Source organism: Flectobacillus sp. BAB-3569 (genome assembly GCF_002270355.1).
In the GTDB taxonomy this organism is placed as follows: Bacteria; Bacteroidota; Bacteroidia; order Cytophagales; family Spirosomataceae; genus Flectobacillus; species Flectobacillus roseus.
This window is the reverse complement of record NZ_NJFZ01000016.1, coordinates 1-57,671: the sequence shown is the minus strand read 5'-3', so window position 1 is coordinate 57,671 and position 57,671 is coordinate 1. Positions and strand designations below refer to the sequence as shown.

The window sequence follows — 57,671 nt, the reverse complement described above, 5'->3', positions numbered from 1 at the left end:
AATGACAACTTAGGGGCGGTTCCAGTAATTTCGGTTACTGCTAATTTATACAAAACCGACTTGGGTACAGCCACAACTGGCGTAACTAAAGCCTTAGATTCTCTTGGAGAACTTCCTCGTGGTTTGACAATTGAGCCAATTGGTTTGAGTAAAGTATTGACCGAAACCCTAGATAGCTTGCAGTCGGGTTTGTTAGTCGCCATTGTAGTGATTTTCTTGATGTTAGCCGCTAATTTCCAGTCATTTAAAGTATCTTTTGTGGTGCTTACAACGGTTCCTGCGGTAATTTTAGGGGCATTACTCATGTTAGTAATGACTCGCTCGACGCTGAACTTGCAATCCTACATGGGAATCATTATGTCGGTCGGGGTATCAATCGCCAATGCCGTATTGATGATTACCAATGCCGAGCAACTTCGCAAACATAGCGGTAATGCGCTCAAGTCTGCACGTGAGGCGGCCTCTTTGCGTCTTCGTCCGATCTTGATGACCAGTGTTGCGATGGTGGTAGGTATGATTCCGATGGCTTCGGGCTTGGGCGAAGGGGGAGATCAAACCTCACCTCTTGCACGTGCCGTAATTGGAGGACTATTGGCTTCTACTTTTGCTGCCTTGGTATTTTTACCATTGGTTTTTGCTTGGTTCCAAGAAAAAACTTCCACAGAATCTGTTTCACTAGATCCTGAAGATGAAGAAAGTAAGCATTTTATCTCGACTATCTATCAATCAAAATAAGATTCCAACGTGCAACCGACAAAAATTATGAATTATCCAACTGTTTTTAGATATACCCTTTTTGCCACGGGATTAATATTAAGTTCTGTAATATTTACGAGTTGTGGCGAATCTGAAGCCAAATCTGAGCATAAAGAAAAAACGGCTTCGGCGCCAACAATCCCGACAATAGAAAGTTTTTCTTTAACAAAAGAAAAAATGACTGCTTCTCTACAATTACCAGGTGAGCTAACTGCCAAGCAAGACGTGGAACTTTACGCAAAAGTTAACAGTTTTGTGCGCCAAATGACCGTAGATGTAGGCTCAGAAGTACGTGCAGGACAATTATTGGCAAGCTTAGACGCTCCAGAAATCACAGCGCAGTTGACAGCAGCTTCTTCTCGTTTAAAATCACAAGAAGCTATTTATATTGCTAGCAAAGCCAATTATGATCGTTTGTATCATACCTCCCAAACGCCTGGAACTATCTCACCAAACGAATTAGACCAAGCCTTGGCGCGTAAAAATGCAGATTTTGCTTTGTTAGAAGCTGCAAAAGCCAATTATAAAGAAATTGCAGATACCAAAAATTACTTGGAAGTTCGTGCTCCATTCGATGGTACGATTTCGGTGCGTAATATCAGTTTGGGAGCTTATGTAGGACCATCAGGTAAAGGTTCTGACAAACCAATGTTTTTCCTTCAAAATCAAAAAGTACTTCGTTTGGCGGTAGCAATTCCAGAAATATACACGGCCTATTTATCACCACAGAGCACGATTACTTTCCGAGTGAGGTCTCGACCAAACGAATTATTCAAAGCACAAATCAAACGTGTGGCAGGTGCATTGGACACTAAACTTCGTGCAGAGCGTATTGAAATGGATATTGATAATTCAAGTAAAAAACTACTCCCAGGTATGATTGCAGAAGTCAAATTGAATATGCCTTCGCAAGTTCCAACTTTTGTTGTCCCAAAATCGGCGGTAGTTAATTCGCCAGAAAGAGTATTTGTCATTAGAATTGTGAATGGTAATGCAGAATGGGTAGATGTAGAAAAAGGTCGTGAAGCGGATGGCAAAATTGAGATTTTTGGTGATTTAAAAGAGGGTGATAATCTAGTAACAACTGCCAGTGAAGAAGTCAGAAATGGTTTTCCTGTAAAAGTGAAATAAGACAATAGGAATGATTCTGAATTGAGGAATATTCTCCAAGTTATTATCAAAAAAGCGGTCGAAAAATATGTTTTCGACCGCTTTTTTGATGCTACTGTGCTAGATATGAATGGCTTAAGACGCAATCATTGCATCTCTACTGATGGAATACAATTTTTTACATAATCACTCACTCGCTCAATTAGGGAGTTGATTAGCCTTGAATCGAGTATAGTCATCACTTTGATAATTATAACGACAAATGATAGAAGGGAAAGTTTCTATCCACAAATCTCCAGAAGTATCCTTATATACGATTACTTGCAATAGAATGAAGATCTTTGGGATTATTTTTATAAGTCTTAAATTTATAACCATCATATCTGCAAAGCCCATTCCAAGCCCCAAACTACATAAAGCCGTACTTATCTTTTACGATAGACCATCCTTAGTCGTCAGGTAACTAAAATATTGTCCACGAACCTTCTCCGCGTGGAAGAAAGCCATGAGGCCTATACAAGCAGCTATTATAAATATTTTCATATCGGTAAAAACAACAAAACTATTTTTAAAGGCACATCAATGCAAAAATCTCCTTTAAATATTGCTGACTGCTCTACCCTAATCAAAATAGATGCCTGTTGGTACTTTTGATGACTAAAGTCTTCAATTATTGTACCGTTAATACGATTTCACCACATAAATAAAACTTTGTAAGTGGTACAAGTTTAATAAACAAATAAATTACGTCATTTGAAAGGTGTACACCAGCTGTGGAGATTGTACCAGAAAAGGAGCGATTTAGTGATTATTTTTAAATGAACTAGTAGAGACGCAATGATTGCGTCTCAGTCCGAGTGATATCTAGTATGAGAGTATCAAAAAAGGCGTTGGAATTATAAAAAGCGCCGTAGGTGCGACAGAAAACAAAATATGTTGGATTCTGTCGCACCTACGGCGCTTTCAAAAATAGTAGATAAATAATATGTTGATTGTATTCTTCAGATTGAGAGTACCTTCAAATAACAGATTTACTGTTAACAAATAACATCCGCCTACTTAAACAACAATTGTGAAAATAAGAAAATATCATGTCGCCACACAGGCCAAGTATGTCCGCCAGCGTATTCACTATATTTGTATTTTACCCCCATGTCATCAAATTTTTTCATCATAATTTGGCAATTGGCATGAGCAATATCTTCTTTCCCTCCCATCGAAATCCATAACTCTTTTAGATTTGAGTTGATAGTCGAAGCGTTGTTTTTCATGAATTCATATTGAGGATCAGACAGTTTTGTATTATTAGCCCACCATCCTGAACTGAATACCCCCAAGTACGAGAATAAATCGGTGTTCTTAATTCCTGCATAAAGTGTTTGTAATCCACCCATCGAAAGCCCTGCCAAAGCACGATTTTTCGCATCGGTTTCTACTCTGAAATTGCTTTCTACAAATGGAATTGCCCCATTTTTCAATTCATTTTCGAAGGCCTTGAGTTGTGGCTCTCCAAAGCCTGCAATTCCACCACCATTGCCATAAAAATTGCCATCTAGCATGGCAATTACCATTGGTTTTGCTTTTTGCTCGGCTATCAAATTATCCAAAATGAGGTCGGTACGACCTTGTGTTGCCCAGCCACGCTGATCCTCGCCACCGCCATGTAGAAGATACAAAACAGGATATTTTTCGGTTGTCTTATCATAGCCTGGCGGTGTATAAACGTACATTTCACGCCATGTGTTACTAGCTTTTGAGAAATACTTTTTGATACGAATATCGCCATGAGGTACATCTTTGAGGGCATAAAAACCACCTTCTTTGTAAGGAATTTCGATGCCACTCGCTTGGCGACTCATACCGTAAAAAGTCTCGCTAGCAGGATCGACGACGGCTACATCATCAATCAATAAAGAATAGTAATGAAATCCGCGACTGATAGAATCGGTAGTAACGTGCCAGAAACCAGTGCTATCTTTGACCATATCGTATTTTTTCCCTAAATCAATTTGTACTTTATGAGCATTAGGAGCTTTTACTTTGAATACCACTCTATTGTCAGGAAGCACTTGAGGATACTGAGCATTGCGAATATTGGTGCTAGCAGGGGTTCCCAAAATAGTATATTTGGTAAAAGAAGAAGTATTCACGGGTTTAAACAAAAACTGAGAATACATGTACAAGCCGTTTTTCCAGACTTTAAAATCATGAACCCCAGGCTCAAGATAATAAATATGTGGCACATCGTTTTGGTACAAATATTCATGTGTACGCTTGCTAAAAGAAAGTAATCCGTCGTTATCGCCACAAGAAATCCATAGCAATTTGAGTTTCTTTTTGGCCTCTTCAGGATTAGGTACCAACTCTTTTGGAATCTTGGTATTGGGTGCTGACGAAAAACCACCAACCCATGCAAATTTATCTAAATTACCCAAGCCAAAGTTAAGCGATTGTCCACCGCCCATCGAAAGTCCAGCAATGGCGCGACTTTCTCGGTCGATTGATGTGGGGTATTTTTTCTCAACAAAAGGAATTAAATCGTTTAATAAATCTTTTTCGAAAGTAGTAAAAGCTTGCACTTTATCAGGAGCCATAATATTACCCACAGCACGGTCGTCTTTCATGGCACGGCCATTAGGCATTACGACAATCATCGGCTGGATTTTACCTTCTGCATATAGATTATCTAAAATTATTTGAGGTTTACCGCCATTAAGCCACTCCTTTTCATCGCCTCCGATACCATGCAACAGATATAGCACAGGGTATTTCGTTTTTTTATTGAAACCAGGGGGTGTATAAACTAAGGCTTTTCGACTAGTGCCTACGGTTTTAGATTCATAGACAATCGTATCTATTTTGCCATGTGCAATAGTACTTTGAAGTACATCAAAACCTTTAGGAGCTTCTGGGGCTATTTGTTGAGCCTGCAAACCATTTGCCTGAAACAGTAAGGCAGTCAAGCAAGCCCATAATGTATTTTTCATAGTATGAGTTATTTTAGGTTGTATTTGTATTAAATATGCGCTAGGTTGTAAGCCATAGGCACTAGGCAAAGAGTTTTAATATGTTTTTGCCGAAAGCCCATTGCTGAAAGTCGAAAGCCAAATAGTTGAATTTTAAATTGCCTACTAACTTATAAAAGTGCCGTAGGTACGACAGAAAACCAAAATCTTGAGGTCTGTCGCACCTACGGCGCTCTTTTTGTAGCTCAGGAAAAAAATCTTTGCTACCAAACTATCGCTCCTACGAAGCTAATGAAAAGATTGGTTTCTGAAAAATCCTAATCTACAGGCATATCTATGCGGTATAATTGATAAAGTGAATTGTGAATTTAAAAAATTGCATTCACAATTCACCACTCAGCACTAATTAGTATCCTGCATTTTGTGTAAATGGAGGGCCTTCAACAGTACGATCTATTTCTGACTGTGGGATAGGTCTCAAAACGTGAAAATCTTTCACATAAGGAGCCGCTTCACTATTCCAAAGCTTAATACGTCTTACCAAAGATTTTGTACGTACTAAATCTTGGTATCTCATCCACTCGCCGAACAACTCACGACTTCTTTCATCCAAAATAAAGTCGATTGTTACGTCCGAATCCTTGATTAACATCGCCGCAGCAGCCGCTGTATTTTGTGCTGGTGTATTTGTTTTGCGATAAGCTGCTCTTTGACGAAGTACATTCAACAACTCGGCAGCCTTTGCCTTATCACCTGCCTGAAGATAAGCTTCTGCTCCGATAAGATATACCTCAGCAAATCGTGTAATTACAACAGGACGAGTAGAAGGGTCATTGAAGTTACTTCCACGACTAGGATCCATGTGTTTTTTGATAGCTGGATATACATCTGATTTCCAAAGACTTGGAGGAATAATAAGTCCTTTAAATGGTCTTGTACCATAGAATTGAGGTGCACCTGCCACTTCAAAATCAGGAAGCCAAACGGCAGTATCTACCCCAACTTGAGTCGTATAAGAAATTCCTCTTTTATTATTGGCTGCCGTAGCAGTGTTAGTAATAGATTGGTTTGCGATATATACCGTATAGAAGGTATTAGCAAATCGTGAATCTATATCTCTTTTTACAAAAGCTTGGTCAAGGAAATAGTTCTTTCCAGCCACTTCTCCAGAACTTTGTTTAACACTATTTGGACGCAAACGTTGGTATGGACGACCATAATATGAGTCACGCACCATCAAAGAAGTACCCGAGTTTACTAAAACTCCATTAGCATTTACAGTAGAGTTTACACCACTATTGTTTGGATAGTTCCAGTTGGTAAACCAAGGTGTTAGGTTTTGTCCAGCACCACCACTGGCACCACCACCCACTGAATAGTAACCAAATTTAGCATCATTTGAGTGGTCACTCACAAACATTGTTTCTTTTCCGTAGTCATTAGCAGGCACAAAAGCATCGCCAAAGTCTTGCCACAAATCCAAGCCATAGTTGGCTTTGTTAGCAATAATATCACTCGAAATTTTAGCTGCTTCAGCATAGTCCGTTTGTGAGTTGGTCAACCAACCACGGGTTAGATAGGCTTTTGCTAAGAAAAATTGTGCAACAGGTTTTGTCGCAGCTTTACCCAAAAATGGAGCCGTTGGCTTTTCTGGTAAATCAGCAGCAGCTTCAGTCAAGTCTTTGATAATGAGCTTATATACTTCCAACGCTGGGTCTCTTTTCGCTGCCTGAGAAGGAACTGTAATAAATTCAGTATGCAAAGGCACGTCTCCCCAAGTTTGCACTAGATAAAAATACCAGAAGGCGCGCAAGAATTTCGCTTGTGCCAAATATTGTTTTTTAGTAGCCTCTGGAAGACTGATATTTTGACCAAACTTTAATACCCCATTGATAGTATTGACACAAGTAAAGGCTGTTCCCCAAGCCGAACCAAAGTTTGTACCATTCAAACCATTGAAGGTATGTACAGGTCCACCACCGCTACTTGCACCTTGAACAAATTCGTCAGTTCCTGCTTGCATTTCTGAGGAAAATCCTTCTGTTCCCCATTGGTTACGAATTTCATTGTAAACCCCTGCAATACCTCCCAATACACCAGCAGGGCTATTGAAATAGGAAGGCACGATTTGAGATTGAGGCTTTTCTTCAAGTATATTTTCACAACCTAAACTTAAAAATAAAGTACAGGCTAATATCGAGATTTTTATTTTTTTCATATTATTATCAACTATTAAAATTTGAGATTGACCCCTAATGTGAACTGACGTACAGGCGGGTTATTAAGGTTTACACTAATCACACGGTTGAAGTTACCCCCTTGAATTGTGTTTCCATAACCATTTCCTTCTGGGTCAATAGCAAGTTTGTCTCGTACTAATGGAGAATAAAGAATAAATGGATTTGTAGCATTTACATAAATACGAGCCGAGCTGAATCCTAATTTACCAAGCATTTTGGATGGTAGTGTATAACCCAAGTTAATGCTTCGTACCTTAATAAATGATCCATCTTGGTATTGTGTTGTAGAAGTAAAATCTCTTACGCCACCACCTGCATTTGGTCTAGGAAAAGCATTAGTTGGATTGTCGGTTGTCCAATAGTCCATTACTAGCTGATTAGAACGGCCTTGGTTAAGAAATCCAAATCCTGAGCCACCACCTGATGTTCCTGCCAAGTAAGGTACCAATACTTTCATACCCATACGAGCGTAAGTAACAATCGATAAGTCAAGGTTTTTGAAAGTTACTCTGTTAGTAAATCCACCTTCCCAAGCAGGTTGGAAGTTTCCGATAACTTTACGGTCATTTGCATCAATTTTACCATTACCATCTACATCTTCTACTCGGATTTCGCCAGGTACTTGCACTGGTGAAGTCTGCTTAGCTAAAGTACCATTGTCTTTATCTGATTGTTGCCAAATACCAATTTTGTTATAATCATAAATAACCGTAAGTGGCTGTCCAACAAACCAATAGTTACCTTTATTATCTAATTCTGTTGGTGTTGTCAGTTGGGTAATTTTTTCACGGTTAAAGAAGTAAGTTAAATCTGTGCTCCAGTTAAATCCGCTTTTACTTCTGATTACATCAATTGTTACAGATGATTCAAAACCATTACCCTGAGTTTTTCCAAGATTTTTCAATGCCGACCCTGCTCCATTACTTTGAGGAAGGTTTACAGAAAGCAAAATGTCTTTAGTGTTTTGCTGATAAACATCAAATGAACCTGTTACGCGGTTGTTAAACAAACCTACCTCTAAACCAAAATCCCATTGTGCTGTAGACTGCCATCCCAAATTACTTGCTGGTAAACTTGTCACGGTATAAGCCAATGCTTGTCCGGCTGTGGTTGTACCAAAATTGTAATAACCAGATGACAAGGCTCCCAAAGTAGCATAAGGATCTACGTTACGGTTACCCGAAATACCCCAGCCACCTCTAAGTTTAAGGTTCGACACGGCATTCAATTGTTTCATAAATGGCTCATCAATAATGTTCCAACTCAAGCCAATAGCAGGATAGTTAAAATACTGATTACCTGGTGATAAGGTCGAAGAACCATCTCTACGGAACGTAGCAGTAAGGGTATATTTGTCGTTAAAAGTATAATTCAAACGAGCCATGTAAGAAACCAAACCTGCTTCGGCAAAGCTACCGCTACCTGTTGGTTGCCCAGAAGCCAAAGAGAAATTGGCTGTTTTGATATAATCTGCTGGAACACCTCTTACATTGAAACTGCTTCCAATATTATGATTTTTAGTAATTTCATAGAGAGCTGTCAAACCTACTTTGTGTTTTTGGGCAAATACTTTATCATAATAGAGTAAGTGCTGGAAATTGACATCCCAATACTCGGTATTTCTAATATCGGCACTTGATACACTTTGCTCAGTTCCTGAGTTAACAAAGGTATTTGGTGGAGCATAACCATTGAAATGTACTTGACTAAAATTAAGACCTGCATTAAAGCGATATTTAAGGCCATCTAAAATATTTACTTCTGCATACAAACTATTGAAAGTTCTTAATGAACGCTCATTAGAAAGAATATCCGCTCCACGAGAGATTAGCGTCAAAGGGCTCACTGCTTGTGCTTCGATTGTTCCTTTTTTAGGATTCAAATTCACAGAACCATCAGCATTATACGGCAACACCAAAGGCGAAAGACGAACAAGCTCTGTAGGAATACCAGCACCCGCAGGGTCATTGCGATGTGTCAAGGTATTAATAGTATTTAAGCCAATTTTGACACGTTTTCCAATTTTTTGGTCCAACGTAGCACGAATCGTCATACGGTCAAAATTTTGATTTGGCATAATGCCTGTTTCATTAAAATAACCAATACCAATACCATACTGCGTATTTTCAACGCCCCCTTGCAATCCAAGTTGGTGACTACTGTTAAACCCTGGCTTGTACAATAAGCTTTGCCAGTCGGTAGATACCCCTGCCGCCAAGTTTGCCTTTTCTTCTTCTGTCAAAGGATATGCCGTTGTACCTGCACCTTGTGTGTTATATGCAGCCGACAAGTCTTTGAATTTGGCATACTGCTCGCCATTCATTACGTTGTATTTACCCATCATACTTGTTATGCCGTGATATCCGTCATAACTAAATATTGGCTTGCCAACTTTACCTCTTTTGGTAGTTACTAAAATCACACCACCTGCCCCACGCGAACCATAAATAGCCGTTGCTGAAGCATCTTTCAAAATTTCAATATTCGAAATATCATCTGGGTTGATATCGTTCAAACCTCCAAAAGGAATACCATCTACAACTACCAATGGGCCATCAAGTCCATCGCCATTCCCTGTTGTTAATGAGCGGTTGCCACGAACACGAATTGATGCCTGACTACCGGGTGTAGAGCCATTGCTCACAATGGAAACCCCAGCGGCTCTACCTTTTAATGAATTTAACAAGTTAGGTGCAGGTACTTCTTTAAGGGTAGCTTCTGTCACAGATACCACTGCTCCAGTTATATCTCTTTTCTTTTGCGTACCATAACCCACCACAATTACCTCACCAAGCTCACGGGTATCGGCACTTAATACAATCTCTACAAATGTTCTTGTACCGATGTTGATTTCAGCTGGTAAATATCCAATACTCGAAATTACAAAAACCGTGTTTTTCGCTACATTAGACAGGGTATATTCTCCGTCGTTGTTAGCTACCGTTCCCACATTACTTCCTTTTACCTTTACTGTAGCTCCTGCTACAGGTTTTCCATCTTCTGCTGTTACTTTTCCTTTGATGGTTTGTGCCTGAATTGTGTAGCTCAAAAGAACTGCAAACATCACTAAACACAATTTCATCAAGGGAAAACTTTGCCATTGAATAATTAAGTAATTATTTCTTTTCATAGAGTAAAATATGATTGTTTTAAGATAGAATATTATCCTCTCCAGAAGAGGGGCGTCTTTTGACGGTGTAAAGTAAGTTTATGTCCGAAAATTGGATTAGCACATTTTACTCGATTTTTGTACGAAATGTTTTATCCATAAAAAAATACCAGCATATTAGCCATTTATGAGGTGCTGGCTAGCATGCTGGTATATTTCTCTTCTTTTATGGTAGGAATCTGATGGAGCAGATATGCCTTTTTTTACTTTACTAAATAGCCGTTTTTTCTAACAAAATATCCGTTTTTCGCTTCAATCGAATGTATTCAGATGGTGTCATTTGGTACTTTGTCTTGAAGGCTCTAGCAAAGTAATTCGTGTTTGAAAAACCCACTTCAAAGCTAATATCTGCAATTCTTAAATCACTTTTTTCGAGCAAGTAGGCAGCCTTTTTCAAGCGCATCGATCGAATATATTCTACGGGAGTTTCGCCTGTGAGCGCCAATATACGAATATAGAAAGTGCTTCGACTCATATTCATCATTTTGCTTACTTCTTCAACAGACAAGTTTGTTTGTAGCATATTTTCTTCAATATGACGAGTTACTTCCAATAAGAACTTTTCGTCTTGCGACTCTATCTGTACTTCTGGCGTTTCTACATTAATATGTTTGCTGTAGGTTTCTCTGAAGGTCTGATTCGTTTTTAATAAATTACCAATTTTTACATCCAAAAGATTAAAACTAAAAGGCTTGACCAGATAGTCGTTTGCGCCTAGCGATAGTCCATTTAGTTGGTCTTTTTCTTCAGCCAAAACTGTTAAAAGTATAATCGGAATATGTTTGGTTCTATTATCGTTTCGGATTTTCTGTAAAAGAGATATGCCATCCATCTTAGGCATATTGACGTCACTGACAATCAATACTGGATGCGCTGACAAAGCTTTTTGCCAGCCTTGTTTACCGTCTGCAGCTTCGATAATTTTGTATTTGTCACTCAAGTTTTCTTTTAAGTAGAACCGAATATCATCACTATCGTCTATGAGCAAAATAGCAGGTTTTTCAAATTTTTCAGTCGTTGTTTCCTGAATATCAATTGTACATTCTTCTTCAGAAAACTCCTCTTGCTGTGGAACAAAAGTCTCCTGTTGAAAAGTACTACTTGTCTCTTTCAAGGGTAAAAAGACGGTAAAGATACTTCCCATTCCTTCTTCACTTTCTACTTCGATATTACCACCATGCAATTTGACGAACTCTTTGGTAATAGACAGCCCGATACCACTACCTTGGTTTAAGGTTGATTGGTTGGTAGGTATCTGAAAAAATCTATCAAAAATCTTTTCGTACATCTCTTTAGAAAAGCCTGAGCCTGTATCTCCTACGATAAATTTAATTCCACTGGCGTCGGCTGCTATTTCGACATGAAAATAGACACTTCCATTAGGATCTGTAAACTTTAAGGCATTTGAGAGTAAATTCAATAAAATACGCTCAATTTTATCTTTATCAAAAGCGCAATAATAGGACTGAGTTGCACTTTCAAAGTCCAACTGAATATGTTTGGTTTCGGATAAATATTTAAAGGACTCAAAAATATCTTTGGCCACCTCAATCACATCACCTTCTGATAGGTGCAGCTTCAGCTCATTGTCTTCTATTCTTCGAAAATCCAATAACTGATTGACCAAGTTTAATAACCGCTTGGCATTTCGATTAATGAGATTGAGTGTTTGTATTTTTTTCTCACTCTGTTCATTTACCAACAAACTCTCTACGGGATTCAGCACAAGAGTCAATGGCGTTTTTAGTTCATGACTTAGGTTTGTCAAAAATTTAATTTTGAGTTTCTCTAGCTCTATTCTACGCTCATTTTCTGTTCGTTCTTTTTCTAATTCAAACTCATTTTTGAGTTTTTCAATCCCTCTTTTTCGAAGATACCAAAGGGTAAAAAATACGATATAAAAATAAATAAAATAGGCGATTGGCGTTTTCCACAAAGGAGGCAACACGTTGACTTCCATCACCTTTTCGGGCGTATGCCAAGAACCATCTTCACTTTGAGCTTTTAAGCGAAATAGGTATTTGCCGGGGTCCAAATTAGTATAAACGGCATTGGTTACAGCTCCAACTTTATTCCATTCTTTATCAAATCCTTCTAATATGTACGAATACTGACTTTCTTGTGGGGAGGTATAATTGAGTGCCACAAAATCGAGTGAAAAGTTTTGTTTATAGCTCAGGGTTATTTTTTTGCAATAGTTATAGGTTCTTCAATTTCGGAGTTTTCATCAGCCGTAATACTTTTATTCCCAATTTTGAGGTCTGTAAAAATTAATTTCGGAATACACTTATTGACATTCAGCGCAGAAGGTCTGAAATAATTAAACCCATCCAACCCGCCAAAATATATTTCCCCCGATTGTGTTTTTATGCCTGCACCTGCATTAAATGTACTTTGTTGGATGCCATTGTAATGGCTATAGTTTTTGAAAGTTTTTTTTCGGGTATCAAATTTACTTATTCCTTGATTTGTACTTACCCAAAGATTGTTATTCTCATCTTCTAAAATCTTATATACCAAATCATTAGACAGTAAATGAGATTCGTCGTATTGAATAAATTTTCTTTTACGAGAATCAAATGTACACAATCCTGCTCCAAACACGCCTATCCAAATTTTGCCCTGTGAGTCACAATAAATACTTAGGATTCTATCAAGGGCTAAATTGCTATTTCTGTGGTTTAAAACTTCTATTCTATGAGTTTTAGGGCTATATATTGCACAGCCTGCTCCATTAGAGCCAATCCAGATATTCCCCTGAGTATCTTCTTCAAAAGCAGTTGTATATCCATTATTCAAAAAACTATAGGCTTGGGGAGACAAGTTATGTGTTTCTTTTAAAGAATGGAGGTTTCCTGTAGTGATGTTATAAATAAAAACCCCTTCTCCATTTGTTCCTATCCAAATGTTACCTTGCTTGTCAACTTTCAAACAGTTGATGGGGACATCACCTGTCCTATTCCTATTGATTTTGATATATTTTACCTGATTATTATCAGAGTTCAGGATGTATAGTCCATCTCCATAAGTTCCAACAACAAGTTTATTACCTATGACTTCAAGCGTTCTAATTATCTTACTAGGTATAATTTTATGGAGCGATTTGTGTTCTATTAATTCTGTTTTTTTATTGTAAACATTGAGTCCCCCACCATCTGTGCCTATATAGATTTTGCCATTAGGCATTTCAGCAAATGAAGTAACAGACCTAGCACTCAGACCGTGAACATCAAATGGATTATATGATTTATGGTTAAAGAACGCCAAATTTGCATCATATTTATTGATACCTCCCTGAAAAGTACTCAGCCAGTAAAGCCCATTATGGTCGATATAAATCTCTCGAACCGAATGCCCAACAAAATCGCTTCGGTAGTTTTGGTAGCTTGCAGTAGAATTTACAATACGAAAAGCCTTCTTCGTATGTGTGTCAAATACATTGGCTCCATCTTCAGTACCCACCCACAGCATTCCTTCCTTATCAAAAACAATCTTATAAATTTTATCATTACTGAGCGAGCTAACATCATTTTGATGATTTCGGAAACACAAAAATCTTCCATCTTCTGAACGTAAATTTAGCCCTGAATCTGTGCCAATCCATAAATCTCCATTGGAGGATTCAGCCATGGAGCGAATAATATTATTAGAAATACTAAATGGTATTTGAGCATTTTCTTCAAATCGGATAAAACTCTTTCTGTCTGCCTTTAATTGATGTAAGCCAGCATTAGTACCTACCCAAATTCTATTTTTCGAATCTTCAAAAATGGACAGAATAACATCTGATGCCAAAGCATTAACGTCATTTTCGTTTTTTCTATACGCACGAATACGCTTTGTTTTTGTCTCAAAATAGTACAATCCAGAATAAGCACCCACCCACATATTTCCCTGATTATCAGAGCATAAGCTTCTAATTACGCCATAAGGTGTAAAGTCTACATTAATGAAATTGTTAAGGTTTTTATTATAGAAGGATAGCGTCACCGACGTTCCAATCCACAAATTCCCAAGATTATCTTCTTCTATCGCCATAGCAGAACCTCTGCCAATACTGTAAGGGTCGGACTCTTTATGCCGATATACTTTAAAATTTCGTCCGTCGAACTTGTTTACGCCATCTTCCGTCGCAAACCACATAAAACCATCCCTATCCTTATGAATTGCATAGGTTGTATTGGAAGATAGACCATTTTTGGTAGTATAATTAGTGAAGTTATATATAGAATGCTGGCTCCAACTTTGATAACATAATAGAATAAAAATATAAAGGATCATTTTTTTCATAAGCTGGGAGTTTTAAGCAGTAATCAATATCTCTAATATAAAAAGGAATAAAGAGGCTTTTTCTACTTTTACTTAGGTTAATCCACAAAGGCTGGGCTCTTACTTCCTGAAAAACTAAATGATTTCAAGAGTGCTTTCGAGTGATAAAGAGAAATTTACTACTTTTAGAAAGATACTTCTTAATGCCACCCTTGGTGTCTTGAGTACCTCCAATAGTAAATTGTTACACTATTCTAAAAATTAAAACTATGAAAAACGTATTAAGTTCTTCTCCATTTATCCAAAAGTCAAAACTTTATAAGTGTAGACTATTTCTACTCTTGATAGCACTGTCTGTGAGCGATTTAAGTTGCAGTAATCAGATGTTTCCTGATACATTCATTGCCTTAAATCCTGATAAAGACTACAAGCCTACTTCAGCCGATTCTGTGCAATTATATGTTACTCAACTTCCATCAAAACCGTATCATGAAATAGGTATTTTGTATATCAGCACAAAAACCAATAGATATGATGCTGGTGTAGTGAATCAGAATTTAGCTATTTTGAAAAAAGTGGCTGCAAAACACGGAGCAGACGCCATTATTAGACTTGATGTGACAGATTTTAATATCAAAGGAGTTGCCGTGAGTTGGGAATAGTTAAACATTGCAGTTCTGTGACTTTCAACCCATAATCTTCAAGGGTCTATTTCATACCTAAAAATGGGTGCTTCTATTATTGCCTATAGCCTTTGATATTAAATCAATATTTGATTTCAAAACATGATAATTAATCGCTAAGTTTTCCCAAGAATTCAAAGCAGCTAGCGTACTTTCAAGAATTTCATCTATCCGTTTTCCATATCTTTTCCAATTGACCCAATTTTATCAAATAGTGCTGCAACTTTAATATAATACAAACCCCGATTTCGGTCATTACTAAAAAATCCCTTTAATCATCATTTAAGAGGCTTCCCAGTAAACTACTTTGGCATCAAACGCTAAATCAAAGTTTTGTACTAGGTAAATCAACATGGACTCAAATCAGCGTTTCTAACTTTATCATAGGCAATACACTAGACATTTTAGTTTACAAAAAATACCGTAAAATACTATCAAGTACTTCTTTGATTCCGAAATTTAAAGCAATAAATTACGTCACAAAATCTTCACACAACACCTAATAGTACCAATGAATGGATTGGTTTGAACATAGTTAGTCCTTTTTTGATTATTTGTGCTACACTTCTATTATACGTTCACCTATTTTCACGGTGCAAAAAATTAAAACTACTTCTGACTTTATTACCATCAAATGTCTGAACCATTACGAAGCGCTCATCTAGATAGACTCCCTATCCCAAAACCAATTATTCAATCCTTTGAATTAAAAAAGTATTCCTTTTGACGTAGCTACGCAGAGGGGCAAAGTTTATACTTTTTCAATAAAATAAATTTTAGCAAATACATTTTATAGTCATGAAAATCAAAGCATTCATTTTAGTACTTACTTATTTGTTCACAATCGGTATTTCTAATGCCCAAAAAACAACCTTGGTAAACCCTATTTTGACAGGTTTTTACCCTGACCCAAGTATTGTAAAAGTAGGAGAAGATTATTATTCTGTTCATTCTACTTTCTCGTATTTCCCAGGTTTGCCTATTATGCACAGCCGTGATTTGAAAAACTGGAAACAAATTGGAAATGTCATCAACCGTCCCTCACAGATGGACTTCATGGGCGAGCGTATGAGTCGTGGACTTTTTGCCCCTGCCATTGCTTACTACAAAGGCATTTACTATGTTACTTGTACCGATATTGACCACGATGGTAACTTTGTGGTGACGGCTACGAATCCTGCAGGTCCTTACAGCAATCCTGTAAAATTGCCACAAGTAAGAGGTATCGACCCCTCCATTTATTTTGACGAAGCTACCGATAAAGCCTACATCGTTTATAACAGCGAAGCTCCTGATAATAAGCCTCTTTACTCTGGACATCGTACGGTGCAAATGTATGAGTTTGATTACAAGAACTTGAAAACGATTGGTGACAAAAAGCAATTGATCAACGGCGGGGTAGATATTACCAAAAAACCTGTTTGGATAGAAGGACCACACGTTATGAAACGTAACGATTGGTATATTTTGTACTGTGCAGAAGGCGGAACTTCGGTAAATCACTCACAAGTGGCCTTGCGTAGCAAAGATATTTGGGGACCTTATGTACCTTTTGAAGGAAATCCAGTATTAACGCAAAGAGAATTACCAGCTAACCGCCCAAATCCGATTACCTCGGCAGGACACGCCCAATTTATCGAAGGACCTGATGGCAACTGGTATTCTATATTTCTGGCGGTTCGTCCGTATGAAGGTGATTATTACAATACAGGTCGTGAAATGTTTATTGCTCCGCTCACTTGGGTGAACGATTGGCCAATTATTGAGCATGGTGAAAAAGCCATCGAATACAAATACGAAACCAATATTAAAGAAGTAAAACAAAACGGTGCTTTGCCTCAAAACGGTAATTTTTCTTATACCATGAAATTTGATAAAGGTCTTGACCTTTCGTTGATGCACTTACGCACGGTAGATAGTAGTTCGTTCAAAACTTCTAAAAACGGGCTTACCCTAAAACTCAAACCTGAAACTATTTCAGAACTTGGCAATCCATCTTTTGTGGCCAAACGCCAGCAACACATGAATAGCACTGCCGAAACAGAACTTGTTTTTTCTCCAAAATCTGAAAAAGAAAAAGCTGGTTTGGTGATTTATCAAGACGAAAGTCACTATTACTTTTTGGCAAAATCTATCAAAGATGGTAAAACACAAGTAGAATTATACAAAAGCGTTCACCGCAAGAAAGACGTAGAATTGATTAATACACTACCTGTTGGCAATGGAAAATTGGTTTTACGCATAACCAATAATGCAGATAAATGCCATTTTGCCATTTCAGAGAATGGTAAAGACTTTAAGGTTTTGGCTGAAAATCAGGACGGTAAGCACTTATCTACCAAAGTTTCAGGTGGTTTTATTGGTAGTGTTTTTGCGATGTATGCTACCTCAAATGGCGAAAAATCTGACAATAGTGCCACATTCAAGTATTTGAAATACAGCGGTGAAGATTCTGTACTGAAATAAAAGCAGCCTTATTTGTTTCACTATTAAATAAGGTAAACTTGAGTGAAACTATAGAGCTTTCGGCTTTTAGCTGTGGGCATTGGATTAAAATATTTCGCATGAATTTATGGAATATTTTTGCCGAAAGCCCATTGCTGAAAGTTGAAAGCCCAAAAATTGAATGGTATTTTACCCACCAAGGTAATAAAATTCTATTTCGCACCTTGACAGTATTCTATTGATTATGCACATTATTCGTCATGATTTGAATTAACAAAACTATCCAAAAACAATGAAGCAAGTACTACTATTAGTTAGTTGCTTGGTCGGATGTCTCGTAAATTCCGCCCAAGCTCAGCAAATTATCCCTTTATATGATGGCGCTGTTCCAAATGCTCGAGCTACCAGCAAAAAAGAAATCAACGAAAATGGAATGTACAGGGATGTAGTTACTCCTACACTAGAATATATCAAACCCGAAAAACCCAACGGGACTGCGGTCATCGTAATTGCTGGGGGAGGTTATGGCGTAGTTGTTTATAATGGTGAGGGTTTGAGTACCGCCAAAGCCTTGGCAGAAAAAGGGATATCCGCATTTGTTCTGAAATACAGATTACCCAACGATGATATCATGGTGGATAAAAAAATAGGAGCTTTACAAGATGCTCAGAAAGCCATCAAGATTGTACGTGAAAATGCTGACAAATTTGGGATTGATAAAAACAAAATAGGTATCATGGGCTTTTCGGCAGGAGGACACTTGGCAAGTACTGCCGCTACGCATTTCGAGAAATCCTATATCGAAAATCCCAATAACACCAGCTTACGACCTGATTTTCAGATATTGGTTTACCCCGTTATTACGATGAAAGACGGACTTACGCACGGCGGTTCTCGTGATAATTTGATTGGTAAAAATCCTACTGCTGCCGACATCGAAACTTTTTCTAATGAATTACAAATCAAAGCCAATACGCCACCAGCTTATTTGACCCACGCTGCCGACGACAAACTTGTAGATGTGGACAATAGTATTTCCTATTTTGAAAATTTACGAAAAAACAAAGTTGAGGTCGAGATGCACATTTATCCCAAAGGCGACCACGGATTTATTTTCAGGCATAAAGGCTGGATGGAACCTCTCTTTGATTGGTTGAAGCGCAATAATTGGTTATAATTAAGTAATCGTGCAGAGTTGAATCTAAACTTTGAGCTTTCGGCTCTACTAATTCAAGACTTAGTCTTAGACGCATTTTTTTTACAGGTTGAAACTGTTTTTACAAAATTCAGATAAAACCCAAGCACTCGAATGACACCCTCACGTTTTGTCCAGTAATCAGCTTTTTAACATAAACCTAAAATTAACAATGAAAAGTACCGTTTTATCTCTTTTATTCAGCATATCAAGCTGTGGTATTGCGTTAGCACAAAACCAGCAAAATGCTATTATTGAGGACTTTAAACCCTCTCCACTCAACCAGCCACAACAAGAATACCCGATGGTAAATTCCCAAGGATATGCTCGTTTCAAAATTATTGCACCTGCTGCCGATAGCGTTCGGGTAAGTTTGGGACTTGGTGGCAGAGGTGGTACAAAATTAGAAAAAGCCAGTGACGGCAGTTGGATGGGAACAACCGAAGGACCAATGGACGAAGGTTTTCACTATTATAATGTAAAAATCGACGGAGGAAAATTCAATGACCCCGGTGCTATGAATTACTACGGCTCTATTCGTTGGGAAAGTGGTATCGAAATTCCTGCCCACGATCAAGATTTTTATGCCCTCAAAAACGTACCGCATGGTCACGTGCAACAAGTATTGTTTCCATCGCCAAGTACTAACACTTCTCGAAGAGCCTTTGTTTACACACCTCCTGGCTACGAATTGGGCAAAGACAAATACCCTGTTTTGTATTTACAACACGGTTGGGGCGAAGATGAAACCGCTTGGATGAACCAAGGTCATGCCAATTTAATCATGGATAACCTGATTGCCGAAGGTAAAATCAAGCCATTTATTATCGTAAATACTTACGGTATGACCAACGAAGTAAAATTTGGCAAAATCAGAGAGTTTAAAATTGAACCATTCCAAACGGTTTTAATAGATGAATTGATCCCTTATGTGGACGCTCATTTCAGAACTATTGCCAAACAATCACATCGTGCGATGGCTGGACTAAGTATGGGCGGTATGGAAACAAAAACCATTACCTTGAATAAGCCAGAAGTGTTTTCGTATTATGCACTTTTGAGTGGCGGTACTTATGCACCAACCGATATCAAAGATAAATCAAAAGTGAAACTTATATTCTTGAGTTGCGGTAGCAGGGAAAGACCAGAAGGTGTTAATAATGCGGTGACAGCTTTAAAAGAAGCTAATTTTAATGCCGTTTCTTATGTTTCCGAAAAAACAGGTCATGAATTCCAAACATGGCGTAGAAGTTTACGTGAATTAGCACCGCTTTTATTCAAATAGACCAAATATAAGTGCTGAATGATGAGTTGTGAGTTGCCCTTTGTCCTTGCCTAAAATTTGTTGCCTTTTGAAGGCAACAAATTTTAGGCAACCTATTTTAGACAAGGGCAAACCTGTTTAAATTTTCGTAGCACTGCTTGCTTGAGCAATGAATTTATACTGTTTGAGAGCAGCGAGGTGGGACGCCACTCCGATTATAAATTCTTGAATTTTTTGCGACTACCACTGCGGTTATGTTTTGTATTAAGTTGGGAACGCCTAGTTAAAAAGTAAGGCCAAGAATTAATCAATAAAACTATTTTTTGAAAAGTTTAAACAATCCTCTTTTACTTGATTTCACCTACCTAATATCTACAGTTTATTGCCTAGAGCATTACTGCACAATTTTCAAGATATATTTTCATATGGCCGTCCTGCTTCATGAGGTTATTGAAAGGATAGTTCAGGACAGGTGAAAGGTGCTTTGAGAGCTCTGAAGCCTACAGATAATTTTGGTGTTATGGCGCAAAATCTTATCTTTAGTTATTGACCATCCACAAACCTTGTATTTTCATCTGAACTAATTATGCTTCAAAAATTACAAATTACACTTCAACGAAATTCGCTGGCTTTTCAAGTATTTGCTTCCCTGACGGCATTTTTTACCTACTTATGCTTTTATCCCTTCCGACGAGCTTATACGGCAGCCACCTACGAAGATTGGATTTTTTTGGTATTCAATTCAAGATATTGATGATTACAGCTCAGGTGCTGGGCTTTGCCGTTTCGAAAGGATTAGGGGTGAAATATGTTTCTGAAATGCTTCCCGAAGATCGGTCTAAGAGTCTGATTCTGATGTTGGCGTTATCGTGGTTGGCCTATCTGCTTTTTGCGTTGACACCTGCACCTTATAACCTGATTTTTATCTTTTTGGCGAGTTTGCCTTTAGGTATGGTTTATGGCACAATTTTGGGATTTTTGGAAGGGCGACGCAGTACAGATTTGCTGGTAGCAGTACTCACAGCTTCGTTTATTATGGGCTCTGGTTTTGCCAAAAGTATTGGAAAATGGGTGATGAGTACGTGGGGAATTACAGAATTTTGGATGCCGTTTGTCGCTTGTGCAATTATGTTTATTCCTTTTGTTATTTGTGCTACCTTGATGGGGAAAATTCCTGCGCCTAATGCAGAGGATATTGTTAGCAGAACCATAAGAAAACCGATGCAAAAAGAGGATAGAAAAGCTTTTGTGAAGGAATTCTTTTTCAGTCTCAGCATTTTTGTCATTTCATATATTGTGCTCACAACCTTCCGTGAATTTAGGGATAACTTTACTCCTGAAATCTGGAAACTGCTGGGATACGCCAATAATTCAGCCATTTTTACGCAGACTGAAACACCTATTGCCGTTGCTGTATTGTTATTGATGGCTTCGATGAGATGGATAAAAAATAATTATCAAGCTTTTTTCTTGATTGAGATTTTGATGTTATTGGGAGGAATATTTATCGGCTTGAGTACATTTTTGTTTCAAGCTCATGTAATCGGTCCTGTGGTTTGGCTAACGCTTTTGGGCTTTGGCGTTTATGTAGCGTATTCGATGTGTAATAGTTTGTATTTTGAGAGAATGATTGCATCTTTTCAGCGCTCAGGAACCATAGGTTTTCTTATCACATTGGCCGATTACTATGCGTATTTGGGAAGTATTTTAGTGCTTTTTTACAAAAACTTTTTCCAGAAAAGTATCAATTATTTGGACTTCTTTATCTCATTATCCTACGCTATTTCAGCTATTTATATTTTGTTGGTAGGGCTATCTATTGGGTATTTGCATAAAAAATATCAGCATAGACTTTAAGTATTCGGCTATGGGCTATTAGTGGAGAATATTTTCCAAAAACTGATAACTCATAGCCGAAAATCACTGTTATTTCTTCATATAACTAGCATCCAAGAAATCATATCGAGGTTCGATAGTTGATTTTTCGGCTCTTGAGTTTACATCAATAATCATCACAGGAGGTTGTTTGTCACCTGCTTTGGCTGCTGGCCACTCTGGTAATTTATCGCCGTTTGGATTACCTGCTTTGATAAAGTTGGCAAAGAAATTAGACATAGTATCCGATACTTTATAGTCGTCGGCTGTCCAAGCGTAATCCTTAATCAAATGGAGGTTGCCCATACAATATTCGATTTCGCAAGCATGTGGCGCTCCTACTGGTTCTGGAGCTTTGGGAGCACCTTCTTTTTTGACAGTACCACCAGCCAAACCTGAAGCTAAGGATTGATCAACCAATGGCGGACGAACCTTGCTGTACAAATAACGGTAAACAGGTTGCGAAGAGTTATTTCTGTGCAAATCAAACCATTTCCAAGTACTGTAAGAGATAAAACGGTCAGATGCCAACTGTGTCGCTGACAACTCTACTTCTTTTTCTGTAGTATGAGGATACAAGGCCAAAACTTTGTCTGCATCGTTTGGATATTCCTTTTTCACACGTTCGATAAACTTCTCAGTCGTATAAGGCTGTCCCAACATAAATGCCATCCCAGGAATTTCGGCTGAGTTCCAACCCAATAAAAGAGGTACTTGCGCTTGTTGTTTGGCTTCAAAAATTTGTGGTAAAGTTTTTGGTAAAAAATGCCCATCTAACACCACTGGAAAACCAAATCGCTTAGATTCGTTATAGATTTCATACAACTCACGTGTACTCATGGCACGCAATTGCTTCAAATTTGGTACGCCAGCACTTTTAGCAAAATCAGCCCCTTGTTTTTCAGCCTCTGCCAAAGTTACAGGTGCCATGGTGGGGTTAATTCCCGCTCCACTTTCGCCGATAGCTCCATGGAATAAACCTTTTGATAAAGGAGAACCCATTTGATAACTCACTGCAATAGAGCCTGCTGACTCACCAGCAATAGTCACTTGGTTTGGATTTCCTCCAAACTTAGCAATATTACGTTTTACCCATTGCAAAGCCGCTACTTGATCCAAATAGCCATAGTTTCCAGAACCTTTGTATGGCGATTCTGCGCTCAATTCTGGATGGGCAAAATTACCGAAGATATTCAAACGGTAGTTACAAGTTACTACCACAATACCTTTTTTGCCATAGTACCACCATCATAACGAGGCTCAGAACCGTCACCTGCTACATTACCACCGCCATAGAAATACACCAACACTGGTAAATCTTTGGTATTGCGCTTAGCTGGTGTCCAAACATTGAGATACAAACAGTCTTCACTCAAACCATTTGAGCGTGAAGCCATATCACCAAAAACAATCGCTTGAACGGGTCTTGGTCCAAACTTTTTAGTCTCTTTTACGCCTGTCCAATTGTCTATAGGCTGTGGCGCTTTCCAACGCAACTGACCTACTGGAGGCTTGGCAAAGGGTATTCCGAAGTAGGTTTGAATACCTGTTTGAGTATCAAAGTTTCCTTCAATAACGCCATTGTCGATGGAAGTTTGAACTGGAAAATTAAAATTGGTTTGAGCAATCATCGTGCTTGTTGCTAAGCAAAGTACGCTTGCTAGGATAGTCAGATGTTTTTTCATGGATTGGATAAATGTTCTATTGTCTCACTCTGTGACAATAATAAAAGCTTTTTTGAAAAAATCCTATTATTTTTCAATTTAATACTAAAAGTTATTAGTGTTTTGAATAATTATAGGAACTTTGCTAAAAGTTTATTTTACCTCAATGAAACCTTATTTGTAATTCTCCCAGTTATAAATTTGGCGATTGCCGAAACTCAAACTTATGTTTTCCCCATCTAATTTATGCAAGAACAATTCATTTTATCCAATCAATTATCTATCCCAAGTATCGGATTTGGCACTTGGCAAACTCCCAATGGAGATGTGGCGATCAGTTCAGTAAAGTATGCCATTGAATCAGGCTATACACATATTGACACAGCTGCGATATACGGTAATGAGAAAAGTATCGGACAAGCCATCAAGGAAAGTGGTGTAGCTCGCGAAAAGTTGTTCATTACCAGCAAAGTATGGAACTCCGACCGTGGTTATGAGTCAACTAAAAAGGCTTTTTCCAAAACCTTGAACGACTTACAACTCGACTATTTGGATTTGTATTTGATTCACTGGCCAGCCAATAGTAAACAGTTTGCTAACTGGCAAAGTATCAATGCCGAAACTTGGCGTGCGTTGGAAGACTTATACAAAGAAGGATACATTAAAGCTATTGGGGTGAGTAACTTTATGGTAAATCACTTGCAAGCGTTGTTGAAAACAGTCGAAATAGCACCAATGGTCAACCAAATCGAGTTTCACCCAGGTCATCGTCAAGCTGAAGTGGTGGAGCTTTGTCAGCAAAATAATATTTTGGTGCAAGCTTGGAGTCCGCTCGGTACAGGTAAAATGCTGACTAACGCAACCTTGGTACAGATTGCCGCAAAATATAGCAAGTCAGTTGCTCAACTATGCGTGCGTTGGTGTTTACAAAACGGAACTTTACCATTACCAAAATCAGTAACCCCAAGTCGTATCGACGAGAATAAACTGGTTTTTGATTTTGAAATCAGTGCTGAAGATATGCAGACTATCAACCAAATGCCCTATTGTGGCGGTTCTGGATTAGACCCAGATCAAGTTGATTTTTAGTAAATTACATCAATATGCTTTAGGCTGTAAGCCATAGGCATTAGGCAAAAAAGCTTAAATTTTTTCATGAAAAAACATTTAACTTTTGGCTTATGGCGTATAGCTTAATGCCTATTGCGGGTGAAATTAAATTAATAGTATATGTGCAATTTGACTATAACCTTTTGATTGTGAATATCTTCAAATAACCAATATACTATTAACTAATAACGTCTTCCTACTTAAGTTAGTGGGCAAAATAGAATTTAATTTTTGTGCCTAAGGCATTCAGGTATCAGCTTTCGGCGGTGGGCTTTGGAAAAAAGCATAGCTGTGATTAATAAAAACATTTTAACACTCTGTGCCTTGTGCCTGTTGCCTTGTCCCTAAACACATAACTTAAATATTATTCTGCTCGATTACTTATTACTATCCAATTTTAATTATATACTATGAAAAATTTCTTTATTAAGTCGGTGGCTACTTTGGGTATTGCTACCTTAGGACTTTCGTCGTTTGTAGGAACCAACAACGAGCCCAATCAACTTTCAGAACAAGAAAAGAAAGAGGGATGGACATTGCTGTTTGATGGTAAAACTACCAACGGGTGGCATTTGTACAACAAAGGCAAAATCCCGACGGCATGGATTATCCAAAACAATGAATTGTATTGCAAGCCCGATACTTTTACGGTAGAGCATGGCGATTTGGTCACTGACAAAGAATACCAGAATTTTGATTTACGTTTTGAATGGAAAATTACCGTAGGCGGAAACAGTGGTGTATTTTTTAATGTAGTCGAAAAAGAAAGTAATCCAACCGCATGGTCTACTGGTCCAGAATATCAATTGCTCGATACCAAGCATGATGACTACGAAGCCAATGTCAAAAAAAGAGCAGGATGTTTATATGGATTTTTCCCTCAGAAAAATGCCGCAGTAACCAAACCCGCTGGCGAATGGAATGAGTCTCGAATTAAGCAAGTCAACGGAAAAATAGAGTTTTATCTTAATGGCGTTTTGACAGCAGAACAAGATTTGACCTCAAAAGATTGGAAAGACCTAGTTGCCAAAAGTAATTTTAAATACTTCTCTACTTTCGGCAAAACGGTAAAAGGACGCATTGCTTTACAAGATTGGTCAAAAGGAATAGCCTTTAAAAATATCAAAATAAAAGAATTGCAATAGTAAGATAGCATGAATCCCAAAGTACTAGCTACTTTGGGATTTTTTGTTTTTAGGCTTTTCTCAACAAAGCCTATATCCATTTCCACTTGGGAGTTCAGTGAAATTTAACCCTCATTACCAACTCACTCAATTAGGGTAAGAAATAGTCTATGGCTTCCACAGACTCGATATTCTCAGCACCTAGTTTAATATGTTTCTGGTGTTCGGGTGATTTGCCATAGGCATCTTCTTCTTTTTGGCTTTTGAAAGTAGTAACGTAAACATGCTTTACTTTATTCGTGTTTTTATCATCCTTCACAATTCCCCATTCATAGCTTTTTACCATAGATAATTTAGATAAGTTTTTGAACGAAATATCAACTTTTCGTATCAAGTCCATAGAAGTATTAGTCTTGAATGTTACCACAACTACATGGCGTAGTAGTCCTTTGGCAGGAATTGTTTTTGGCGCAGGTTCTGGACCTTTGTTCCAAGTCAAACAGGTTGCAAGGGTTATGATTTTGAGGAGCATAGAATATAATTTATTAGTTAACTTAAGTATTAGTGCTGAATTGAGAGTTGTGAATTGTGAATGTAAAATTTTAATTATCAGCATATTACATCTTCTGTTGATTAAATATTATTTTGCACGATTACTTAAGTTAGTACGCAAAATAAAGTTTAAAATTGTGCTTCAAGCTTTCAGGTATCGGCTTTCGGCGGTGGGCTATGGGAAAAATGCATGTCCGTGGTCGTTAAAAACATTTTAACACTCTTTGCCTTGTGCCTGCTGCCTTGTCCCTAAAACACAAAATTAGATAAATTTTACCCGTAATAGGCATTAAGCTATATTCCATAAGCAAAAAGTTGTGCTTGCCTAACGCCTACGGCTTACAGCCTAGAGCGTATTAATGCAATTTTATTTTGCATTAATACGTAAAATTTAACTAAGGTAACTAGAGTATTTAACAATTTGGGATACTTGACTTATTTCTCGGAAGAAAAAATTATTATATCTAAATGATTCATCTTTTAGGGGGAAAATGCTTCTTGGTGGTCTTCAATAAAATAACCTTTTAAATCTCATGAAAAAGTTAACCTATTTATATACCATTGTTGTAATCACAGTAGGAATGATGACAGGATGCACACCTACTAAAGTTTTTAATCTTGAACCCTTCGGTGCTACCAATAGCACTGTCATCGATGGACGTACTATTGTAAAAGAATCAAAAGATAGTGTTGATGTCGTTGCGTCATTTGTTGGCTTGTATCAAGACTATGCCGTGTTTGACGTTGAAGTGTTCAATAATACTAATCATGACTTGTTGGTGAGTCCAAAGGATTTTAGATTGACGCCTCTCAACGAAGACAAAACACCTTATTTTTATCGTGAGCAAGAGCAGGTAGGTTATTTGGCAATAGATCCCACTGAGGAAATCATTAAGCTAGACAACAGAATGGTCAAAGAGGAAAGAAGGCTTAAAACTGCCAAAACAGTGAATACGATTTTGGCCATTGCAGGTGCCGTTACACTCGTAGCAGGGGCAACAAAATCATCAGGTTATCGAGAAGCTGCCTCAGTCAGAAATACGATGGCTTTGGGAGAAAGTATGTTGAGAATTGGATTGACCAAAGGCGCTGTAGACCGAAGCGTATATTATTCAAGAATGGACCAATACTCTTCCCAAAAGGATGTATGGCAACAGCAAACGTTCCTTAAAAATGTCATAGCGCCCAATAGCTCATTGAGAGGCGATGTCTTTATTCGTTATACGTCGTCGGCGCCGCTAATGCAAATGTCTTATCCTGTTGGAGGTGATGATATTGTGATTTGGTTTGAAAGAGGGAAATAATTGTTGTAATACCCTAATATTGATTACACCAACCAAATTTTTCATTGATAATACTAGACCTTTCCTGAGTAATAAAGTTGAGAAATGCTTTTGCCACAGGTGAGAAGTTTTTACCCTTTAGCCAAATAATATGCCAAGTGCTCTGGATAGGAAAACCTTTGACAGGAATTATTTGTAAATCGCCATTTGATAGTTCGTTTTTAATACCAATCAGCGGCATAATCGAATAGCCTAACCCTGCCAAAACAGCTTGCTTAACGGCCTCATTAGAAGTGAGTTCCATTTTTTTATGAATCGGCAGTTTGTTTTCCTGTACATACGCTTCCATAACGTGGCGCGTGCCTGAGCCATACTCACGATAAATCAGTGGGAGCGAGTCTAATAGCGAAGTTTCATAGAAAGAATCATTAAATTGTTCCTCTGTGTTACCAATCAAATAGAGTTTGTTGGACATCAAATCGATTTTCTCGATCTGAAGATGCATAGGAAGTACCGAAACCAAGGAGAAATCTACTTCATTATGCTCCAAACTTTCAACTACTTTCATTTTGTTGGTCACATCTAGCTTGAGTTCGACTCCTTGATTTTTCTTCAAAAAATCATTTAAGAAATAGGGGATAATATATTTTCCTGTGGATACAACCGATATTTTTAATTTACCAGTAAGCTGCCCTTTGTAAGCAGACGTTTTGTGATTAATCGCATGAACTTCGTTGAGGATACGCTCGGCAGCAATGGCAATTTCTTTTCCAAAGTCAGTCACAAAAAGTCTTCGTCCAACTACTTCGGTGAGAGGAATAGCAAACTGTTCTTGAAAATTACGCAATTGAATAGATACCGCAGGCTGACTTAAATGCAGTTCTTCGGCGGCTTTTGTAATACTTTGAGTTTGCGTAATTGTCAAAAATACTTGGAGCTGATGTAGCGTATAATTCATGAGGGATTCGGATATTTTTAACAAAAATACAGTAAAAAGTCCCTTTAACTACAAAAGAAATTATTCTCTATCAAGAAGTTATTTTGTGGAAATCCTCTTTACTATGGTTAAGGGCTGACAAATCACGGGGTTACATACAATAGGATTACAATTGGCTTCTGTTCCGTAGTTGCCTTTGTAGGCATTTACCATGGCTAAACCAATTGAAGGCATAAACATAGAGTTGGCAGAATTTAATACTTGTACGTCTGCTGCTCCCGATGCATCTGCAACGTTACGATACAAACGTAATGAGCCTGTACAAGTAGTTAGCTGGAATTTGAACATGGGCACATCCACGTTGGCAGTGATGCTTTGTACAGTTGGAATACCCAAAGCATAGAAATAAATATACTCGTTGGTAGCGTTGGTTTTAGATTGCTTTCCCCATACCGAAGAACCAACACCGTCTTGCAGGGGTAGGGTTCCAGTCAGATTTTTGATATTGGCAAAAGTACCAATCGGCGCTACAATCGTAAATTGCATTTCCGTAATTTTGTTCAATGTAGTCGTACTACTATTGGTCAAATTAGCGCTAGATTTCATAGAAGCGTAAAACCAACCATCGCTTTTGTATTCTATTTTATAAAAAATTTGAGGGGTAGTTTGCGCTTTTATAGAAGATACTCCCAAAAGAAGTAATAACGTCAATACTATATATTTAAACCTATTTCTCATACTCATAACCAATGCAAGGATTAACACTTAGGGGGTGCTTTTTGAGTAAAACCTCAAATACTATGCCACCTCATCAATTGACTCTAAGTGTTAAAACGCTTCCTTGCTTTGGTTAGATATATTATTGAGTATAAATTCGTTGCCTAATCATTCTTGGCACCTGCATCTATCCATTTTTTTACAACAGTCAATTGGCAATCCGTTAGCTTACCAATAGGCGGCATAGGCGAGTAACCCATCAAGGAATTCAAGGAGCCCCAGAGACGTTTGCTGTCTACATAGCTTTTTACCTGTGCATAATTTTCTAAACTCACGCCTCCCGACAAACTTCCTGTTTTGTGACATCCCACACAGTTGGTGGTTAGGAGTGGCATAATGGTTTTTGAAAAAGTAACATTTTGTGTATCGACTACCACTGCACAATTTACCTCTCTAGCTCCTTGGGTAATCCATTTGGCAATTAAATCTGTTTGTGTTTTTGATAAAGGCTGTGCGGGTGGCGGTGGCATACGCTCATTGTCAGTGCGAAGCATTACCGTGTATAACTTACTTTTGCTAGGACTACCTGCCGTTATACCTTTCATGATTTTTGTATATGAAGTTAAATCATAACCATCAGCATGCGTTTTGGAATCATGACAACCACTTGTTGCACAATTACTTACAAAAAAAGGCAATATCTGTGTCGTAAAACAGACTGAATCGCCTTTGGAGGCATTGCTTCCTGTAGTACCGCATTGTAAGGTGGAAGTGCCCGTATTTGAGGCATTGTTTGAAGTGCCAGTAGTATCTACCGTACCCGTACTGTTGACAGAGTCAGTCGGCGATGGGTCTCCTTTGATATTTTGACAGGCAATTAACCCTCCCATAGTGATGCCTAGAATTATACTGCTTTTCAACATGTTCATAACTATTGAGTTTTGGGTAAAAGAATAAAACGGTTTTTTACAGAAATAACTTCCGCAATTTTTTCAAAAACTAATTTGGGAACGTCTACTTTAAAATCTGCTAGTTTGACATCAAAAGGAGCATCTACCACAATTTTGTCAGATCCAATTTGAAGCTTTGCTTTTATCGTTTTTTCCTGTTTTACTCCGTGCATTTCCAATACACCTTTGATGTTGACTTCATAAGTTCCACTTTTCTGAAAATCAATAACATCTATGATTTTTCCTTTGAAGCTACTCGTGGGAAACTTTTCTGTTTCCATATAATTTTCATTAAAATGTTCTTCCATTAACTTATTGGGAAATTTGAACCCAATCACCTGAATTCGCACAGCCACATCTTTGGTAGCAGTATTTAATGCTGCCGAAACGACCTTATTATCTGCGCTGATATTTTCCATAGGTGTTTCAGAAAAAATCTGTGTTAGCCCCGTGGTGGTCATATATACCTGCGCTTGTGTTTTACCCACTAATCCTAGTAGGCACAAACTCATAAGAATGATGGTTCTCATTGGTGTTGATTTTTTTGTTTATCAAAACTAAATACTCTCGAAATATTGAATCCATAAAAAATATCTCCCATGCTCCATTGACCAGTCGTTTGTCCTATCAAGGCTCTTTCGGTCATACCTTTGGAATTGGACAAATGCAATTGAAAAACGTGTCCGCCAGTTTCTATATCAAATCCAATAGATAGCGCATTGGTGAATTGTGCATCTCGGCTCAAGTCAGCTTTACTAAATGCTGGTAACGTATAGTAATATTCGGCATTCAGAGAGGTTCGGCGGCTCAACTTGAAACGTCCTCCCATGCCTACGCTGTAAAGGGTATTGGCATCGGTAGGTGTTTCGGATTTGTTGCGATGTAGTACCGTTGGAGAAACCTGCAAAGAAAGTTTTTCGCCAAACTTACGAGCTACCAATAGTTGAGCACAATAACTCTGGCGTTCGAGATTATTGAAATATTGCCTAGTGGGCATCGTGTTTTGAGTAGTAGTATAAGCCGCTACCAGTCCTGTTACAGTGACAGGTATATTTTGACTTCCCGACGATTGACGGAGTAACTTATACTTTGCATAATAATCATATACTTTTTCGTAGCTAGAGCGTCCCAAGCCAACAGTCAATCGGTCGGTAACGCCATACTCCAAGCCGAGTCTAATAGTAGACTGGTCGAGACCGAATAGTTCATTAAAACCTGAATTGATAGCTCCAAATCTATGTGAAATCCTGAAATCCAGATGTTTAGCAGCAATAGTCTCGATAGAATGCCCACTTACCAAACGAGTAGATTTGAAAGTAGCAGTGGTATAAATGGGTATATCTTTTTGCGCTTTTGAGAGTTCTGCCAGTAAGTAATCTTGCCCAAAAGACATAGCGGTGCCATAGAGCCAAAGCCCTAAAATTAAAAAGCAGCGTTTCATATATTTGATTTTACGTAGGTAAAAAAGATTTTTACTGTACTAAATATTGATCGGTAAATGGTATGTAACAGGCTTTAAACCGTAAGCTAAAAGTTTAAATATGCTTCTTAGGAAACCATAGAAACTTTTTAGCGAGTGCCCATGGCTGATTGCCGAAAGCTCAACAATGCAATCTTATTTTAGGCAAGAACGATTCTACATTCACAATTCACCACTCACAATTCAAGATTATTCCTAGTTGTTGGTCACTGTAAGGATATTTCCAGCAATACTCACTTGAAAAACTTTAATTCCAGAACGAGCGTTGCTATTGAGTCCAGCACCTGTTTTGCTAAAAGCAGCGCCATGTGCAGTGCAATAAAATTGGCTGTTCATATACACAATTTCTTTTTTACCTTCATGACTACAAGTTTGTGTTACGGCTACATATTCGGTGGCGCTAACTTTGGCAAGAACCACGTTGTTTTGGCGGATATATCCTCCTACATTTTTAATGCTGCAGCTGCAGTTGTGGTCAAATCAATTTTAAGTAATTCGCCTGTTGGGTCTGGGGTTATGTTACTTTCATTTTGACATGAGCTTAGTGCAGAACCAGTACAGTACACAGCAAATAGGGCAGCGCCTTTCAAGCCAAGGCTTTTCAAAAACTCATTTCTGTTGATTTTTTCAGCGTGATTAGTAGTCATAGTTTCTTGTGATTTTGTTTTGTTATAAGATATAAAATGCCTTTCTATATACAAGATGTATTTGCTGCAAAATGGTTGGGTAGCATGATAATTTTTTTAAATTACCATGCTAATAAACTTTAAAAATGCCATTTAAGCCCTATTCTTACTCCTGTGTTTTGAAGGTAAGATTGTAATGGCAAGTCCCTAACAAAGCTATTAATATTACGTTGGTAGTATGGCTCTATCCACATACTGGAGTTTCGACCTAGTTCTAGTTCAGCCCCAATGCCAAACTGATAACTCCAATAGGGACTTGTATTACTAAAATTACGAAGCGTAGTGTAATAGTCATGCCCATCAGATTCATACACCTCAATATTCATAATTTGACTACTTGGCATATGATAGTTGATACCTCCAATGCCATACAAACTCATATATCGCTGATTACGAGTGCCTTTGGTAAGTTTTAACGAAAATGCATTATATTTCAATGATAAAGGTATATTGACGAAACTAACAGAGTGCTCATCTTCCATTTCTACTGAAATAGGGTTTCCAATTGCTGGCGTAGTAGTCATTTCTTCGGTAGGAATATTAGCAACTCCAAATACGGTTTTGTACAAATATTGCAGTTGTCCATTCACCAATTCAGGTTGAATAGACGACTTGCGAACGGTGCCAGCAAACTGAATGGTACTCAACTGAATACCAGTAGAAATCGAAACCCTAGGCGAAAGGTCGATACTTGCTCTAAAGCCCCAAGTGTAAGCCTTTTCGATGATTTCATTTCCATAATTGAAAGCATCTGGAGTAGAGCGATATACTGTCAAATCTCCCAATTCTGGTGCATAAAATGCCGAAACCGAAAGTCGATTCTTGAGCGGAATCTTCAATTTTGGAGGCTTTTCAGCTGGTATATTTCGTGATTTGAATGACAAATATGGTATCGTAGCTAATGGTATATGAGAGATAAATGGATTATATGGTTTTGAACCAATTGTATTAGTAATGGTTGCTTGATGTACTACATCAGTATGTTCGATGTTATAAGGTTGAATAAAAGCTGAATCGGCAATGGTATGGTTTGTTTTAATGATAAAAGTTGAATCATACGCTAATGGGTTAAGGCTATTAGTGGATTTGTGTAATACATGACTTATCTGTGTATCATCATCTGTTTCTTGTGCATCTTTTGAAATTTTATCCAAGATATCCGAGGGCTTTTCGAGGTTTTTGTACACTATTTTAGATAGCGTAATGGTATCATGAATCACTCGAGTTTGATACACCAATTTAGTTTTTGACGGTATAAGATATTCCACCTCATTATGGGAAAAATGCTCAACAATAGAGCCACCAAGTAATAATGTGACAATACTAGCATATACTGTCAGCCAACGATTAATAGTTTGATATCGAAGTAGTTGTGTTTGTAGTGCTACCATCCGTAGATTTTCCCAGACGGCCTTGGGAGGTGTCATCGATAGACCATCTATTGCCGATCGAAAAACCTTTCCTATATCATTTGATTTTTGCTCGCTCATGGCTTATATATGATTATTGTTATCGTACATCAATTTTGAAACCCATTTTTGTAAAAGTTTTTTGGCATCATGTAAATTGGATTTGGAAGTGCCTTCTGATATGCCCAATTGTTGAGCTATTTCGTGGTGCTTGGCTCCTTCAAACTCATAAAGGTTAAACACCAGTCGGTAGGTAGGAGGAAGCTGCTGTACCAACGACAAAAGTTCATTGGCATTGAGCTGGCTCAAAATATCTTCGGCAGACAAAGGGTGTTCTGATTCGTATTCGCTCGGAAGCTCGGCTTGGTTGCGAAGGTTTACATTTTTTCGATAAGTTTCCAATGCCAGATTTACGATAATTCGCCGAATCCAACCTTCCAAAGAGCCTTCATTTTTGAATTGATGTAAATGTTGAAACACCCGAATAAACCCTTCTTGAAGTAGGTCTTGTGCTGATTCATAGTCGGACGAATAGCGCGTACACACCACCATCATTTTAGAGGAAAATTGATGGTATAGCGTGTTAAAGGCAGTTTCATCTCCCTTTAAGCATCGTTTTATGGTTTCTTCTTGTGTCTTCAATATGTGGCTATTTTTCGTTATTATAGGACCATACGCTTATAGGAGTACCAGAACACCAACAAGATGAAAGTAAAGAGAGAATGGTTGGGTACAAGAAAAAAAATCATTTCAGAATTTGAAATGATTTTGAAAAGGATGTAAAGGGCATCACTAAAAATGATGAGCGTAAGTTAAGTTATCGTACAAAATAAGATTGCATTATTGCCTAGTACGAGACTTTGTCTCGTACTATCCTTTGCTTCAGTTTATAAACTGTAAAAAAAAATAAGTCCAAGACTAAGTCTTGAACTAGATAATCTGATTGTGAATGTAAAATGCTAGTATTCCAAAATTACATTCACAACTCATCATTCAGTATTTATTTAAGTATAAGTCTATCAAATTTTTCTATAAATTCTTTTTTCTGGATTCTACTAAGGGAAAAACACGAGTTGTCAATTTCTATAAAATCTTCTTTAATATTAATCTTCTGAACGAATAGCAAATTGATAATAACATTTCGATTGATTTTTTCAAAAGTTTTACCTTGAATCAATGACTCATAATGTTTGAGTGACCCGTAAGTGGCGTATTTAGCTTCTTTAGTTTTGATATAGACCAAATGCCCACTGGACTCGAAATACAAAATCGAATCGATGTTGATTTTGTGTAAATAATCCCCTTGTTTCACCATAATAAACTCTGTGCTATCGCCCAGTGAATTATTTTTGGTAGTTTGAGTGACTAACTCATCGAGGATTGTTCTAACAGAAAAGGGATTAAGGGGTTTGGAAATACAATATTTTCGGCAATCTATTTTTTTATATTCTTCATAATATTCTTCTGTTAAGTACGAGCTGTTGAGTATCACCCAAGCACCAGAGTTGCGGACAGAGGCCAACAAATCTACGCCAGTAATATCAGAAGAAACGTGAATATCCATGAAATAAAGTTGATAATCATTTTCTTTGATGGCGGTTAGAAAGGATTTTGGGGTGTTTACATAAGTGGCATCTATCATCGGATAGTGCTGTAGTATAAGCTCTATGTCTAGTTGATCACTAATCGTATCTTCTAGGATTAAGCAAGAGATGGGGTTCATAAATAAACTAGTGGATTCTTAATGCGAATAATCACAAAATGTTTTAAATAATGGGTGTTAAAAGCTATCAAGAGCAATACATACTTAGTTATGTTGGGGAATAACTGTTTTGTGAAGTTCTTGTAAAGGCTCGTATATACATACGTGTAAATATGAACCTTGGTTTTAATAACAATAAAAAAGTGTACCAGTTTTGTTTGATACACTCTTTTTAGATTTATTTTTCAGGAATAATTAATCTTGTGAGATAAATATCATCTACTTTATCGTTAAAAAGCTCGATAGATTGTTTCTCTAGAATAGTTTTCAAAACACTTAATCCTATTTTCAATCCTCGTGACTCGGCTCGTGGTTGTGTGTCGGGCCCTACAAGATTGTAGCAGGTCACTTCTACGAGTTGGGTATTTCGACTAATTTTGATTTGAACAGTTGTATCGCGCTTAGCATATTCTATGGCGTTGAATATGATATTACGCATGGCAATCACAAATAATTTTTCATCAATTTTAGCAAGAAACGATTCTGGTTCGACTACAAATGTAAGGTTTCTTACTGAAATATCATTCTGATAAGAGCGAATGATTTTGTGAATCAGACCTATCAAATCATGGTTTTGGTACACAACCGTTTCGTTTTTATTGGTCGACTGAATCCATAAAATCAGGTTGTCGATGAGCCATAGCAAATTCTCACTGCGCGACTTTGATTCGGTTCCTAACAACGAAAGTCGTTCGTATTCTTGTTTTTGAATTAGCAAATTTAGCTTGTCTGTCAGGTTGTTAAAGCTAATAATTGGGTGACGTACGTCGTGTACTAATAGCTTGAGAAGCTCGTCTCTAAACTTTAAGTTTTCGTGCAAACTTACCGTTTGTCTGTCTACCAAGGCCTTCAGTTTGAGGTTGCGCATACGATAATTATAGGCATATAGTTGGAAGCCACCCCAAATGAGTAAACCCATCAACATAGCCACCATTACCCAAAAATACCAGCGATAATACAAAGGATATGCCCTAAAGACTTTTATGGTATGGATATTACTATTCGCAAAATTATTACAAGCAACTACCTTCAGATGAATCAGGGATTCGCCATAAGGTAGGTTATCTATTCGGAAGTTTTTGGCGACAAAAGGCGCCCAGTTTTTTTCTTCTTGTCCTACAGTATAGTAAAATTGCTTTTCGCAATCATACATATAATCATCAAAGTCGGCTTCAAGCTCGATGGAGTTTTCACTAGTCTTTAGGGTGATATTATTCCCGTTAAGGGCTGGAATCGTACTTACTAATTCTTGTTTGTCAAAAATCCTAATATCACGAATCAACATAACTCCTTCTTTAGGCTGGTTGGCAAACGCTTCAGGTTTGATGATATTTACACCATTTAGTCCGCCAAAGTATAGCGTACCTTCCTCATCCTGAAAGTGCGCCAACGTATTACATTCGTTGTTGGTTAGACCGTCTAATTCTGTATAGATTTTAAGGAGGTTTCCGCCTTTATCAAAATGCCAAATACCTTGTTCGCTACTTGCCCAATAACCGTTTTGTGTTTCGTAACAAGACAAAAATTTTACTTTCGCAAAGTGTTTATCTTGAATAAACTGTCGCACTTTCAAAGTCGCCATATCCAATAAAAGAATGCCTTCTTCTGTAGATAAGCTTAGCATATTGGCTTGCTTTTTATCAAAAATATTGATGTCGTAAGTAGCCTTTTTTTGTCCAACAGGATAGGGAATTTGCTTTATGTCGCCATTATTCTCAAGTATATAAAGTCCTGAAGAAGAAGCAATAAATACTTTATCTTTAAGTTTCAGAAAATCATAAACCGTTGCAGAGGCAAGCTCTTGGGGCTGTTTGCCATCAAAATAGTTAATACTCCCTTTGGACTTATCGAAATAGCCAATACCTTTTTTCTCAAAACCTAGCAATAGACCTTGCTTATACTCGGTCATTGACCAAATTCTTGTTTCATAATTGGCAAAATACGAACGATTGACCTTCGTGACCAAATCGGTAGTAACGAGCTGCTGTTCGCCAAACCAGAGAGTTCCTTGCTTATCACGAAGAATTGAAAGGATAAAGTCATTTTGACCATTAGCATTTAGAGTCGGCAATTTCTCAGATTTTCCTGTTCGAAGATTCACCACCTGACGGCATTGATTAGTATTGACAATGAGGGTATTTTTGTCCAATTTATAGATTTCACGGCAAGAGTAATTGTCTTGGTTGTTTTCGGGATTGGGGTTATACAAAAGCGTATTTATGACCCCTTTTTGAATACGTACAATCACTAAACCGTTGTCGGTGCTCATAAATAAGTTACCATGACCATCGGGCGTGATATGATGAATCGAAAAAGGGAAATCGTGTGTATAAAGGATTTCCAGATTAGCGCCTAAAAAAGAGATTTTATCGTTATTGTAAAAAATTAACGATTTGAATTTGGGCTCATATACCAAGCCTGTCAAATAGGAATAAGAGTGATTTTTGGATGAATAAAAGCTTACATTCGTACCCAGTTTGACTACTTCCATTTGAGTACGTCCATCAAATACCGCATATAGCTCATCTGCTACAGACTGTACTGATACACAAAATTTATGGAGAAGTTTTTCCTGAAATAAAACCTTTCCTGTGTAATTAATAAGTTGTATATTGTCGTCTTCAAGGGTGCCTTTTTCTTCACAAAAAACAATTTTGTTTTGTTTGGCATAAAGCAATTTAATGGGAGATTTTCCTATTTTTTTTCGTAAAGAAAGTTTGTTATTGTTGGCAGAATAAGAATAGACTTCACCTGTTTTTGTCCCAATCAACAGTAATCTGTTTTCGTCTGAAAGTATCGACTCGATTTGAATTGAGCTAGGAAGTTTACTTTTTGAAGGAATAAATTTCTCGTTATTATAGATATAGGTCTGACGGATGTTGAATGAATAAAACCATTCAAAGGCTTCAGAAACCCAATAATTACCCATATTGTCTTCACAAATAGTATTGAAACCTTTGGACGAAAATGCTTCAGGGTAAGAAATCGTTTTGAAAGTATTCCCTTCAAAAAATGCCATAGAATTGGCCGTAAGGATAATTTTTTTACCCTTTGAATCAATAAACGATGAATTGACATGGCGGTGCCCTAGTCCACTCGAGAATCCATATTGCTTAGAAGATAAATAATATTGTCCCCTAGATTGGATGTGGGCTATAAGTATACAAAAAAGTATAGTTACAAAGTGGTATTTCATCAATCTATGGAGTTTGTTGTACATGATTTTTAATTGATAATGGCATGATTTGTTTTAGATAAATCACTTAGTTTTTAGAGATAAAATCTTGGGAATGCACTTGTTCGATATAGATTTTGGCTACCCTCCGAGCCGCCAAGGGAATATCAGTTTCAGGATTTGTAATCGTTTGAACCACAGTCTTAACATTTGTAAGGCTATGATTATCAAGATATATTTGGATAACGACAGCTCTCAAATAAGCCAAATAGCTATTTAGTTTGGCACTACCAACGCCATCATGACTTCCAACAATCCGCAAGGTAACGGTTGAGTTATTTTGTAGTTGAGTTATCAGTCCGTTCAATTGCTCCTGTGTTGCGGCGGTCAGATAAAAACTCCCTTGTTCGAATGGAATAACAAGATCTGGAGCGGGGGGTATTATTTTAGGGATAAAAGGTTTTAGCGCTTCTTTTACCAGCATTACAGGAGTTGTATCTTTGGGAACTTGTATCTTGGTAGAGTCTATCTGTAGTTCAAAAGTATGTTCCATGCCCTTGAAAAATTTGTCATATAGAAACTCTTCGCTATGTTCAAGGTAATTGTCTTTTCGCACCGATACTTCAAAGGAACAAAACATTTCGGGAAGATAATCCAGAGGTTCGCCACGCTTCATTTTACGAACATTTACGGCTCCTGTCTTGTTGAGGCGAATAGCGTATTCGGCTTCAATGTACTCACCCGTATGTTTGTCTTTAGCCATAAAGGTAAAATAAGGAATGTGTTTCATTAATACCCCAATTTGGTTTTTCGACAAAACAAGAATATTGGTGTTTTGAGTGTTTAGGATGTCTCCTTCTAAAGATTGGTTCTTGATTTCTTGGAAGGATAGGAAAAGATGAGATGCAAAAAAGCCCTCGCTTTGCACTAAAAAATGATACTCCCTGTTGTATTCTATTTCTAATTGAACAGAGCCATCCTCGGTTTCTTTTCTCAAAAGCACATTATGGCTTTTCTCCCGATTCAGAATGGTTACGCTGGCATTCCCCAATATACTTGAGGCCTCGTCCATAATCTTTATTTCGAGGTATTTGGTAGTGCCAAAAGCCCATGTACTTGTACAAAGGCTTATCACAAAAAGGAATATGTTGATTCTGAATAACACTAGCTTCAATAAATTATAAAGATGTTATCAGCCTCGTTGTACCGTAATTTTTCAAAGTAAAGGATTATGGGTACTACTTAAGCTATTATTAAAATGAAATTTGTATACTTTAAAGTAAATGGTTATTTGTAAGATAAGTTAGTAGGCAAAATAAAATTTAATTATTGAGCTTTCGGATTTCAGCTTTGGGCATTCGGCAAAAAATATATCCATCGTTACTAAAAAATATTTTAACACTCTTTGCCTTGTGCCTGTTGCCTTATGCCTTCAACAAAAAACTTAAATCTTATTCTGCACGATTACTTAAGTTAGTGAGCAAAATAGAATTTAATTTTAGGCTTTTAGGTATCGGCTTTCGGCGGTGGGCTTTGGGAAAAAGCACGTCTTTGGTTATTAAAAACATTTTAACACTCTTTGCCTATTGCCTGTTGCTAGTGCCTAAAGGGCATTAAGCAAAAAATGTAAATATGTTTCTTCGGAAACCCTAGAAATATTTTGCCTAATGCCCATAACTGATTGATGAAAGTCCAACCAAATATATTTATTGCTTGGTAGGTTCTCTATAAATTGATTTTCGTTCCTCGATTGGGCTTTCGTTATTTTTGCTGTCTAACACCGTAACAGAATACACATAAATTGTATTTGAAGTCACTTTATTATCCTCATATTCAAAGTTGCCGTTGGCAAGTGTTGCAATAACTTTAAAATTCACATCTGTAGGTAATTTTCTATAAATTTTATAGCCTTTTACATCTCCAACTTCCACACTTGGCCACGAAATACGAATGGTTTTTGATAGATTTTTCAGGGTAATATCCGTAATAGCATTCAATACATCTTTAGGCTTTTCTATTTTCACAACTGTTTCGGGCGTGAAAGTCGAGGTGTCGTTTTTGATAGATATTGCGGCTACTCTATACAAATATTCAATTCCTGGCTCAAAAGTAGTATCAATAAAGTTAGCATAATTCAGGGCTTTTGAGTGCAGATTTTTGAAGGCCTTTTCCCCTTTTATTTTACGTTGTACAACATATCCTTCAATGAAGTCATCATTAAGTTTTACATCATTCCAAGCTAGGTGTGCTTCTCCGTTGATGATTTCTGAATTGACAAAACTTGGCGCTTGAAAGCTCTCTTTCTTGATAGGCGTGTACATCACCTTTGGTGATAGGTCACTGGTATCTTGTGTAGGATTGATGGCCATAATGGCATAATAATAAGTTACTCGTCCTGTCAGATACCCTGTTGTATCCAAATATTCTCGTTCTTTCACTGCCGAGCGAATAGGGCGCATATTGTTTGGACTGGTTCCTCTGTACACAAAATAGCTATGAATTAGGTTTTCGTTCGCCATTTCCCATTTCAATCTTGCATGAGGACCTTCATTAGTCACTGTTAGATTAAATGGCGCAGTAGGTCTTGAAAACTTACCGCAAGTCATTGTAGCAGAAGCAGGTATATCTTGTTGTAGGTCTTGCAAAGGAATAAACACAGGACGTACAAAATAGGTAAACATTGTACCCATTGGATATACCTCTGTATCTACATATTTGGTTGCTGATATAGGTAATACCTGAATTACTTTTTGTGGCATATCAGGACTACTTTTTGAAATTTCGATTCCTGAATAATAAGCCTTGTTGGGAAGTTTTTTCCACTGCAAAATAATCGAATTAGTAGAATCTGAAGCAGTTACGCTGTAAATGAGCTCCACGCTACCATTGTGAGCAATAACACCACGGGCAATTTTAGAGGTATCGCCAGTATTATAGATTTCATCTTGGGGAATAACCATAGTTTCGACCAAATCATCGTGTTTGCCTGCAATTCTAGCAAAAAGAATTTGTTTACCCTCTGGTGTTACATTAGCGATTTTCTTTTCCAGTAATATCCAAGACGCATTGTTATTTTTGCGATAATACACATTGAATCTTGTCGAAAATTCATCCACAGGGTGCACCGCCAATAGAGATTCATTTTTGAGGTAAATCTCTTTTACTTTTTGATAAGTAGTTTCATCGACGCGCTGATTACCATTGTCTGGTGCCTGCTTGAAGGTATCTTCTAGTAACTTAGCCAAACGTACCTGCTCGGCAGAGTTATCTACATACTGAGGTGTTTGGATTTCCCACTGAAAGAAAATAGAAGTATCCGTGCCTGAAATTTTAGAAATTTGAGGAGTCAGTTGTTTCAAGAAATAGTTTTTAGGATTATGAAAAACCTCAGCTTCACCAATAAGCGTTTCTTGTTTATTGATTACCTCGTAAACAGCGTAGTTATAAAACTCATTTTTGGTGGCTGAGTTATCCAAAAAAGCAAATCCGAAAGCTTGTAAGAACTCAATTTTTAGCTCGGCAAACAAGGAGATACTTTTGTAGGTTGGATTGCTGTTGAAAAAGGCTATCGTTTGTGATGGCGCTGTGATTTTTTTCATTCTTTCAAAATCTTTCAGCTCATTACGGCCAACAGTTTCTGCAATTTCGTCATATTTTTGAGCCATTTGCATCGTTCCTACAGTTTTATAGGCATTGTCAGTGGGCTTTTTCCTTTTGACAATAAATTTAGATTTACCTACCACTTTATTAGCGAGGTAGTCAACATTAAATCGAACATACACCCCTTTTGGCGAAGAGAGGGCAGAAAGAGGGCTCGTTTGTGCCTTCAAAACTGAAGGCACAAAAAGAGCGATTATGGCAAAAAGAATACAATGTCTTTTCATGTAATTAAATATCTGTTGCATTAGCTATGTCTCTCAAAATTATTTTCCGTTGGTTCCTGTTGCCCAAATGGCATCTTCTGGTAAATATACGGTGATATTGCCTGGTGTTTTGGTTCTGATATTCTTATACAGCACAAGATTACCATCGTTTTGTAGTAATAACACGGTATCACTTCCACCTTTTCCATTGGTACCTGAAGCCCATTTGGGTTTATCATCACTTGTATATGCCACAAGATTTCCATCTCTCTGAACATATAGGAGGCTTACACCTTTTCCATTGGTACCAGCTGCCCATAGTACTGTAGAACCTTTTTCTAGTACCACATTTCCATCGTTTTGAACTGTAAGTGCATAAACCCCATTGCTTGATTTTAGAGTTTGTCCTCGATTAAGGGAGCTTCTATTCTGGATTCTAGAGTTGATAATTTCAGCCTGCGAGTACACATATCTTGTATCTGAAGACCAAATAGCGTTGTCTCCATCTTTATAAAGCACCAAATTACCATCATCTTGCATTGCAAGTATGCAACTATTATTTCCTTTACCGTGAGTATTAGAAGCCCAAACAGCTCTGTCGCTTGAAGTATATGCTACCAAATTTCCATCTTGTTGAACTTTGAAATAGCTTACACCTCTATTGGCTGTATTGGTTTCCCAAATTTTGTCACCATTTTTTGTAATAGCTACATTACCATTATCCTCTACGATCAATTTGTAAACACCGTTTGGTGAAACGCGGCTTTCGCCAACTTTGAGTGATGTTTCGGCAGTAACAGCACTTTCTGTTGGTATAGAGTTAGATTTGCTTGGTGCGTTTGTGCCAGGGCCAGTTCCACCAATATAGGCTTTCCAACCAGTTACTTCTCTTGGTCCTTTTTCTTGGTAAGTTACCCCAAACTGGCCTTCCAAACAAAGTTTAACAAATCGGTCAATTGAGCCTTCTGGGTATGGAATTTCAATTCGTTTCCAACATCTCCATGAGGTTCCATTACAACAAGTAATACATCTTTTGCCCCATTTGATACCTGTGATACTGTAGTCGTTACATTGTTTATCTTCGTATCTACCAGCGCCGATTTCGAGTTTACCACGACCAATTGCTCTAAAGTTCCAACCCAGTTCGTTGGTACGTCCACCACCTAGTTCGAGCATTGCGTCGAGTTTTCCACCCATTCTAAATCCTAAAACAGATGCTTTTCCTTCTGCTTCTACTTTTGCCATGGCATTAATCATAAAATTGCCATTTGAGAAGTTGACACCAGCATTTAAGCGAGTTTTACAAAGAACTTCAGCAGAGTAGGAAACAAAGTCTACACCAAAGGCACTAAGTCCGCCGTTTTTCTTTTCTTCATAACTTAGGTCTAGCCCAACATAAAGAGCAGAAAGTGTTTTGTTGTCACTCTGATATAAGAATCTAGGTAAATCAGTCAGGAACGGAGCTAATTCTTTTGGCGCATCACTATGCTTGGTATCGCAAGCAATACCCAAAATAAAGGTTCCGTTGGCATTCATGCCAAATAGCTCAGCTTTTACTTTTGCTCCCAAAAAGAATCCAGCGCTACCTTTGATATAAGCCAAGGCATCGACCTTGACCATTTTGTCTGAAAACTTAAGGTCACAGTTAATTTTACATACGACACTTGCCGTACAGAAATTGACTTCCGCATTGGCTTCGCATATCTTCTCCTCCTTGGCGTTGAGCATTCCCGACCATAATTCCATGCTACCACGGATGATTGGAACACCCCCACAATTGCCCGACACAAAGTCGAGTGAGAGTTTTACTTTTTTGTAATAGGTAACTTTTTCGGGTACGCCAGTACTGCGGGCATCACCCAAGAAAAATACGCTGAATTTATTATCAGCAGTATTAAGATCAAATCCACCGCCTAGGGTTGTCCATGTGATTGGTCCCATTACGAAACCCGTAACTCCAGTAGATACCTTGATGGAGGCTCCCAGTTCAGTACCAAACTTATTATTTTTGGTATCGTTGATAGAGTAATATTTGAGCGTCATGGCGGCCTTTATCTTTGCGCCCTCAAACTCACCTTCACCTTCGAATCCGATTTTTGAACCAGAAGTAGCAATCTTTACTTTGGCTAAAGCCCTAAATGAAGTAGCGTCAATTTTAATTAACAACTCATTCATTTTGAACGCATGTCCTTTTCCATCAAAATCGGCGATGTAGAAGTTTACGTCCGAATCAATATTAATAGACTTGGTGTCTACTTCGACGCCACCTGCAAAACCTAATGCCCATTTTACAGTACTTGGGTTGTCTAATGCCACTTTATCTTCAATGGCCTTCAAACTCATGTTGTCGAGAGATGCCCCTTCTCTTTGCTTTTGCGTATCTTCGCTTGTTACGCCTGTGCGTTTGCCATCTTGATCAATATGTGTATTGGCATTGTTGAACTTGCTAGTACTGTTGATTTTTGCAACCTCATCTTCCGACATTTTAAGTAAGTCATTGAGCTCACTTTGCTTAAGTGCCGCGCCACGAGAGTATACAATTCTTCGTACTTTGAAAGCTGCTGGGCCGTACTTGAGTGCATCCTGACTTAGCGAAGCTGAAATAAGGAATTTACCCGTTGTAGACCATTTGAATACCTGTACTTCTATTGGGAACAAACGCTCCTTCCAAGAGACTCCTCCAAAACCTTTAGACTCCTCGGTGCCTTTTGAAGCACCTGCATCTTTGGTTGAGGTATCCACATACGATTTACCATTAGCAATAGCCTCTTTTTTCTCTTCGTCAGCTTTTTTCTTGGCAGCATCAGCCTCTGCTTTTTTCGCAGCTTCTGCTTTGGCCTCTTCGGCTTTCTTGGCTAATTCATTCTGAGCAGGCTCAAGTTTTTTGATAGTCTCTTTTAACTTATCACGCTCTTTTTCTTTGTTGGCAAAATTTGACTCGTATTGTTTCCAACGAGCATCGATATCTTTTTCTTTGTTTTTGGCTGCATTTTCAGCTTCAACTTGATTTTTCTCGTCTTGTTTGGCTTGCTCAGATTCTCGGTAAATGCTACCTGACTCAGACCATTTACGGGTGAGAGCCACACGTTTTACCTTCACTTTCTCTTGTTCCTTACTTAGGTCATCATACTCTTTTGTAAGGTCAGCTTTTAGTTTTTCAAGAGCAACCAGTTCTTTTTCAACTGCTTCTAGTTTTTGCTTGGCATCGGTATACTCCTTAGTTCCTTTGTTTACTGCTTGTGTTGCTTGTTCAGCTTCGTTTTTAGCATTTTGATCTTTTATTAAGGTTTCCTGCTTATTCTTAGCTATTTCTGCATCTGAGAGTCTTTTGCCAAACTTATCAGTCGAGTCGGTTGAGGTGGTTTTAAGCGGAGATTCGTCCCATTCGATACGTAATGAACCTTCTACCTCATAACTTTTATCATCGACGTTACCTTTGATGGTAATATTTTTCTTACCAACCGTTTTGAAACGCAAACTACCGAATCTTAGCCCGTCTTTGGATGTACTCAGGTCAATGTTAGGATAAACAGAACCGCCAACTACCGAGAAACCAAGAGAGTTGATAATAAGGTAGTTATCTTTGTCAGTATTGATAGTACCACCCAATCCAAAGCCTTTGAATCCTGAATAGATTTGGAAACTTTTGATATAGCACATCCATTTATCGGCTACACCAAAACTAGTAATGGTGTCCGACTTACCGATGATCAGTGTTTTTAAGTCAAATTTCTTATCGATTTCAAGTTTTTCAATCAACAACGGTTTACCATTAGACTTAAATCTCCAAACCTCAGGAAGTGATACAATACCTTTCATCGAGATACCCGACTTTTTGAGTACCGCAGATGCAGGGTCAATTCCTGCTGAAACCACTCCTAATGTAGGACCAATAGGGAATTTGAAGTAGTCCTTGTAAGGGTCTTCTTTTGGTGTTTTATCTGGCTGTCCATTGGCATCTTTTTTATCAGTAATTGGTTTGCTGGCTGTCAGGTCTTTCGTATCTTTCTGAGCATTAGCCTGAGGGAAAGATATCACATATTCTTTGGTATCTGCTAGTTCTTCGAGACTCACAGGGGCAAATGCCAAAAGCATTGGTTCCTTTTCGGGGACTGCGGTCAAGCCATTGTCAAGTTTTGCTAATTCTTTGGCAGCCTCATCTTTTTTGGCTTGTGATGAATTTTTAGCAGCAATAATATCTTTTAAATCATTCTTATTGGCTTCTTCTACTTTAGCTTTGATTTCTTTTTGCTCAGCTTTAGCATCTTTTGCAGCCGTTTCGCGTTTGGCAGCATCTTTATCTGAAATTTTGTCATCAAATTTCCCAAACTTCTTCTCTTTATCTGGTACTTTTTGAGAAAGCTCCATTTTTCCGAAAGTAATACCCATCATTTCTTTTTGAGTAAATTCCATTTCGGAAGCTCCGATTTTTCCTTCGCTACCTAGTTTAGTTCCCTTGTTGTCAAGGTGTTGTAGACGAATGTATGGCTCACCAATAGGATTACCTTGAAGCGTAATTGGGGCATAACCAAATAAGAGAATTTTGGCCTCAGTCTCAACGAAGTTTATGCTACTTTGAGTAATGATAGCATTGCCAGCATTTTTCTTGTTCTCATCTTTAAAAACTTCAATATTTTTGTAAGTAAGGGTTTTAGTAGAACCCGCTGAGAAAATATTAGCCGTTGAATCTTTCCCTAATTTTCCTTTGTCAAGGTAAAGCAAGCCAGATATTTGGAACGTTTTGTCTGTCAACTTCACAATTCTGTCGACGCTAATGGTAAAGCCCATTAGTTTATTAAACTTCGGCATATCCTTATCTTGTTTCACCATGTAGAAAGGTTTTCCACTTGGTTTGAGATATGGCTGTGCCAACAAGGCTGTGAATGATTGTTTGGTATTAGCGTAATCAGCGTGTGAGAGTTCAACCTCAAATTCTTCCCCTTTAGGAATCGCTACCTTAAATCGTCCATTCTCATCAGTTTTTGCTTTGCTTCCACTCACAGAGACCTCTACACCTGCAACACCTTTGTATGGGTCACCTGCTTTTCGGCCTTCTCTCACACCCGGAATGGCAAAAGTACTATCATATACTACCCCATAGAAGAAACTAGTAGGTTTGAGTCTTACCTTAACTACAACTGTATCATTTTTGGTATACTTATTAGGAAGAGGCGCCGTGATTTCTTCCTCTAAGAACTGAGGGCTAGCAGTGGTGTCATTGCCTACTACCTTTCTGTTGAGGACTTTTATACTAATTTCCTTTTTAAATGTTTTGGATACGTAACCACCTTTCCAACTTTCCTTATTCTTATTTTTACCAGCGTAAGTAGCTTTTCCAATGGTTCGTTCTTCATCCTCAATGTTTAATAAGGCGCTAACGACATTCGAAGAGTCATTGGCACTGCGCATACCTGATGACTTGATAATATTTGTATAAGCAATTACCTGATAGATGGTTTCGTGCTGAAGAATTATACTATCACAATTGAAGCTAGCCGAAGGAGTAAGACCTGGGTCTTTAAAATTGTTTTTGAAAAAAGTATCTTTTTGTTCATCATTTTCATCCTTAATAAACTTCATTAAGGGTAAAATCTTCTTCTTATTTTCATCAAAGTCTTTTCCAGTGATAGCTGTTCTTTTGAACTTCTTAGGGTTAGCATACGCTACATCATAACCATCAAAAGTTACTTTTACAGAATCATTCATGACTTCATTGTCTCCTGGTTGAATAAAGTAAAAATACCCTTGCTTGTTGGTTTTTAAAGTACTTCCTTTATACGAAACAGAGACTCCACTAAGTGGTTGTTGATTACGCCCATACACACGACCCTCATAATATGATGCGCTACCACTAAGTACAAAGTTTTGAGTGATATCTTTCTGGTCGTAAATCAAGGTGTGTTCTACAACATTTGAGGTAATTAATGGATCTATCGCCTTGATTTTGAGCGTAGTTTGTTTTGGCACATTTGCTAGAATGTGAATAGAATATTTTCCATCCTTATCGGTTCGTGCCGAAAGTTGTCCTAATTGAATAGAAACATTTGGAGCAGGATACATCTTATCTCCGATCTTTCTCTCCACTACGCCAGCTATTTCAGGCGGAACAGCTCCTCCATGTCTAAAATGATCTTTGACTAAAGGTAATTGTCCCTCCTTCAAATCCAACATTTTTTCTAGTGGTTGATACGAGGCATTTCTATATTTATGCTTTACTCTAACAAAAAACGGTTCGCCATATATATTGGGAAATAAAGCAGAAATAGGGTTACCTATAAATTCTGATACTTTAATCAGCTTTTCGCCTCCAGAAGTGACAATTGGTTTCTCACCGATAAGATTTCCAGCTTCTTTTAAGTAAGGGTTGGCTAAAACGATTTTTTCATAAATATAAAGACCCACTTCCTCTATCGTATTGTTTTGGATAGATTCACCAGCAGGTAAGAGCTCTGGGTTGATTAAGAGCCTTGGTGAATAGCGTATCGTATTGGCCAACAAAATCAGTTCGTCGACTGTTTTAGTACCTTCATCGTTGGGTTTGACCGATAATTTACTAACAGCTGGAGCAAATACATTTTTGTCAAACTCAGCTACAATATATAAATTCTTGACATCTGTCAGTAACTTCAAACTGGCTCCATCTATGCTATATTCTCCTTCAGCATTTGTGTGTACTGTCGTAACGCGTTGTGGATTACTCGACTTGAGGTTTTCTGCTGTTAACTCAACAGAAGAATTATAGATGATAACTGTCGCCGCCTTGCCTAGTGGAAACTTTTTACTTCCTGGGGTATTGCTTGGGTATGGTTCGTAGTTTATTTCACGGTAACGTTCTTTGTCTTTAGGTATCAAAAGAGGGTCTGTACTACGAAGGTTTTCCTCCGAACTACGGAATGCCCAACGCACATTGCCTTTTATTACTAATGGCACTTTTTTAGCAGCCATTGGCGAGTTTGCCAAGTCAATGATGTTAGAAGTGGCTTTAATACCCTGCTCATTGATACCCGTCACACGCATTTCGTAACTTTTGTTCGGATCTAAATTATTGATAACAAAAGTATTATAAAGACCACTTTGAGATGCTGGAAGGGTCACCGTTTTCCATTCTTTGGAAGCTTTATCACGAAATTCTACCGTAAAATTTTTGTGCGTGTTATCTCCTTTCCAGTTGAATGTCGCCGATTTTAGATCATCAGTCCAAGCTACTTGTAAGTTGGTCGGAGGGTTGAGCTTTACCGCTTCTCCGTAAGTAAAGTATTGTATTTCGCTATAACCATTATTTCTAAAAACTCCTACATCTTCGCTACCACGCTTGGCTACTGCTTGTACACGATAGGCATACGTGCGCCCAACAACCAATGGAGGCATGGTTGCATTATAATTCAAAACAGTATTTCTTGTACGAGTTTGATAATAAGCAGGTTGTGAAAGGAAAAGATTTTGAACATTTCCTTGAAAACCGTTATTCAACATCAAATCGGTAATGGTAAACTCATACTCTACGTCGTTGACGTTGTTATGACGTGGCGCCCACTGAAAATTGATATTTTGGGGATTGGTTGGCGTTACACTAATCTGATTTTGTGGCATTACCCAAACTGGAGGTTCGTTGACTACCAACCAAACTGGTGTACTCCACTGAATACCCGAAATAGGGCGGTTGGTTTGGAAATCGATAATTTCGACACCAAAACGAAATGCGCCTTCATTGAATGGTTTTCGGTATTGCTCTGGAGTTATTTTAAGGTTGTATTGCTTAAAATAATTGGCAACTTGAGGCGCAGGAATGTTATATACCTGACCTTCGACCAGCGTAATAGATGGTTCGCCTTGTACAAAATCGGTACTTTGAATCAAAAATCCTTGTCCTTCGATGTACACACGAATACGAAAAGCACGAGAGGCAATATTCTTATCATTCATTTGAACTTGAATAGATAAGTTGGTCTGTGCTGGATTGCTAAAATCAGAGAGATATACGGGATAAGGGGGAAGCTGTGTAAATCTAGCTACCACTGGAAAATATTGTTGAGCTACACCTTGTAACTGTCCCGCAACAAGCAACAAAGTCAGTACGATTAGCTGTTTGAAACGTACCGAGATTTGATATGTATGAAGGCCTAGTTTAGCCATGTCTTTCAGTATTAATTAGTTAAAAAGAATAAGAATACCCAATGTTACCGTTGAGGAATGTAGAAGATTGATTTTTGACTACACTCGAACTCAAATTGAGGTTATGTCCTTTAGCTGGCGACCAGTTGGCCATGAGCATGATGTTCATGACTGTGAATGAGGTACTGATATCGTTGGTCTTGCTTTGGGTGGTCAGTGCCGAGAAACTCAAATTAGTATTGATTTTTTCGATAAAAGTTTTTCGTATAGCCACCGTCGGACCAAAACCTCTGAGCGAGCTATTATAAAAATCATTTCCGAAATAGTTGACGCCCAGGTTGATAGCCGCTTTTTGTTTGGTGAAGTTGATATTGTAGCTGGCTGTACTGGTCACTACGTGGCTTTGACTAGTGGAATCTACCGTGTTGTCTCGTTTGTTTCTGGAGTTGAGATAACTAGCATTGAAAGTCAAAGTCGTTTCCCTGGTTTCGGTTTTCTTGAGCTGCTTGATAAGGTTATAACCAATCGTTTGCGAAATCAATGAAAATTGAAGTGAGTCAAGTGGTTGCCCTGGTACTCTGGTAATATTATTGTAAATGGTGTTGACAAATCGATAAGATTGGAAGTTTGAAAAGTTAAGTCCCATTGAAAGACCATTTTCCAAACGGAGATTTGCATTCATAGCGCCAATAAACCTACTTTGTTTACTTGCTTTTGTATTCTGCAAGTCATCACGCTGTAGACCTACATTACCACTTATGTTGAGCTTGTTGTTGAGTAAATTTTGAGTAACCATCAACGTATAGTTTTCTAGGTCATTTACAAAATAATACCCTCCTAAGGTTGTGTAGTTTGGATCTATTCGCTCATAGCCTACCCCCAAAATGGTGTTAGTTTGAGCGATATTGTAGTTGATATTTGATTTAAAAGCGTGGTATGACTCAGTGGTGGCATTGTTTTTATGAAAAATACCTGCCAGTGATTTGATAGAAGAAGATGCGTATTCTCCGCCTTGGTCTTTGGTGACAACACTATTGGCATAATCCATTACGATTTGGAGTTTGTGAAAAAGTGTTGTACTAAAGTTTAAGCCCATCACCAAATTGTCCTTAGGATTGATTACGCTGTTTTGATAATAGCGTTTATCCTCAGGAATCGAATTAGCCACATCGTAAGCCTTGAACATGGTAGTTCCGATGGTGAATTTCCCTGGATTATATTCAACTTTATAACCATACCCCATACGCTCGAAAGTCGGCCCTGTGGTAGTGGTATCAGTAAATTGCCCTCTGAGTAGTCGTCCACCCATCAATTGAATTTTCCAGTTGGTGGGTGTAAGCTCCAAACCACCGCCTACAAACTGATGACCATTGAGTGTGTATGGCGAGAAAGTCATATAGTTGGTACCAATATGAGCTGTTATCCACTTGTAAGTAGGATTAAAACTCAACTGGTTGAAAGAATAGCCTTGAGAAAGACTAATATTTCGGTTGGAATAATTCAATATTACGGGTACATTGATCGTACCCAAAATATTGAAGTTTAGCGTTCCCGAAAGAAAGTAGTTGAAGGGAGAATCATTGTTTGGCAAGCCTGCGCTAAAAACACCATTGGCCGTCAATCCCCCCGAAACTACGAGTGGTTTTGCTTTGACAATGTTTTCAAAATCTACATTTTGTGCCTTCATAGGAAGGCTTATCATGGTACAAAAGAATACCACCGCTAAGTAGCTTATCCTTTGTAAATGTGTTATATGGTAAAAGTGTGACATATCTTTAAAATCTTTACATGAAGAGATATATAAAATCTGTGTTGGGGTGCCCTAGCGATAAATCAATACCTTTTTGGTAATTTTCTGGTCGCCACTTGTCAGAGTGATAAAGTAAATCTGCTCTGTTTCGTTTTCTGGAATTTCAACCACCAGAGATTTTAAATCATTTTCGCTGTAAGATTTCTGATACAAAACTCCCTTCGTTGCTGACTGCACACTAATGTCAAAAGCTTTCTTGTCTACATTGTCAAGACTTAAGGTTACTTTATTGCCAGTAGTAGGATTGCCCATAATGGTAAAGTCTATCGCTGGCTGTGTTGCAGTTGGAGCAGGGAAGTTTCCATCGTTTGCTTTGTCAACAATTTGAATTTCTTTGGTCAGTGTGTACAAACAGTTATCAATCGTAGCTAACTCTTTTACCTTGTATGTACCTACTTGAGCGAAAGTCAATTTAATACTGAAGGCATCTTGAGAAACCATTTTTGCACTGGTTGGATATTCCCACGCAATAGTTGTTGGAGTAGGGTTGGTCAAATCAATTGCCACAACAGCTTTGTCGACTGGTGCTGAGCTAGGCATCGCAAAAAGGATATTGATATTCTTGATTGGAATCACTTTGATTTGTTGAACACCACCACAGCTATTCTCATCCAATATTTGTATTGTGTATGTTCCAAGGCTATCTGCTTTTATGGATGCTGTTGTTTGAGTTTTTCCATCTGGATAAGTCCATAAGTAAGTTTTACCCCAAGGAACAGATGTTGCACTAAGGTCAAATGATTTTGAAGGACAAACTTCAACCTGAGCAGCTAAGCCGATAACACGAGAATCGGGGCTAGTCATAGTGATACTGTTTCCTGTGATTTGACATCCTTTGGCATCAGTAATAACCAGTTGTGTAGTTCCTCCTGCACATACATTGATAGGGTTGGCAATCGTTGAGTTGATGCCTGCCCATGCGTATTGATAAGGAGCTATACCGCCTTCTACGGTTGAGCTGAGTAGCGCATCGCAACGACCAAAGCAGGTAGGAGCTTGGTAAGCGGTAGTCATTTTATAGCGACTAATGCTATCTTGAACCGTTGCTTGAATCGTTGTTACACAGCCCGATACATCTGTAACGGTTGCTACATATATGCCTGAAACTAGCTTATTGATACTAGGCGTTGTTTGGCTTGTTTTATCCCAAGTATAACTATAAGGGCTGCGACCGCCAGCGGCAAGTATTTGTACCTCACCAAGTGGGGTCGATGCGCAATAGTTAGCAACAGTCTGGCGTACTGAAGCTACCAATTGTGTTGGTTCGCCCAATACGAAGGTTTGCTTTTCGGAAACACCATTGCTATCTAGTACCGTTACCTGATAAGTTCCTTTATCAAGTGTTGATAAATCTAAGGTATTATTCGAAATCGTTTGAGCTTGTCCATCTACTATGCGTTGCCAGTTTACTTGGTAAAAAGGTGAGGTTGGTAATTGAACACCACCCGCAATGGTCAAGGTAATTTTGGCATCAGCTTTTCCAAAACATGTAATAGAGTCTACTTTTGAAGTAATAGCTATTTTATCAGGAGCTACCATCTTTTGGGTAAGGATAGCATTACAAAGATTTTTATCCGTAGCTTTTACCTGATAATCTCCTGTGCCAAGAGCGCTTAGTTGAGAATTTACCCCATCGGCTGTTATAGTGGTTTGGATATTAGAAGTCAAAATAGTACTTGGTAAAAGTGACCATTCAACACCATAAGGCTGAGTTCCACCAGAAATGTTGACTGCGATTGTACCATCATTTGAGCTAAATGATTTTGGGCGAACAGCCTTTTGTAAAGTAACTTTTAATTGTGTTGGTTCTTGAATTTGCAAAGTAGTATTTGCCAAAACTGTACAGCCTTTCGCATCAATTACTTTTACGGTATAAGAGCCTTTGTCTAAGTTTTCGATGGTTTTAGCATTACCAGTACCAAATGCTACAGGCGTAGCTTGGTTGAGAATATATTGAAAACCGCCATAGTCACTCGTACCAGACAAATTGATTTTTCCATTTTTTTGTCCAAAACAAACTACATCACTAGCGCTAGCTGAGCCTGTTGGTTCGTTTGGTCTGTCTACAGGAACTGCTCCTTGAACTTTACAACCAATACGGTCTGTAATGGTATAGTTGTAAAGTCCTGCAGGTAAATCAACAATTCTATTGAAGGTATTATTATTGAAATTAGTCCATACTACCGAAAATGGTGCCCCTGCTCCTCCCGAAGGATTTACTTCGACAGCGCCGTCCTTGTCGCCAAAGCAAGTGACTCTTCCTGTGAGCGTAGCCACCGTAATTTCACCATATTGTGTATGAGTAATACCATTGCTCAATCCTGACTTACAACCTAAGTTTTCACATTGCGCATTGAAAGTCGCAGTACTCGACGAAGTATGTGTTTGACCTTGTGCTACTTCAAAATTATTGGCAAACCAGTGTACAATACCGCCTTCACAGCCAGTAGCTGATAAGGTAAATTGTTCGCCAACGCATAGACCATTAGGTTTGTTAGTAGAAATTGTTGGGGCAATGATAGTTTTTACTTGTAGGTTTACTTCACTACTCATCAATGCACCACACGGACCAGTGATTTCGACTTTATATTTTTCATTATCATTGAAAGAGAGTGTTGAAAATGTATAAGTACTTGCTGTAGCACCGTCGATTTTTACGCCATTTCTATACCATTGGTATCCTTGAATTGTACCTGATGCATTTACTGAAAAAGTTGCATTAGAATTGACACAAACGCTTGTAGCTTGTGGTTGTTGCGTTATAGAAATTGGAGTATTAACTGTTAAAAGCACTTCGTTGCTATTGATGGTATTTGTAGAACAAACTCCCTGACCAAACACAATTACTCGATATGCCCCTCCATCGCAGTCTGGGCAAACGATGTTTCTGGTATAGCTAGCATTGGTTGCTCCAGCGATATTTACGCCTTTGTATTGCCATTGATATGAACCAGCGTTATTGGCAGTAACATTAAAAGTCATAGATTCCCCAACGCACTTAGTTGCTGATAATGGTTGTTGAGAAATAATAGGTGTAGGGGTTACATTTATGAGAACTTCATTACTAATGACATTACCACAAAGGCCTTTTACTTCGACCTTGAATTTATCGCCGTTGGTGCTTCCTACAACACTATACGTGCTGTCGGTGGCGCCAGTAATAGCGACTTCATTTTTGTACCATTGGAAACCAGTAATATCTCCTTGGGCTTTTACTCTAAAAGTAGCTGTGCTACCGTTACATACATTTTGTTCGGTAGGTTGAGAGGTAATAGATACAGGGGTATTTACGACCAAGTTGACAACATTACTCACAATACTACTTGATAGACAAGCGCCTGCTCCTTGGATACGAACTTTATAGGCACCTTCATTACATGATTTACAAATATTGGTGAGTGCATAGGTTGCATTGGTTGCTCCGCTGATGTCTACATCATTAAACATCCATTGGAAAGTGCTTGCATTACTTGCAGAGACACTGAAAGTGTATGCTTCGCCCACGCATTTGGTAGCACCAACAGGTTGAGTAGAGATACTAGGCAGTGCATTAACATTTAAAGTAGCTTCGGTACTGGTTACGTCTCCGCAAGTTCCTTTTACTACTACCGAATATTTATCACCATTCATCGAGGTTTGGGCAGTGATGACATACGTCGATGCAGTTGCGCCAGTAAGGATTTGTCCATTTTTATACCATTGATACCCCGTAATATCTCCTGTAGCAGTTACGCTAAAAGTTACAGCAGTTCCTTCGCATACTGTTTGAGTTTCGGGATCATCTGTAATGTCTACTGGAATTTTTACCACTAAGTCTGCTGCATTACTTGTCACGCTTTCTCCCGCACAAGCACCTGTTCCGAATACTTCAACCTTATAAGCTCCAGCGTCACATACATTACAAATACTGGCAATATTATAGCTAGCGTTAGTTGCACCAGAGATATCGCCATTATTCAATATCCACTGATACCCTCCCGCATTACTAGTAGTAACACTAAAGGTATAAGTTTCGCCTACACATTTGGTAGCGCCAACAGGATTGATAGAAATGCTTGGTTTAGCATTAACATTTAAAGTAGCTTCAGTACTGGTTTGATCTCCACAAGTTCCTTTTACTACGACTGAATATTTATCACCATTCATCGAGGTTTGGGCAGTGATGCCATACGTCGATGCAGTTGCGCCAGTAAGGATTTGCCCATTTTTGTACCATTGATACCCCGTAATGTCGCCTGTAGCAGTTACGCTAAAAGTTACAGCAGTACCTTCGCATACTGTTTGAGTTTCGGGATCATCTGTAATGTCTACTGGAATTTTTACCACTAAGTCGGCAGCATTACTTGTTACGCTTTGACTAGCACAAGCACCAGTACCCGACACCTCAACTTTGTAGGAACCTTCATCACATACATCACAAATACTTGCGATATTATAAGTAGCGCTATTAGCTCCTACAATATCTTCATTGTTCAATATCCACTGATACCCACCTACATTACTAGCAGTAACACTAAAGGTGTAAGTTTCGCCTACGCATTTGGTAGCGCCAACTGGGTTAACAGAAATGCTTGGTTTAGCATTAACATTTAAAGTAGCTTCAGTACTGGTTACGTCTCCGCAAGTTCCTTTTACTACGACTGAATATTTATCACCATTCATCGAGGTTTGGGCAGTGATGCCATACGTCGATGCAGTTGCGCCAGTAAGGATTTGCCCATTTTTATACCATTGATACCCCGTAATGTCGCCTGTAGCAGTTACGCTAAAAGTTACAGCAGTACCTTCGCATACTGTTTGAGTTTCGGGATCATCTGTAATGTCTACTGGAATTTTTACCACTAAGTCGGCAGCATTACTTGTTACGCTTTGACTAGCACAAGCACCAGTACCCGACACCTCAACTTTGTAGGAACCTTCATCACATACATCACAAATACTTGCGATATTATAAGTAGCGCTATTAGCTCCTACAATATCTTCATTGTTCAATATCCACTGATACCCACCTACATTACTAGCAGTAACACTAAAGGTGTAAGTTTCGCCTACGCATTTGGTAGCG

At 38.2% G+C, this 57,671-nt stretch carries 31 protein-coding genes and 2 pseudogenes (1 of these 33 running past the window's edge); 10 read left to right on the top strand and 23 right to left on the bottom strand.

The genetic code is table 11. The annotated features are described in order from the left end of the window. Both BWI92_RS15660 and BWI92_RS15655 read left to right on the top strand, forming a co-directional pair. A protein-coding gene (locus tag BWI92_RS15660; RefSeq protein WP_095164202.1) for an efflux RND transporter permease subunit crosses the window boundary here: on the top strand, positions 1–735 show its final stretch. Its footprint begins 2,547 nt before the window's first position; only the last 735 of its 3,282 coding nucleotides appear in the window; the start codon falls outside the window, past its left edge; it ends in the stop codon at positions 733–735. Positions 736–762: 27 nt separating this feature from the next. Then, positions 763–1,887, top strand: a complete 1,125-nt coding sequence (locus tag BWI92_RS15655; RefSeq protein ID WP_095164201.1) for an efflux RND transporter periplasmic adaptor subunit — start codon at positions 763–765, stop codon at positions 1,885–1,887. A 1,034-nt stretch (positions 1,888–2,921) separates the two neighbouring features. Here BWI92_RS15655 and BWI92_RS15645 read toward each other — a convergent pair. The 5 genes from BWI92_RS15645 to BWI92_RS15625 form a co-directional block, all read right to left on the bottom strand. Then, positions 2,922–4,853 (bottom strand): alpha/beta hydrolase-fold protein, encoded by a 1,932-nt coding sequence (locus BWI92_RS15645; protein ID WP_095164199.1) that lies wholly within the window; start codon positions 4,851–4,853, stop codon positions 2,922–2,924. 385 nt (positions 4,854–5,238) lie between these two features. Beyond that, positions 5,239–7,050 (bottom strand): RagB/SusD family nutrient uptake outer membrane protein, encoded by a 1,812-nt coding sequence (locus BWI92_RS15640; protein ID WP_095164198.1) that lies wholly within the window; start codon positions 7,048–7,050, stop codon positions 5,239–5,241. Positions 7,051–7,064: 14 nt separating this feature from the next. Beyond that, the gene (locus tag BWI92_RS15635; RefSeq protein ID WP_095164197.1) at positions 7,065–10,202 is read right to left on the bottom strand and encodes a TonB-dependent receptor; all 3,138 of its coding nucleotides are present in this window, start codon (positions 10,200–10,202) and stop codon (positions 7,065–7,067) included. Positions 10,203–10,452: 250 nt separating this feature from the next. Further along, positions 10,453–12,387 carry a hybrid sensor histidine kinase/response regulator transcription factor gene (locus tag BWI92_RS15630; RefSeq protein WP_095164196.1) on the bottom strand — a complete coding sequence of 645 codons (1,935 nt, stop codon included), beginning with the start codon at positions 12,385–12,387 and terminating at the stop codon, positions 10,453–10,455. A 35-nt stretch (positions 12,388–12,422) separates the two neighbouring features. Beyond that, positions 12,423–14,531, bottom strand: a complete 2,109-nt coding sequence (locus BWI92_RS15625; RefSeq protein WP_095164195.1) for a two-component regulator propeller domain-containing protein — start codon at positions 14,529–14,531, stop codon at positions 12,423–12,425. Between the two features lie 248 nt (positions 14,532–14,779). Here BWI92_RS15625 and BWI92_RS15620 point away from each other — a divergent pair, with 248 nt between their 5' ends. The 5 genes from BWI92_RS15620 to BWI92_RS15600 all read left to right on the top strand — a co-directional run bounded on the left by BWI92_RS15620 (position 14,780) and on the right by BWI92_RS15600 (position 21,954). After that, on the top strand, positions 14,780–15,172 hold the full coding sequence (locus BWI92_RS15620) for a hypothetical protein (RefSeq protein ID WP_141234803.1): 393 nt from the start codon (positions 14,780–14,782) through the stop codon (positions 15,170–15,172). Positions 15,173–15,991: 819 nt separating this feature from the next. Continuing rightward, positions 15,992–17,659, top strand: coding sequence for a glycoside hydrolase family 43 protein (locus BWI92_RS15615; protein WP_229363193.1), 1,668 nt, complete (start codon positions 15,992–15,994; stop codon positions 17,657–17,659). A gap of 271 nt (positions 17,660–17,930) precedes the next feature. After that, the gene (locus BWI92_RS15610; RefSeq protein WP_095164192.1) at positions 17,931–18,815 is read left to right on the top strand and encodes an alpha/beta hydrolase; all 885 of its coding nucleotides are present in this window, start codon (positions 17,931–17,933) and stop codon (positions 18,813–18,815) included. 190 nt (positions 18,816–19,005) lie between these two features. Further along, positions 19,006–20,118: an alpha/beta hydrolase-fold protein gene (locus BWI92_RS15605; RefSeq protein ID WP_095164191.1), complete on the top strand. Its 1,113-nt coding sequence runs from the start codon at positions 19,006–19,008 to the stop codon at positions 20,116–20,118. 651 nt (positions 20,119–20,769) lie between these two features. Then, positions 20,770–21,954 (top strand): DUF5690 family protein, encoded by a 1,185-nt coding sequence (locus tag BWI92_RS15600; RefSeq protein ID WP_229363177.1) that lies wholly within the window; start codon positions 20,770–20,772, stop codon positions 21,952–21,954. A gap of 69 nt (positions 21,955–22,023) precedes the next feature. Here the strand turns inward: BWI92_RS15600 and BWI92_RS15595 are convergent. Beyond that, positions 22,024–23,657, bottom strand: a pseudogene (locus BWI92_RS15595) (carboxylesterase/lipase family protein). A gap of 225 nt (positions 23,658–23,882) precedes the next feature. Between BWI92_RS15595 and BWI92_RS15585 the strand changes: the two are divergent. Both BWI92_RS15585 and BWI92_RS15580 read left to right on the top strand, forming a co-directional pair. After that, positions 23,883–24,725 carry an aldo/keto reductase gene (locus BWI92_RS15585; protein ID WP_095164189.1) on the top strand — a complete coding sequence of 281 codons (843 nt, stop codon included), beginning with the start codon at positions 23,883–23,885 and terminating at the stop codon, positions 24,723–24,725. A 431-nt stretch (positions 24,726–25,156) separates the two neighbouring features. Beyond that, positions 25,157–25,891, top strand: a complete 735-nt coding sequence (locus BWI92_RS15580; protein WP_095164188.1) for a DUF1080 domain-containing protein — start codon at positions 25,157–25,159, stop codon at positions 25,889–25,891. Between the two features lie 130 nt (positions 25,892–26,021). On the opposite strand, the gene BWI92_RS15575 is transcribed toward BWI92_RS15580, so the two are convergent. Then, on the bottom strand, positions 26,022–26,402 hold the full coding sequence (locus BWI92_RS15575; protein ID WP_176464442.1) for a Dabb family protein: 381 nt from the start codon (positions 26,400–26,402) through the stop codon (positions 26,022–26,024). A 553-nt stretch (positions 26,403–26,955) separates the two neighbouring features. Between BWI92_RS15575 and BWI92_RS15570 the strand changes: the two genes are divergently transcribed. Further along, the gene (locus BWI92_RS15570; protein WP_095164186.1) at positions 26,956–27,726 is read left to right on the top strand and encodes a hypothetical protein; all 771 of its coding nucleotides are present in this window, start codon (positions 26,956–26,958) and stop codon (positions 27,724–27,726) included. 13 nt (positions 27,727–27,739) lie between these two features. On the opposite strand, the gene BWI92_RS15565 is transcribed toward BWI92_RS15570, so the two are convergent. From BWI92_RS15565 to BWI92_RS15495, 16 genes and pseudogenes are all read right to left on the bottom strand, one after another. Next, entirely contained in the window at positions 27,740–28,663 is a 924-nt protein-coding gene (locus tag BWI92_RS15565; protein ID WP_095164185.1) for a LysR family transcriptional regulator, read from the bottom strand. A 78-nt stretch (positions 28,664–28,741) separates the two neighbouring features. Then, the gene (locus tag BWI92_RS15560; RefSeq protein WP_141234802.1) at positions 28,742–29,353 is read right to left on the bottom strand and encodes a hypothetical protein; all 612 of its coding nucleotides are present in this window, start codon (positions 29,351–29,353) and stop codon (positions 28,742–28,744) included. Between the two features lie 170 nt (positions 29,354–29,523). Further along, positions 29,524–30,288 carry a c-type cytochrome domain-containing protein gene (locus BWI92_RS15555; protein WP_095164183.1) on the bottom strand — a complete coding sequence of 255 codons (765 nt, stop codon included), beginning with the start codon at positions 30,286–30,288 and terminating at the stop codon, positions 29,524–29,526. A gap of 2 nt (positions 30,289–30,290) precedes the next feature. Beyond that, positions 30,291–30,839, bottom strand: coding sequence for a YceI family protein (locus BWI92_RS15550; protein ID WP_229363175.1), 549 nt, complete (start codon positions 30,837–30,839; stop codon positions 30,291–30,293). After that, positions 30,836–31,750: a DUF5777 family beta-barrel protein gene (locus BWI92_RS15545; protein WP_095164182.1), complete on the bottom strand. Its 915-nt coding sequence runs from the start codon at positions 31,748–31,750 to the stop codon at positions 30,836–30,838. Before BWI92_RS15545 ends, BWI92_RS15550 begins: the two co-directional genes overlap by 4 nt. A gap of 234 nt (positions 31,751–31,984) precedes the next feature. Further along, positions 31,985–32,209: a Rieske 2Fe-2S domain-containing protein gene (locus BWI92_RS28280; RefSeq protein WP_229363173.1), complete on the bottom strand. Its 225-nt coding sequence runs from the start codon at positions 32,207–32,209 to the stop codon at positions 31,985–31,987. A 23-nt stretch (positions 32,210–32,232) separates the two neighbouring features. Beyond that, positions 32,233–32,436, bottom strand: a complete 204-nt coding sequence (locus tag BWI92_RS28275; RefSeq protein ID WP_229363171.1) for a hypothetical protein — start codon at positions 32,434–32,436, stop codon at positions 32,233–32,235. 119 nt (positions 32,437–32,555) lie between these two features. Then, positions 32,556–33,965, bottom strand: coding sequence for a hypothetical protein (locus BWI92_RS15535; RefSeq protein WP_095164181.1), 1,410 nt, complete (start codon positions 33,963–33,965; stop codon positions 32,556–32,558). A 3-nt stretch (positions 33,966–33,968) separates the two neighbouring features. Further along, positions 33,969–34,526, bottom strand: coding sequence for an RNA polymerase sigma factor (locus BWI92_RS15530; RefSeq protein WP_229363169.1), 558 nt, complete (start codon positions 34,524–34,526; stop codon positions 33,969–33,971). Positions 34,527–34,884: 358 nt separating this feature from the next. Continuing rightward, entirely contained in the window at positions 34,885–35,607 is a 723-nt protein-coding gene (locus tag BWI92_RS15525) for a LytTR family DNA-binding domain-containing protein (protein ID WP_095164179.1), read from the bottom strand. 217 nt (positions 35,608–35,824) lie between these two features. Next, positions 35,825–38,665 (bottom strand): two-component regulator propeller domain-containing protein, encoded by a 2,841-nt coding sequence (locus tag BWI92_RS15520; protein WP_095164178.1) that lies wholly within the window; start codon positions 38,663–38,665, stop codon positions 35,825–35,827. Between the two features lie 244 nt (positions 38,666–38,909). After that, positions 38,910–39,956 carry an OmpA family protein gene (locus tag BWI92_RS15515; RefSeq protein WP_141234801.1) on the bottom strand — a complete coding sequence of 349 codons (1,047 nt, stop codon included), beginning with the start codon at positions 39,954–39,956 and terminating at the stop codon, positions 38,910–38,912. A 571-nt stretch (positions 39,957–40,527) separates the two neighbouring features. After that, positions 40,528–42,705: a hypothetical protein gene (locus tag BWI92_RS15510; protein ID WP_095164176.1), complete on the bottom strand. Its 2,178-nt coding sequence runs from the start codon at positions 42,703–42,705 to the stop codon at positions 40,528–40,530. A 39-nt stretch (positions 42,706–42,744) separates the two neighbouring features. After that, positions 42,745–50,817, bottom strand: a complete 8,073-nt coding sequence (locus tag BWI92_RS15505; RefSeq protein WP_095164175.1) for a fibronectin type III domain-containing protein — start codon at positions 50,815–50,817, stop codon at positions 42,745–42,747. Between the two features lie 19 nt (positions 50,818–50,836). Then, a complete protein-coding gene (locus BWI92_RS15500; RefSeq protein WP_176464441.1) occupies positions 50,837–52,483 on the bottom strand; it encodes a hypothetical protein in 1,647 nt (548 codons plus the stop codon). Positions 52,484–52,618: 135 nt separating this feature from the next. Further along, a pseudogene (locus BWI92_RS15495) lies at positions 52,619–57,671 on the bottom strand (hypothetical protein); the annotation flags it as partial.

Bases quoted from the DNA above. Each gene is read 5' to 3' on its own strand.
- BWI92_RS15655 (WP_095164201.1), top strand. From the start codon at position 763: ATGAATTATCCAACTGTTTTTAGATATACCCTTTTTGCCACGGGATTA.
- BWI92_RS15645 (WP_095164199.1), bottom strand. From the start codon at position 4,853: ATGAAAAATACATTATGGGCTTGCTTGACTGCCTTACTGTTTCAGGCA.
- BWI92_RS15640 (WP_095164198.1), bottom strand. From the start codon at position 7,050: ATGAAAAAAATAAAAATCTCGATATTAGCCTGTACTTTATTTTTAAGT.
- BWI92_RS15635 (WP_095164197.1), bottom strand. From the start codon at position 10,202: ATGAAAAGAAATAATTACTTAATTATTCAATGGCAAAGTTTTCCCTTG.
- BWI92_RS15625 (WP_095164195.1), bottom strand. From the start codon at position 14,531: ATGAAAAAAATGATCCTTTATATTTTTATTCTATTATGTTATCAAAGT.
- BWI92_RS15620 (WP_141234803.1), top strand. From the start codon at position 14,780: ATGAAAAACGTATTAAGTTCTTCTCCATTTATCCAAAAGTCAAAACTT.
- BWI92_RS15615 (WP_229363193.1), top strand. From the start codon at position 15,992: ATGAAAATCAAAGCATTCATTTTAGTACTTACTTATTTGTTCACAATC.
- BWI92_RS15610 (WP_095164192.1), top strand. From the start codon at position 17,931: ATGAAGCAAGTACTACTATTAGTTAGTTGCTTGGTCGGATGTCTCGTA.
- BWI92_RS15605 (WP_095164191.1), top strand. From the start codon at position 19,006: ATGAAAAGTACCGTTTTATCTCTTTTATTCAGCATATCAAGCTGTGGT.
- BWI92_RS15600 (WP_229363177.1), top strand. From the start codon at position 20,770: ATGCTTTTATCCCTTCCGACGAGCTTATACGGCAGCCACCTACGAAGA.
- BWI92_RS15585 (WP_095164189.1), top strand. From the start codon at position 23,883: ATGCAAGAACAATTCATTTTATCCAATCAATTATCTATCCCAAGTATC.
- BWI92_RS15580 (WP_095164188.1), top strand. From the start codon at position 25,157: ATGAAAAATTTCTTTATTAAGTCGGTGGCTACTTTGGGTATTGCTACC.
- BWI92_RS15575 (WP_176464442.1), bottom strand. From the start codon at position 26,402: ATGCTCCTCAAAATCATAACCCTTGCAACCTGTTTGACTTGGAACAAA.
- BWI92_RS15570 (WP_095164186.1), top strand. From the start codon at position 26,956: ATGAAAAAGTTAACCTATTTATATACCATTGTTGTAATCACAGTAGGA.
- BWI92_RS15565 (WP_095164185.1), bottom strand. From the start codon at position 28,663: ATGAATTATACGCTACATCAGCTCCAAGTATTTTTGACAATTACGCAA.
- BWI92_RS15555 (WP_095164183.1), bottom strand. From the start codon at position 30,288: ATGAACATGTTGAAAAGCAGTATAATTCTAGGCATCACTATGGGAGGG.
- BWI92_RS15550 (WP_229363175.1), bottom strand. From the start codon at position 30,839: ATGAGAACCATCATTCTTATGAGTTTGTGCCTACTAGGATTAGTGGGT.
- BWI92_RS15545 (WP_095164182.1), bottom strand. From the start codon at position 31,750: ATGAAACGCTGCTTTTTAATTTTAGGGCTTTGGCTCTATGGCACCGCT.
- BWI92_RS28275 (WP_229363171.1), bottom strand. From the start codon at position 32,436: ATGACTACTAATCACGCTGAAAAAATCAACAGAAATGAGTTTTTGAAA.
- BWI92_RS15535 (WP_095164181.1), bottom strand. From the start codon at position 33,965: ATGAGCGAGCAAAAATCAAATGATATAGGAAAGGTTTTTCGATCGGCA.
- BWI92_RS15525 (WP_095164179.1), bottom strand. From the start codon at position 35,607: ATGAACCCCATCTCTTGCTTAATCCTAGAAGATACGATTAGTGATCAA.
- BWI92_RS15520 (WP_095164178.1), bottom strand. From the start codon at position 38,665: ATGGCATTTTTTGAAGGGAATACTTTCAAAACGATTTCTTACCCTGAA.
- BWI92_RS15510 (WP_095164176.1), bottom strand. From the start codon at position 42,705: ATGAAAAGACATTGTATTCTTTTTGCCATAATCGCTCTTTTTGTGCCT.
- BWI92_RS15505 (WP_095164175.1), bottom strand. From the start codon at position 50,817: ATGGCTAAACTAGGCCTTCATACATATCAAATCTCGGTACGTTTCAAA.
- BWI92_RS15500 (WP_176464441.1), bottom strand. From the start codon at position 52,483: ATGAAGGCACAAAATGTAGATTTTGAAAACATTGTCAAAGCAAAACCA.